Source organism: Verrucomicrobiia bacterium (assembly GCA_035765895.1).
Taxonomy (GTDB): Bacteria; Verrucomicrobiota; Verrucomicrobiia; order Limisphaerales; family DSYF01; genus DSYF01.
Genome location: DASTWL010000087.1, coordinates 1 through 49,006 on the forward strand (window position 1 = coordinate 1; position 49,006 = coordinate 49,006).

The following is a 49,006-nucleotide window of genomic DNA, read 5'->3' on the forward strand; positions in this document are numbered from 1 at the left end:
AACAACACCCGGTCCGCATCCTCCAGGAAGATGGCCTCACGACGATCCCCACGATTCATCACATGGTAAATCGCCCCCGCGTATTCGATGCGCAACTTGCGCGGCACCCCGCAACCGTCTCACACCAACCAAAACACGTCACTAGTCATCTCTGACCCCTTTACGGCGGCCATTCTGGAACAATGTGTCACCAACATTTATCCGAATGGCAGAACTCTACTTTTGATGTGTCCAGCCTTTGGGGTCAGGTCATCCAGCCTTCGGGGTCAGGTCACCGGCTTAATGATGCTTAGAAAGAGCTACAGTAACTTCGTTTGTATTCGAGTATTCGCCATCCGCAGAATACCAAACTTTCACCTTAAGGTCCGCTATCCCATTCGCTCTTCTTCTATTTAAAAATCCCCAGTTCGGCATTCGAAACGAGACTTTGCTCCAAGATTTTCCCACCACTGCAACCTGTCCGTTTGGTGGGGAGACTGTCATGTTAATCACAACGGGAACCGCGACAATATCAGGGCCAATTGGCTCGGCGATTAGCGCTAAGGGCCTGTCATAAATTATGATTTCCCGGCTCAAATTCGATCGAAAGGCCACGTCTAGATTCAGATCGATCAAGCCTCTTTGTTCATCGTAAACACCTGCAGCTCGAGAACAGACTAATTCAATCGATGGTTGGCTTTCTACCGAACCTCTTGGGACATTCCTGTTTCCAGTTGAGCAAGCACATCCCCCAACCAAACAGGCAGCAAAAACAGTAAAAGTGTTGAGTGCGCGGTTCATAGCCTATTCTAGGGGGTTTTCTTTAGTTGGTTCGGGAGTGTTCCACTTATTGTTATATCCAGTTGGTTCGACGTTTTGACAACTGGGCATCCCGGTTTACACTTATCGACGATTTCTACCTTAATACTCATACTGTAATTTATTCTCCAGCCGTTCCACTGTGGCGATGGTGATGGAATTCCAGGAAAATCCGTAGCACGATCATAACTATCGCCGCTTGGTGTTGACTTGCATCTGTCATCTCCACCGCCGTTTTTGGGGTAATTTGCAGTATCAATATGCCACCGGCCATCTAACGGAACTCCTTGGCTCGTTGATGGGTATGGAATAAAGTCTCCGTTTGGACCAGATAGCGTTAGATGTCCAGCCATCCACTGAATGAGCTTGCAGCACTTGGCAGAATCTGGCTTTTTCATATCGTATGTCACAGCAATATGAAACTCGAAGTAGTTTCCAGCACTGTTAGCTCCGTCCTGTGCGACCCATCCGACTGGAATAATTGCTAGGGATAGAGGCTCACACGCACAGGTTCCAAGTTGGTCAATCCGCGTAATGGGGCAATTGCCAACAAATTCATTTAAATTCATCCCGCCTTGTTCTTCGATGGGATCCCTGTTTGGCCACCTGCCGGTGCTGGGGTTGTAGTAGCGATAGCCGTAGTAGAGCAGGTCGGATTCATCATCCTGATACTTGGTGGAGAACCGGAAGGGATTGGCCTTGGCCATGGGGCCAGTAGCCCGCAGCACTTCACCGAAGGGGCCATACTCGTATTGCGCACTCACGATTCCATCGCTCGCCTTCACCAATGCCACCACGTTCCCATTTCCGTCATAGGCGGCAAAGTGCGTCGAACCGTTTGCAGCATCGTTCATCCATAAAAGCCCCCCCACGCCTCCCGCACCTTGCATTGTCCCGCTCAAGTCCTCTCCCCACGCAAACGAGGCCAGCAGCGAGGATTGTGGATCAAGGGTGGCCAGCAGATTCCAGCCATCATAGACAAAGCGATTGGTGTATTCGCCCACGTAGCCCGTGCCGTCGTTGGTCGAGACAATCTTCTGTATCCGCCGCCCTTGCACGTCGTAGGCAAAATCCAGCCGGAACTTGGAGGCTGTCGGCGCCGCCGCGTCGCTCTCCATTGAAACCAGCCGGTTTTCCGCATCCCAGGTGTAAGTCCAGCGCCCGTCCTGGGTCAGATTGCCATCCGCATCGTGACTGAACACCTCGGGTGTTTGTGGCACGAACACGTTCCCGGTCACGTTGCTGCCACCCGAGGAAACAGTCACTGCTTCCCAGACTGGCGCACTGGTATTTGCCACCCCGAGTTCCTTCCGGAAATACTCGCCCCGGCGATAGGGCGTCTGGCTATTGACCGTCACTGAATTGGTCACGAGCGCCACGCCCATTACATCCACGACCCCGGCCACAGTCCGGTTGGTGTATTGATTGAGCAGGGTCACGGTGTAGTTGTTCGTTTGCAGATTCTGGCCGTTTTGGTCGCCACCCGTTCTAGTCTGCTTCCGGTTCCCGATGTCGTCAAAGCTGTATTCAAACTGCTGCCCCGCCACCGGTGTGCCGTCGCTCCAGTATTTCTTGCCGGAGGTCACCTGCCCCAGGCTGTCATACTCGTAGAGCCAGTAGGAGCCGTCCGCTTCCGTCCCGCGCTCGCGTTGATTGAGCGCATCGAGCTGATGGGCCGCACTGGCCACCACCGCTACGCCAACGGGGGCTTCGACGTCGTTCCGGCGGTTCAAGGAGTTAACGGGCATTTCCGTCCGGACGCAACCCGAAGTTGCGAGGGTGCGGTGGACTCGTGCTCGCCAATCAGATGTTCACAGATTGGTGGATGTGCCGGCTTGGAGCCGCTGCGGCTGCGCGTGCGTAATGTGAATAACATTTCACCCGTCCGACACCGGACTGTAACCCGGCCGGGTCAGGTTGACGGCGGAAGGCCAGCCATGAAACGCATTCTCATCCTGACCGCGGGGTTTGGCGACGGCCACAATGCCGCGGCCCGCAACCTGCGTGAAGCCCTCGAACTCACGGCCGATGACGTGAAGGTCGAAGTGCTCGACCTCTTCGAGTCGTCCTACGGGGCGTTGAACGCCCTCGCCAAGCGCGCCTATCTCGGCATTGTGCAATACGCTCCGACCGTCTGGGCCGGCGTGTTTCAAGTGTTCGACAATCCCACCCTGTTCCGCCAGCAGGTCAATGGCATGGGCCGGCTGCGCGAACGACTCGCCGCCGTGCTCCACGACACGGAGCCCGATTGCGTGGTCTCGACGTATCCGGTTTACGCGCATCTCATCGAGGACATTTACAAGGACCACGCGGAACGTCCGTTCCGTTTCATCACGGTCGTGACGGATTCCATCTCGGTGTGTTCGGCGTGGTATCGCGCCCACAGCGATCTGTTCATTGTCGCCAACGAGCCCACGGCCCGGGTCGTCGTTGCCGGCGGGATCGAGCCGGCGCGTGTCCTGCCGCTTGGGTTTCCCGTCAGTCCGCAGTTCGCGCTGGACCGGCCGGCGGCGCCGGTGCCGCCCGGTAAAGGGGAGCGCCGCAAAGTGCTTTACCTCATCAACACGGGGAAAAAGAAGTGCGGGCGCGTGGTGGATGAATTGTTGGAGCTGGAGCATCTCGACCTGACCATCACCGTGGGGCGCGATGCCGCCCTGAAGGCCAGACTGACCGAGCGCACCCGCGCGCACGGCGACCGCGTGAAGGTGATCGGGTGGACCAACCAGATGCCGCGCCTGCTTATGACGCATCATCTGCTCATCGGCAAGGCCGGCGGCGCGATCGTGCAGGAGGCGCTCGCCGCCCGGTGTCCGATGATCGTGAACCAAGTCATCCCCGGCCAGGAGGAGGGCAACGCCACGCTGATCGAATCCCTGGGCGTCGGCATGATTGCAGTCAAGCGCAAGGCGGTGGTGGCGTGCGTGGCGGAGGCATTTGCAAAGCAGGGCGGGCTTTGGCAGGAATGGCGGAACAAACTCCAACGCGTCAGCCGGCCGGATGCGGCGCTGCGTATTGCCGAACTCGTCCTGAATGAGTGCGAGCGGGGATCGGACGCGCCGCGGAAGATCAAATTGTTTGAGACGGCGAAGCCGCCGGGAGTTCCGCCCGCGCCCGCGCCGGCCATTGTGGGCGGCGGCGCGGCGGGCGCGTTGCTCTGCGACTTTCACATTCACACGAACTATTCCGACGGCAAGCTCGCCCTGCCCGAAGTGATCGATTTCTACGGCAAACGTGGTTTCGATTGCATCTGCATCACGGACCACATCGCCGATCCGCGCCGGTTGATTGGCAAATTCAGCGAGCTGACCAACCTGACGCTCGCGTGGAACCAGTTGGACGAGTATTTCGACGTCATTGAGCGCGAGTGGCGCCGGGCCTGGCGGAAATATGACCTGCTCGTGATGGCGGGGCTGGAGTTCAACAAGGAAGGCTGGACGCGGAAAACGTCCGGTCATCTGTTGGGCATCGATTTGAAGGCGCCGATTGATCCGGCCTTGGACTTCGTGGAGATCATTGCGCAGACGCACAGTCAGGGCGGCCTGTCCGTCGCGGCGCACCCGCACGTGATGAAAAGCGAGTGGGGCAAGAACACGCTCTACCTGTGGGAAAACCAGGAAGTCTTCGCACCCATCATCGACGCGTGGGAAATCGCCAATCGGAACAACATTTTCACGCCCATCGGACTCAAGCGGCTGGCGTTCATCGCCAACAGCGATTTCCACAAGCCCAAGCACATTTACTCCTGGAAAACCGTGCTGCATTGCGAGAAGGATCCGGAAGCCATCAAGCAGTGCGTCCGCACCAACGAGCACATCGCCATCACGCTGTATCGCGATGGTTTGAGCGGCGCCGATCTGCGGCGCCCGGCGGTTGAAGCGGTTGGCCATTCGGCGGCCGAAGGGCTGGTGAACTTCCCGCTGACCGCAGCGCAGGTGGCGCGCTGAGCCGAAAGCTGCCGGGAGTGTTGTCACTAAATTGTCACTTAGCCGTCGCTTGACCGTCATTGAGTGTCCTTTGGTTGCATGCTATCCAGAAGGCGCGTGAAACAGAAAATTCTCGTCGTCGATGATGAGCCGGAGGCGGTTGAGCTGGTGGAGTTCAATCTGAAGGGTGCCGGCTATGAGGTCGCCACGGCGGGCGATGGCGCGGAGGCGCTGAACAAGGCCCGGCGCATCCAGCCCAATCTCGTCATCCTCGACGTGATGATGCCGGAGATTGACGGCATGGAAGTGTGCAAGCTGCTGCGACGTGATCCGGCCACCAGCAGCATTCCCATCATCATGCTCACCGCCAAGGCGTCGGAAGTGGACCGTGTGCTCGGGCTTGAACTGGGCGCGGATGATTATGTTGTGAAGCCGTTCAGCCCGCGCGAACTCGTGCTGCGCGTCAAGAAGCTCCTGGAGCGCGGCAAAAAGGCCGAGGTCGTGAAGGAAAAAATTGTGTGCGGTGACCTGACCATCGACATCCCGCGCCACGCAGTGTTGTGGAAGGGCAAGGAAATCGATCTGACGGCGACCGAGTTCAAACTCCTGAGCACGCTGGCCCAACGCCGGGGACGCGTGCAGTCGCGCGACACCCTGCTGCGGGATGTCTGGGGCTATGAGAGTCTGATCGACACGCGCACGGTGGATACCCACATGCGCCGGTTGCGGGAGAAGATCGGCCCCGCCGCCAAATACCTCGACACCATCCGCGGGGTCGGCTATCGGTTCATTGAAGAATGAGTCTGGCACATGCGCGCGGCGCACCTGGCTGCCGCGCCGGCCCAGGCAGCTCATTTAATGGATTTAACCCCTGCATCGCTTTACCCGCCGTGTGGCCCGCCCTCATCATCGCCCTGGCAGCCATCGCCGTTCTGATCGGGCTGAATTTGTTTTGGCGCCGGCAGGCGCACGAGGTGCAGCTGCAACTGCGCACCGAGGTGGAATCCCAGCGTGTCCATCTGCGTGAGGCGGAACACAAGGCGCAGGCCCAGCAGGCCGCCGTCTTCAACAGCATGGTGGAGGGCGTCGTGCTGCTGGATGACGAGGGGCGCATCCAACTTGCCAACCGGCAGTTCGGCCGGTTGTTCGGCTCGGCGGACAGTTTGAAAGGCAAAACCCTGATCGAAGCCACGCGCATGCACGATGTGGCGGGGCTGGTCGAGGGGCTGAGCGCCGGACAGCCGGCGCAGGGCCGGGAACTGCGCCTTGCCGGCCTGCAGGAACGCTGGCTGGAGGTGAACGCGGCGGCGGTGTTTGACGAACACGGCCGGGCGCAGGGAACCGTGGTGGTCTTTCATGATCTGACGCGTCTCAAAAAGCTCGAGCGCAACCGCGAGGAGTTCGTGGCCAACGTCAGTCACGAGTTGCGCACGCCGCTCTCCCTCATCAAGGGTTACACCGAAACCCTGCTCGACGGCGCGAAGGATAATCCCGAGGTGGCCGTGAAATTCCTGCAAACGATCGACCGCAACGCCGAGCGGCTGAAGCTGTTGATCGAGGATTTGCTGACCATTTCCGAACTCGAATCCGGCCGGATTCGGCTGCAGGTGAAGGCGGTGCCGCTGCTGCCGTTGGTGGGCAAACTGTGCGAGGACTTCAAACCGCGGGCCTCGGCGCGGGGCGTGACGCTGGTCAACGAAGTGCCCGAACTCACGGCGCAGGCGGACCCGGACCGATTGCAGCAGGTGCTCAGCAATCTGGTGGACAATGCCATCAAATACGGACGTTCCGCCGGTGTGGTCGCGATCAAAGCCCGCGTGGCGGAGGCGGGGCGCCTTGAAGTGTGCGTGGCCGACGACGGACCGGGGATTCCGGAGGACGCCCGGGAGCGCATTTTTGAGCGGTTTTACCGCCTGGACAAGGCGCGTTCGCGGGAACAGGGCGGCACCGGCCTCGGGCTTTCGATTGTGAAGCACATCATCCAAAGCCACGGCGGCAAGGTGTGGGTCGAGAGCGAGCCGGGCCGCGGCAGCCGGTTTTATTTTTCCCTGCCGCAATCCTGAACGCCGCCGCGGGGTCTGTGAAAACCTTGAATCCGGCGCGGGCATTCCGTTAACTCTCCGCGTGCCGACCAAAGTCATTGCCGTGGCCAACCAGAAGGGTGGGGTGGGGAAGACCACCACCGCCGTGAATCTGGCGGCCTGTCTCGCCGCGGCGGGCAAGCGCATCCTGCTCTTCGACCTCGATCCCCAGGCCAACGCCACGAGCGGAGTCGGGCTGGAAAAATCCGAGGGCGGCAGCGCCTACCGGCCTTTGCTGGGGGAGGGCACGTTGCTCGACAAGATCAAACCCACCGCGTATGAACGGTTGGAGGTGATTCCGAGCGAACTTGATTTGTGCGGGGCGGATTTGGAGCTGGCCCGGGCGGAAAACCACCTGTTGCGCGTGGCCACGGCGCTGCAACCGGTGCTGACGGCGGATCGCTTCGACCTGGTGATCATGGATTGTCCGCCTTCGCTCGGCATGCTGACGTTGAATGCGTTTGCCGCGGCGGACAGCCTGATCGTGCCCCTGCAATGCGAGTATTATTCGCTGGAGGGCATTTCGATGCTGCACCGGCTCATCAACCAGTTGCACGAGGCGGGGGTGAATCCACGGCTGGAAATTTTTGGCGTGCTGATGACGATGTATGACGGCCGCACCAAGCTGGCCCAGCAGGTCGTCGGCGAGGTGCGGCAGCATTTCGGGGACAAGGTTTTCGAGACGCAGATCCCGCGCAGCACGCGGCTGGCCGAGGCGCCCAGCTTTGGCAAGCCGATCATTCATTACGACAAATACAGCGCCAGCGCCGCGGCTTACGAGGTGCTGGCCCAGGAAGTGTTGGCCCGGCTGACCGGCGCGCCCGTGCCGGATGCGGTCGTCGAGCCCGCCCCGGTTACTTAACCACCATGCCGCGACAAGCCGTCGAAATGCTGGTCGAAGACGCCTTCATGGAACTGGAGGACGTGAAGGTGTTGCGTTTGAAATGGCCGGACAACTTCGCGCCCGACTTCAAGACCGGGCAGTTCATCACCCTGTTCTGGCCGGACGCGCCGTCGTATCGCCGGGCTTACTCGGTTTGCTCCTGCGCGCTGAACCGGGGCTATTACGAAATCGCCGTCAAGCGCGAGGGCAAGATGGGCACCCGCATCGTGGATTGGGCCAAAATCGGTGACCGCTTCGGCGTGCTGGAGCCGGCGGGCAAGTTTCTGCCCGTGTTCGAGCCGGGCAAACGGCTGGTGTGCATTGCCGGCGGTTCGGGCGTCACGCCGTTTCGCGGGTTCGCGCGCGAAGCCACGTGGCGGAAACTGGAAACGCCCATCACGATTCTTTACAGCGTGCGCACGCCGGCGGACATCATTTTCAAGAACGAATTCCTCCAGCTCGAGGATGCCAATCCGCACGTGAAATTCACCGTCACCTGCACCCGGCTGGCGCCGGAAGATCCGTGGCCCGGCCGGCGCGGGCGGGTCGATGCCGCGTGGATCAAGGAGCAAGTGGCCGATTTGCCCAACACCGTGTTTTACGCGTGCGGCCCGACGGTCATGGTGGAGTCGGTGGAAAAGATTATCCTGACCGAACTCGGCGCCGCCAAGGAACAGATGAAGACGGAGAAATGGGGCTAGCCGTCCGCTGATGGCAAATGCGGGCCTTGGCAATTATACCCCCCGATTTCGGTATTTGTTCGCGGCGCAGAATGCTTATTGTTGACGGGCCATGTTGAAACGCACACCACTATTTGCAGCGCACCAGCAGTTGGGCGGCCGGCTGGTTGAATTCGGCGGATGGGAAATGCCCGTCCAATACACGAGCATCGTGGAGGAACATCAAGCGGTGCGCCAGGCGGCCGGCTTGTTTGATATTTCCCACATGGGCGAGGTGTTCGTCCGCGGCGCGGCGGCGGAAGCCTTCCTGAACGCCACCCTGACCAACGACGTGCGCAAACTGACGCCGGGCACGGGTCAATACACCTTGATGTGCAACGAACGCGGCGGCGTGGTGGACGACCTGTATTGCTACCGGCTCGCGCCGGCCGAGTTTCTCCTCATCATCAATGCCGCCCGCATTCCCGACGACGTGGCGTGGCTCGAACAACGGCTGGCCGCGTTTCCGCAAAAGGACGCGGTGACGCTGCTCAATGCCTCCGACGAAATGGCCGCCGTCGCCTTGCAGGGCCCGCGCGCGCGCGGGCTGATCGATCCCTGCTTTGCCGGCGGGCAGCCGAGCACGTTGAAGAAAAACCAGATTGGCTCGTTCCGGTTCAACGGCACCAGTGTCTGGGTCGGATGCACCGGCTACACGGGCGAGGACGGTTTTGAAATCATCGCACCGGCCGCGCAGATCACGGCCATCTGGAACGCCCTGCTGGCGGCGGGCGCCAAGCCGTGCGGGCTGGGCGCACGCGACACCCTGCGCACCGAAGTTTGCTACCCGCTTTACGGTCACGAATTGAACGAGGACACCACGCCGATTGAAGCCGGACTCGGCTTTTTCGTGGCGCTCGACAAAGGCGAATTCACGGGCCGTTCCGTGCTCGCCGGGCAAAAGGCCAACGGCGTCACGAAGCGCTGCGTCGCCTTCAAAATGACCGGCAAATCCGCGCCGCCGCGGCCGCACTACGCGATTTTCAGTGCCGGACCGGATGCGGCCAAAGTCGGTGAAGTCGTCAGCGGCACGCAAAGCCCTTCGCTCGGGATCGGCATTGGCCTGGGCTACGTGCCGCCCGCCCTGGCCCGGCCGGAAACGCCCCTTCAGATTGAAATCCGCGGCCAGTGTTTTCCCGCGATGGTGGTGCCCAAACCGATTTACCGAAAAGCTGTTTGACCTCGAACCTCTGCCACCCCTGAATGGAGCCCTGTTATGTCGAATGTTCCTGCTGACTTGAAATACACGAAATCGCACGAATGGGTGCGGGTTGCCGGCGACGTGGCCACGGTGGGCATCACCGACCACGCGCAACAAGAATTGACGGACATCGTCTTCTGCGAAGTGCCGACCGTGGGCAAAACGCTCAAGGCCGGCGAACCGGCGGCCGTCGTCGAATCCGTGAAGACGGCGAGCGACATTTACACCCCGGTTTCCGGCGAAGTCATCGAAGCCAACACCGCACTGGCGGACAATCCGGCGCTGGTGAATCAGGCGCCGTTCGGCGAAGGCTGGTTCTTCAAGGTCAGGCTGTCGGCCCCGGCGGAAGTGGCGGGCCTGATGACGCCCGAAGAATACTCAACCCAGATCAGCGGCCATTGAATGGACGCGGCGGTCATTTCATCGGCCCGGCCGGCCGGGCGGGTTTGCTTTTCACCTGCCGGTGCGCCACTGTTTGACGTGAAACCCAAGCGCGTCAGATTGTTTATCAAGCCCTATTGCGGCTGGTGTCACAAGGCCATGCGCTGGCTCAACGAGCACCAGGCGGACTACACCGCCATTGACGTGACCACGGACGAAATCGCGATGGCGGAAATGGTCCGGTTGAGCGGCGGGGAAATCGTTCCGGTGATCGAAGTTGACGGTCGCGTTCTGGCGGATTTCGGTCCGGAGCAACTGGCTGAATTTTGGGAGCGTTTGGAGCAAGAGAATGGCCGCAACTAGTCCTGTCACCCCGTCGAAACCACGTCCGCGCCTGCCGGAATGGCTGCGCCTCAAACTGCCGGCCTCCTCGGCCTTCGAGCAAACCCGGGCGCTGCTGTCGGAATTTCGCCTGCACACCGTTTGCGAAAGCGCCAAGTGCCCGAACCACTGGGAGTGCTGGAGCAAAAAAACCGCCACGTTCATGATTGCCGGTGACCGCTGCACGCGCGCCTGCAGCTTCTGCTCCATCGCCGCCGCCAAGCCGCTCGACCTCGATCCCGAGGAGCCGTTGCGGGTGGCCGAAGCCACCCGACGCCTCGGCCTGCGGCATGTCGTTGTCACGGCGGTGGCGCGGGATGATCTGGCCGACGGCGGCGCCGCCCATTTTCGTCAGACCATTGAAGCCATCCGGGCGCGGAATCCCGGCATCGTCATCGAAATCCTGACGCCCGATTTTCAAGACAGCGACGCGGCGATTGACAATGTGCTCGCCGCGCCGCCGGACATCTTCAATCATAATCTGGAAACCGTCCGCCGATTGACGCCCTCGGTGCGCCATCGCGCGACGTATGACCGCTCCTTGAGCGTGCTGCGCAAAGTGAAGGAGCAGGCGGGCGGGCGTCTGCACACGAAATCCGGCATGATGCTCGGCTTGGGTGAAACCGAAGCCGAAGTGCTCACGGCCATGCGCGACCTGAGGGACGTCGGCTGCGACATTCTCACGCTCGGCCAGTATTTGCAGCCGACGCTGGAGCAGCGGCCCGTCGTCGAGTTCGTTCCGCCGGCGCAATTCGACAAGCTGGGCGAGCAGGCGCGGGCGCTGGGGTTTCTGCACGTGGCAAGCGGGCCGATGGTCCGCAGCTCCTACCACGCGGATGAATTCTCCGCTGCGTCAGCGTCCGGGTTGCGGGAAGTTGTGGCGCAGGGCGTAGATTGAGCCCGCCAGCACCACGATGGCCAGGATGACGGCCACAATGGTGGCGATGGTTTTCAGCACGCGGGCCTGTTGCAACGTGGAGCGCGAACGTTCCCGTTCCGTCTCGGCGAACAGCGCAAATTCCTTGTCGAGCGACAGCACCTCCTCCACGTCCTCGCGCAGCTTGATGCAAAACCACTCGCCGGCGGATTCGGCCCAGACGGGCGGCAGCTTGGTCAACGTCTCCGCCGCGGCGCGGGTGAAAATGTTCTGCTTCCAGAACGGCGCGCTTTCCCGGGTCCAGACGCGGACGGTTCCGTGATTGGCCGCCACCGTTTGCAGTCGTTCCCAGAGCAGCGGACGCACGACATCGGCGACGCCGAAATCGGTGAAGCCCTCGCTGTGCAGCAACGCCTGCTTGCCGGCCACTTGAAACCCAACGGCGCCCACCAGCTTGCCCGCCGCATCCACGGCCACCTGGAATTCAGTCAGGCGCCGGTCCAGCCCGTTGATCGGGAGGTTCATGGATTGCCACAGCGTCGTCAGCGCGGGCAAATCTTCCACGGTGGCCCGGCGCACGGTGAACTCGGAGGCGTTCATGTGATTTAGTTTGCCGGCGCTTGGGTTCGCATTGGCTGGGCAGAGCGGGCTTGGTTCGCCGCGGCCACAAATTGCACGGCGAGGCGGGTCAGGCCTGACCAGTCTTCGGCTTGGAGCAGCTTGGAAGAGACGAGCGATCCGCCCACGCCCACGGCCGGACATCCGGCCTGGAAAAAGCCGCCAATCGTGTTCAGGTCCACACCACCGGTGGGCACGATTTTCAGATGCGGCAGCGGCGCCCGCAGGGCTTTGATGTAACCGGGCCCGAGGTTGTCGGCCGGGAAAATCTTGATCAGGTCGGCGCCGGCTTCATGCGCCAGTTGGGCTTCCGTGGGCGTGTAGGCGCCCAGCATGATCGGCCGGCCGGCATGATGCGTGAGCGCGACCAGTTCCGTCCGGCAGATGGGTGTGACCACAAACTGCGCGCCCGCATCGAGCGCCGCCTGACAATCGGCCGGCTTGAGAATCGTGCCCACGCCGATCAGGGCGCGTTCGCCGAGTTTTGCGGCGGCGGTGCGGATGGCCGCGATGGCATTCGGGGTGGTCATGGTGATCTCGATGGCATTGACGCCGCCGGCCAGCAGGGCTTCGGACAAAGGCAGCACGAGTTCCGCCTTGGGTGCGCGCACTACGGCAATGACTCCCGGATGGGTCAGTTCCTCGAGAATTTGGGCTTTGCTTCGCATGATGATGAGCCGGCTGCACTGCGGCAGACCGCTTGTTTTGACGCGCCGCCAGCAAAGAGAGGGCGGCGGTTCAGCGCAAGCCTATTTGCGCGGTGGCCGGCCGATTTCACCGACCTTTTGCGTGAATTCATCGCCGGGCCTGTTATGTTGAGCCGGCCAGCACCCATGAAAACCTGTCCCGTTTATTTGAACGGCGATTTCGTTTGCACGGAGGAGACGTTTCCGGTTTGCAATCCCGCGAACGGGGAGCCGCTCGCTCGCATGTCGCTGCTCACTCGCGAGCGCGTGGCCCAAGCCCTGGCCGATGCCGAGGAGGCCTTCGCCGTCTGGCGCACGGTCACTGCCAGGAGCCGGAGCGAGCTGCTGCGCCGGATTGCCGCGGAACTCGAACGCCGCCGGACGGAGCTGGCGCGCGTGATCACCCTGGAAAGCGGCAAACCGCTCACGCAAAGCCTCGGTGAAGTGGCCATGGCGCTGGCGCATTTGCACTGGTTTGCCGAGGAAGCGCCCCGCGCCTACGGCCGGTTCCTGCCGGCCATGCTCGATGGCAAACGGCACCTGGTGATCAAATCACCCGTCGGGGTGGTGGGCGCGGTGACGCCCTGGAACTTCCCGCTCATGCTGCCCGTCCGCAAAATCGCGGCCGCCCTGGCGGCGGGTTGTCCGGTGGTTTTGAAGCCGTCCGAACTCACGCCCATGACGGCCGTGTTGCTCGCCGAATGCATCGATGCGGCCAAACCCGTCCCGTCGGTCTTTCAACTGGTCATGGCCCCGGCGGAAGACGTGGCCCGGGAATTTGCGGAAAACCCGCGCTGCCGGAAGATCACGTTCACCGGCTCCACGAACGTGGGGCGGCAGTTGATTGCCTGGGCCGCACCCACGGTGAAACCGCTGCTCCTGGAACTCGGCGGCCAGGCCCCGGTGCTGGTGTTCGACGATGCCGATCTTTACCAGGCCGTGGATGGCGTGGTGCTGGCCAAGTTCCGGAACTCGGGCCAGTCGTGCATCGCCGCCAACCGCATTTATGTGCAGCGCGGCCTCTACGAGGCCTTTGTGCAAACCCTGGTGGAACGGGTGCTTGCCATGAAAACGGGCAACGGACTCGACCCAAACGTGGACGTTGGCCCGCTGATCAATCAGGTCGCGGTGGCGCGCGCGGCTGAACAGGTGGAAGACGCACTGCGCGGCGGGGCAACGGTGCGCTGTGGCGGCTATGCGCAGGAAGGGCCGGGAAACTTTTTTGCGCCCACGGTGCTGGCGGAAGTTCCCCGCGGCAGCCTGTGCATGCTCGAAGAAACGTTCGCGCCCATCGCACCCGTCTGTGTGTTCGACCACGAGGAGGAGGGCATCCGGCTGGCGAATCACAACCCGGCCGGCCTGGCGGCGTATGTGTTTACCCGCGACCTCGCACGGTCGTTTCGCCTCATGGAGGCGCTCGAAGCCGGCATCATTGCCATCAACGACGGACTGCCCACCACCAGCCACGCGCCGTTTGGCGGCCTGAAGCAGAGCGGCTGGGGCCGCGAACTCGGCAGCGAGGGGCTCGACGCGTTTCTGGAAACGAAACACATTTCCATCGGGCTCTGAGCCTGGTTTTCCCTGCTACTGGTTCTTTTCACTCAGATACACTGCACCACCGAGATGCTCTACTCCTTCGCTCTTTCCAGGCGGGACATCTGCGGGATCGAACGGCACATGTGCGGGATCGAAGATCCATACGTATTCATAGTGGGCGTGTGAACCGAAGCGAATCACGACATGGGCCGGAAGATTCGGAAGATACTCGTAGTCCTTAACAACCCAAGGATAGTGCCCGTCAGGAGATAGCAGGGAATGCAGCTTTGTGATCGCAGGGCTGTTGGTTTGCCAATCTGATCCCGCTTGAAAATTACCGAGGATGAAATTCGCTTCTTTGCCTAAAGCATCCGTTCCCCCGACATCTCTGATTGCCGTTTCAGCTTGTAGTCTCATATCGCTACTCGCGCGCGAGCCCTTTTCAGAACAGCCCACAAGGAACTGCAAGGTGATCCAAGCAACCATTGCTATGATAAATGGGGCGGTTCTTGATATTGGCATATTATTTCCCACGTGCCTTTCGCTCCTGATTCGGCAGATGATGCAAAGGGGCGGGGGCCCATTTGCAACCGCTTCGCGATCCATTTCACTGTCGCCACGTTCGTCGCTTCACCCAGCACGTTCACCTGCCCCGGCACCTTCCGGCTGCTGTATGGGTTGAGCAGATTCAAACTCAGGGCAGCAGTGAAATGACTGCGCCAGTCCAGCGTAGAATTCCCTTCAAATCAAGAGCTCAAACGGCACGGGCGAGGATTTGTTCTGCTGGTGTCCGGGGCGAATCGTCGGTGTGCGGCAGGCGCCCGGAAAGCAGCGTGGCCGTTTGGGGCAGGTCATGGTCGGCTTCGATTTCGATCCGATTGTTCGGCCATGCGCGTCAGCCCGCGCTGACACCCAAACGCCCTTTCTGCCCGGCTCCGCGTTTCCCTGCTGTTGCTCCCTGTTTTCCTCACGACAGCGCCCTGCGGAGCCGGGCAGCCCCAAATTCACGGATGGTCGGCCTGCAACGCGGGCTTCACGTTCGCCCGGTTCGGTGCGTCGATCAGCGCCGCCAGTTCACGGCCAAACGCGGATAGCATGTGCCGCACCGGCGGCGAGGGTTCACGCCATTCCGGGGCGCCCGCACAGAAGAACTCACGGCGGGTGCGGGTGGCTGCCTGCTGCAATTGCGCGGCGCCGCTTTCATCCGGTTGGGCCGCGCCGGCCACCGGACCGAACACCGCCACCAAGGCGCCCGGTCCGGCTTGACGCGCGCCGGCCCATTCTGCCAGCCAGGTTGCCAGACCCGGCACCAGCGCTGCGCGAGTGTGGGCCGCAACGATGACAATGTCCGCATGAGCGGCTTGCCGCGCCGCGGTCCTGGCCAGCGCAGGAAACTCGAACAAATCCGTTCGCCACATCGCGACCGTGAGGGCGGCCTCGCCGGCCATCTTTTCCGCGATCCATTCGCACATCTGCCGGCCCCGCAGTCCGGCCGCAAAATTCTCATACGCCAGGAGGACGCGGCACGCCGGCCCGGTCGCAACCGCTGGCGGCTTCCGCCGTATGACCCGCACTTGGACGCGTTGGGCGGCTTCTGACATGGTGGCATCCTGACGCAGCCCCGCCGGGTTGTGAATCATGTGAACCATGGTTGCCCCATCGCAAAGAACACGATGTGGTGTGAGGCTCACGAATGGCGTGGATTCGGTTCCGAAATGTCGGTGGCTGCGACCGATGGAGTTTTCGCAGGAGCCATCCGGGCCGTGGCGAGGCGGGCGCGAATCAGTTTCATGACGACGAAAGATTCCCGTTCCCGTTCTTCCAACGTGTCGAGGATGCGGGCAATCGTTTCGCGGTAGTCCGGGATGAAGAGCTTGGCCAGCGCGTTGCAGCGACGCTGTGTTTTGCGCAGCTCACGGGCCAGCCGGCGCACGGCATTTTCCAGTTCCGCCAGCTCGGCCAACGGGGGCAGCAGGGCGGAAAATTGCCGCCACGCCTCCGCCGTGCTGGCGGACGTGCCGCCGACCCCGAAGGGAATGGCCGCTTCGGTCAGGGGCCAGGTCACGTGTGGGATGCGCAGTCCCATCAGGTGTTGCTCCGTAATGGCGGGTCCTTCGCGTTCCGGCACGCCCAATGCCGCGCGGTCGAGCGCGACCGAGCCAAGGTCCAGCTCGGCTTCGCGCAACGCCGCGTGCGCGGCGCGCAGGGCGTCCGTCACCTGCGCTTCGATTTGCCGGGCGCGGGCCAGCCGGTGCATCAATTCAAACACGAGAATGCGGCGCTTCTGCTCAAGCAGGTCGTAGCCTTCCTCGGCGAACGCGAGCTGGCGTTGCAGGACCAGCAGGTTCGATTTTGTAGGGGCGATGTTGAGTCTGGCCATGTGACAATATTTTGCTCACGCGGCGGCCGCGGGCGGGGCGGGGTGGTAATGCTGTTGCAGCAACGCATCACTCAAACGATGCAGCTCGTCGCGCGGCAGCAGCGCCAGCACCTCCCAGCCCAGGGCAAGCGTCGTGCCGATGGGGCGGTTTTCGTATTCTCCCTGGTTCAGGAAGCGCATTTCAAAGGCCTCGCCGAATTTCAAGTATTGCTTGTCCAGCGGGCTCAGTTCCTCTTCGCCAATGACGTCCGCCAGTCCGCGCACGCGTTTCACGTAGGCGTAACAGGCGAACAACTGGCTCGCGAGCGCCGGATGATCCTCGCGTGTGTAGCCGCGGCCCACGCCGTCCTTCATCAGGCGCGACAAGCTGGGCAGGCCGGCGATCGGCGGATACACGCCGCGCTGGAACAGGTCGCGGTCGAGCACGATCTGGCCTTCGGTGATGTAACCCGTCAGGTCCGGAACAGGATGGCTGATGTCGTCGGCCGGCATCGTCAGTATGGCCATTTGGGTGATCGACCCGGGCGAGCCTTCGATGCGTCCGGCCCGTTCGTAAAGGCTCGCCAGATCGGAGTAGAGATAGCCGGGATACCCCTTGCGGCCGGGAATCTCCGCGCGCGCCGTGCCGACTTCGCGCAGGCTTTCGCAATAGTTCGTCATGTCGGTCAGCAGGACGAGCACGTGCTGCCCGCAGTCGAAGGCCAGATGCTCGGCCAGCGTCAGGGCCACGCGCGGCGTGAGGAGCCGTTCCACGCTGGGGGCGTCCGCGAGCGAGAAAAACATGGCCGCACGGGCCAGCGCGCCCGATTCCCGCAGGTTGCGGATGAAGAATTCGGCAACGTCGTGTTTCACGCCCATGGCCGCAAAGACGATGGAAAAATCGACGCGCTCCTCGAGCAGCCGGGCCTGCCGCACAATTTGCGCGGAGACGCGGTCGTGGGGCAGGCCGTTGCCGGAGAAGATGGGCAGTTTCTGGCCGCGCACCATGGCGTTCATCCCGTCAATGGCTGACAGCCCCGTTTGGATGAATTCGCGCGGATAACGGCGGGCGTAAGGATTGATCGGAAGGCCGTTCACATCCCGGCGGTCCACGGAGAGCGATGCCGGCCCGCCGTCGGCCGGACGCCCGAGCCCATCGAACACCCGCCCCAGCATCTGCCGCGACACCGGCAGGCGGAAGCTCTCGCCCAAGAAATGCGTGCGCAATGAATCGTGGGCGAGTCCAGTCGTGCCTTCCAAAACCTGCACGACGGCCTGTTCGCTCGAAATGTCCAGCACACGCCCGAGCCGCGACTGGCCGGCGGAGTCACGAATTTCCACCATTTCGTCGTAGCCCACGTCGCGCACCCGCTCGATCACGACGAGCGGCCCTTCGATGCGCGCGGCGCCCCGGTATTCCAAACCATGGTCATGCACGTTGAGTGTGAGCGGGTTCATGTTACGTCTGGCTTGTGGCCGGGCTTTGGCCAAGGGTTTCCAGTTCGGCTTCGACTTGCCGTTCCAAGGCGGCCAGCCCGGCCAGGTTGGTGTTGCCGAGCGCCGACTTCGCCCGGAGCACGAGCGGCACGCAATTGAGCGCCCGCAATTTTGCCAGCGGCACGCCGGCTTGGACCAAATCGCGCCCCTTGCGATACAGGCTCAGGATGAGACGCAGCAGCGCCAGCTGCCGTTCCGGAGTGCAAAAGGCGTCCTCGGTGTCAAACGCGCTTTGAGCGAGAAAGCCGTCCTTCAGGATTTCCGCGATGAACAGAATGAGCCGTTGGGCTTCCGGCAAAACGTCCGGTCCGACGAGCTTGACGATTTGTTGTAAACGCTCCTCCCGCTGCAACAGCGTCAGGGCTTCCGTGCGCAGTTCGCTCCAGTCCGGCGACTGTCGCGCCCACCATGCGCTGACTTCCTCCACGTATTCGGAATACGACCGCAACCAGTGGATCGAGGGATAATGCCGTGCGTTGGCCAGTTCGGTGTCGAGCGCCCAGAAGCAGCGGATGAACCGCCGCGTGTGCTGCGTGACCGGTTCGGAAAAATCACCGCCGGGTGGACTCACGGCGCCCACAATGCTGACGGAAGCCCGCGCGCCGCCCAGCGTGGTGACGGCGCCGCCGCGTTCGTAAAACTGCGCCAGCCGCGCCGGCAGCGTGGCGGGAAAGCCTTCCTCGGCGGGCATTTCCTCGAGGCGTGCCGCCAGTTCGCGCAAAGCCTCGGCCCAGCGGCTTGTCGAGTCCGCGAACACCGCCACGTTCAGGCCCATGTCCCGATAATACTCGGCCAGCGTGATGCCGGTGTAGATGGACACTTCGCGCGCGGCGACCGGCATGTTCGAGGTGTTGGCGATGAGTATGGTGCGCTCCATCAACGGCCGGCCGGAACGCGGATCCTTCAACTCGGGAAACTCCCGGAGCACTTCGGTCATTTCGTTGCCGCGTTCGCCGCAGCCGATGAACACAATGATTTCGGCGTCCGACCACTTGGCGAGCTGGTGTTGCGTGATGGTTTTGCCGGTGCCAAAGCCGCCCGGAATCGCCGCCGCACCGCCTTTGCCCAGCGGGAAAAACGTGTCGATGACGCGCTGGCCGGTGATCAACGGCTCGGTCACACGCAGGCGCTCGCGAATGGGTCGCGGCTGCCGCACGGGCCAGGATTGCACGAGGGTGATGTGCTGCCGGCCTGCCGGGGTCCCGATGACGGCCACGGTGTCGCGCAACGTGTAATCGCCCCGCGCCGCCAGCCTGTGAAGCCGCCCGGCAATCTGCGGCGGCACGAGCACGCGATGCCGGACGAGCGGGGTTTCCGCGATTTCGCCCAACGCCTGCCCGGCCGCAACGGGGTCGCCTTCCCGCGCGAGCGGCGTAAACGACCAGCGTTTCGCGGTGTCCAGCGGTTCCACCTGTTCGCCGCGGCGAATCCACGCGCCGCTACGCGCCGCGATGCCCGGCAACGGACGTTGAATGCCGTCGTAGATGTTGCCGATGAGGCCGGGGCCGAGCCAGACGGAGAGCGGGGCACCGGTTTGTTGCACCGGAGCGCCCGGCCGCAACATGGTGGTGTCCTCATAAACTTGAATCGTGGCGTGATCTCCGATCAGCCTAACAATTTCACCCACGAGCCCCAGTTCGCCGACGTGCACCACTTCATACATCTGCGCGTTCCGCAGTCCCACGGCGGTCACGGTGGGACCGCTGATGCGCGTGACAACCGCAGTTTGGTTTGGAGCGATGACACTCATGTGGGTTCTCCCGGTGAAGCGGGTGCCAAGGACCAGCCCAGTTGCGCGGCGAGCTGGCGGCGCAGTTCCGGCCAGAGCCGTTCCAGTCGTGCGGTGAAGCGATTGTCGCAGATTTGGCGGCCGGTCGCGTCTTGAACCATGACGCCGCCATCGTCAAGGGAAGCCTCCGGAGCCAAGGTGAGTTGCAGATGCGGCCGGCCGACGCGTGGTGGCAGGTTGGCCAAAAGGGAGTCGCCAAAATCGGTGGCATCGGCCGGTGAGAGTTTCAGCACAAAATGGTCGCCGGCCATTTCGGCGAGCGCCGCGGCGGTCAGGGTGGCGAGCGCGACGCCGTAATCAAAGGTGTCGCGCGCGGCCAGGTGGGCGCGGGCTTCATCGCGGATGGAATGCAACGCCGCTTCAATTTGTTCGGCGCGGTGGCGGGCGACCTCCAGCGGCACGGTCGCGAGCAGCAATTCCGTGCGACGTTCGGCTTCGGCGCGCGCCGTGGTCAGCCGTTGGTTGTGCGCGGCAGCATCCGCAGCCTGATGCGCCGCGCGCAGGCTGGTGGCTTCCGCTCGGGCACGTGCGATGATTGCATCCGCCTCACGCCGTGCTTCGGCGAGAATCTCCGCCTGCAACAAGGCGGGCGCGCGTTCGTTGGCGGTGGTCACAACCGGCCTTTCTCAGGTTCCGACATGAAGTCCCACGGCTTCCTGAACAAGCTGGCGCAAGCTCCTTCGCCCGGGCAACGGGCCGGCGGGGCCGGGAATCTCCACGATCAACGGCCGGCTGCGCGTCCAACGCAGCTCATCCACGATGTCGCGCAGGCTGGCCGCCACGGACTCCGTGAGCAGGAGCACGCCGGCGTCCGGTCGTGTCGCCTCGCGGGCGAGAACGGCCGCGGCTTCCGCAGGGGTGGCCACGCTTTCTCCGGCCACGCCGGCGAGCCGGAAGCCGCGCACGGTGTCTTCATCGGCAAGGCAAAAGACCCTCATACGCCGCATTAAATTTTTTGCACCAGCATCATCGCAATGGCGAACCCGAGCACGGCGAGACCTTCCGCCAGCGCTACGAACAAGATGCTGCGGGTGAGCAATTCGGGCTTCTCCGCGGCGGCCCCCAGCGCGGCGGAACCGATGCGGCCCACGGCGTAGCTGGCGCCGATGACGCACAGCGCAATCGTAAAGGCCGCGGCGCCGCCGAGGCCAACCGCCTTGTAAACCGATGACGCGTCGGCCGCGGTGTCCGCCGGCGCGGCCTCGTCCGCCACACCGGAAGCAGCCAGCAACAACAGGCCGGCGAAGAGCACACCGGCCATCCATCGAATCCATTTCATGAGGCACCTCCGGGTTTGTTGTTTCAGGCGACCAGCCGAAACGGCTGGAATGGCCGGCCCTCGCCGGTCAGGAATTTCCCGAAAAATTCGTAATACTCGAGGCGCAGCGCCTGCACGGCCGCAATGACGCCCTCCAACACCAGCGCGCCGGCGTTGCCCAGAATCACCACCAGCGCGGCCAGCGCGGGGCCGCCCAATGGCAGTTGCCGGGCCTGGTCGGCGAGCGCGAGCGCGGCGGCCAGCGATGCGGCATGACTCATCGCGTAAGCCGCCAGCCGCACAAAGCTGATGGTGTTGGCCAGGTAGCTCAGCAGCGCTTCAAAGGCGCTGACGAGGGAAATCAAGCCGGCGACGCACCATCCTTCGCCAGGTTCGGGGCGGCGCCCGTGGCGACGGTCCACGAGACGGGCGAGCGGTTCCTTGAGCGCCCAGCCCGCGAGCGGCATTCCCACGAAGGCGGCCAGCGCCGGCAGCATCAAGCCGTGCGCCTTGAGGAAATTGCCCCCGAGCAGCAACGTCAGCGTTCCCCAGTAGAACAACAGGCCGGCCAGTCCGAACCGGCCGAAGCAGCCGCCAACGTAGTTCCCGCACCGGAGCCGGTTGGTGACGTTCAGGACGAGCCCCACGCTGATGACGACGACGCCGATGGCGATGGCCAGTTGCATCAGGCTGGCGGGGTCGCCGGCGAGCGGATCCCGCCACAGCGCGAATGATTTGAAGTATTCCAGCCCAAAACAACTGCCGTAGGCGCAGCCGAACCCAACGCTCGCCAGGCCCGCAATCACGAGCAACCGGCCGACGTCCTGCAACCTCTGGCGGCGCGCCCGGCGGCACATCAACCCGCCTGCCACGGCCAGCACGCTGCCGTGTCCCACATCACCGAACATCAGCCCGAACATCAGCGGATAACTCAACGCCACGAACAGGGTTGGCTCCAACTCGTGATAGTCCGGCAGACCATAAGCGGTGACGAGCCGGGCGAAGGGCCGCAGCCAGCGCGGCGGTTGCAACAGCACGGGAACCGCGGCGTCCGCCGCGCCGGCCGGTGCGGTCTCCAGTTGCATGCAACCGTGCGAGAGTTCGCGCGTGCGACGTTCAATTTCTGTCACGGCCGGCTCAGGTGCCCAGCCCGCCAGCAGCACGGTGGCCTCGGTGCGGGAACACTGTTGCTCGGCTGCCAGCAATTGCCGTTCGCGCATCGCCAGCTGTTCCAACTGGCCCAAAGGCGCGGCGTATTCGACGGCCAGCGTGCGGGCCTCCGTTTGTGCCCGGTTCAACTCCCGGACCGCCGCCTGCTGTTCCCGGCGGCGTTCCGCGGCCAGCGAATCGCAGGTCGCATTGGCGCTCACCGGCAGGGGGTCGCTCTGAAATCCCGCGTCCCGCAGCGCACTTGCGAGCGCCGGCCAACGGGCGGGCGTGGTCAACACGAGCAACGGTTGGCGGCCACGTTCCACCGCCAGCGGCAGCACGGCAGCGTGCGGGTCAAGCTGCGCGGAAAGTGCCTGCCAGTTTTCGGCCGGCAAACTCCCGGTTGCGAAATGCAGGTGAGCGAATGCCTGCGGGCCGTCCAGCGGCAGATCCAAGCCGCAGTAACGGGACAACAATTCGCAATCTGCATCGAGTTCGCGGACTTGATCGGTGCATTGTTGCCGTCGCGACATGACTTCATCCGCGCGGGCTTCCCATAAACGCAACGTGGCGTCGGCGTCGGCCCATGTCAGTTGGGTTGCCGGTGGGGTGAGGGACGCCGGCGGAATTTTCAGCATCCGGCGCAGTTCCGTGACGCGCTGGAGCACATCGTGGCAGCGTGCCAACTCGACGTTGCAGTCACGGGCCGGCAGCGGCGCCGTGTCCGGGCCGGGCGCGGTTTGCTCCAATTGCACGGCACCCAACCCGCCCCAGCTCTCCAAGACCACGCGGGCGTCCTGCCGCAGGACCAGGGCGCGCAATCGGCACATGGGCACGGGACTAAACATGCGTTGCCTCCACTTTCTGGCTGGTCGTGAGCCGGGCGCGAAGGCCTTCGCCCGGCACGGCCAGGCGAATGCCTTCCGAGATGGTGGTTAAATCAGCTGCTTCGATACGGCGCAACACCGCGTAGCCAACGATGGCGCCCAGGCCGGTGAAGCCGCCGCGACAGGCGCGGTGGGCGAGGCGCATCAGGCGCCGCCTGGTCGCAGCCTCCAGCGCCGTCGCAAAGCTGGCCGCCGCCGGTTCGCCTTCGGGTGTCGTCGGCACGGCGTCCAAGGCCGGACCGACGGCACGGCGCAGGGCCGTCCGCAAATCCGTGTCCGTGAGCATGGCGTTGAGGCGAATCCGGGAAATGCCGGCCCCGGCAACATGCAAACGGTTTAAGAGTTCCACAGGCAGGCCGTGAACAAATTTGCCGCGCGCCACCAACATCAGGTGAAACGTATCCGCCTCTTGTTGCGCCGCCGCGTGGATGCAGTCGTGATCCTCGCCCGCAAGTTGTGACGTGAGGCGCAACAGTTCCTCGAAATACGTGCGATCCAGTGCGGCCTCGGTGAGGAACGGAGACGCGGCCGCCGGCGCGCGGGCGGGCAGCCGTTCGAGGCACTCACGGAACACGCCTTCGGGGAGCCGTCGGGCGAGATGCGACAACGAAGTCACGTCGGCCGGGATGTCTGCGTCCAGCCTCAGTTCCGGCGGCAGCAAAATAAGCTGCGGACGCACCGTGGCAGTGGAAACACGAGCCCGCCAGGCGCGCAACAGGGCTTTCAAATTTTCCAGTTGGAAACGGACCAGCAGCCAGTGCAGCAGGCGGGCGGCGGGACCCTTCAGGTTTTTCTGCCAGTAGATGAGTTCGCGGACGAGGGCCTGCGTCAGCTGATGTTGCCAGGCCGTGGCAGTTTCCGTTTTGAATTCCGGGTGACGCGCCGCCGCCAGTTCGGGGATGGAGCGCAGGCGGCAGAACGTGTCCAGGCATTGCGCGTCGGCCAGCCGGCTGCGCCGGGCGTGGGCGCGGGCCGCGAGGTAATCCAGATTGTTGGTGACGGCTTGAGTCATGAGCTTGTTCCGGCTGCCGCGTTGCCGCCGGCGACACACCGAACGACCTCGGCGACGGCCTGTTGATGCAGTGCGGGAGCGATCTGGATTTGCTGCGCGATGTCAGCCAGCGCGCGGGTCAGTTCGTGATCTTTCCGGCGTTGGGCTGCCGCTGCGGTGTCGGTGAGCCATTGTGCGATTTCGTCGTCCGTCCGTGTTTTGGACAGCGCGCTCGCGGCTTCGGCCTCGCGTTGAGCCGTCGCCAGCAGGCGCGCGGCCTCCGCCCGGGCGGTTGCGACGATCTGCTTCGCTTCCGCCTCCGTCGCGAGGATGCTTTGAATTACGTCGCGCATGGCGAGAATGCGGGCCGTTGCCGGCCTCGGCTCAGGCGGCGGCCGCAACGACCCGTTTGCCCAGGTGAAACTCGTGAATGACGGCGTCGCCAATCAGGCGCGCGGCTTCATCGTAAGGCACACGGTCGGTGTTGAGGACGAGGTCGTAGAGCAGCGGGTCATCGATGTCCTTCCCGTAATGTTCCTTCAAGTAGCGCCGTCGCCCCTTGTCCTCAGTCTTGATGAATTCCTCCGCTGCAGCGTGCATGAGCCGATAGACTTCCTCGACGCGCCGGGTCCGGTGCTCGAGCGATCCCACGAGGCGCACGTGAAAGGCCGTGGCCAGCCGGCCGGTCACCACGTTCGCTCCCCGGCCCACAAGGATCACATTGCCCATCGAGGCCAGGTGCCAGATGGTTTCCGCGGTGTGCTTGACCAGGTTCCAGGACGAAGGGTGCAGTCCGAGGATTTCCTCCAGCGTGTCATGAATGAACGGCTTGTGATTTTCGGGTTCATACTTGGCCACCCGTTGCGAGATGTGGTGGTCCTCGAGCACCCGTTCCATCAAGTTCTTGTCAAAGACCGTCCAGCCGCAATCCACCGGAGCGTGTTGCTGCAAATACTCCGCCAGCTTGGCGGCCACCGTTCGTCCGCCCGCGCCGGTCAGGCGCGAGATCGTGATGGCCGGCTTGATTGCCGGCTCGGCGACGCGGCGGGCCGGGTTCAACTGACAGTTGATGAAGGACAGGCATTGTTCGTAACTGACATTTTTCCACATGGCCCCTCCATTTCTCCGGCGCTCCTGATTCACCTCCCCGCAAACCCGGCAGCGGCGGGGCGACGACGGCGGGGGGATTCGCGTTGAACGATTCGCCCGCCCGGGTCGGGCGCCGGATGGCGCCGCCCGCCGGATTCGCGGTTGCCACGGTTACAAGGCTTCCAAAATGCGCAGGGCTTTGCGCGCCTCGGCGGTGCTGTCCAGCGCGAGGTGGGCGACAAATTTACGCCCCAGTGCCGCCGCGGAAAATCCGCGCAGGTTCAATCCTTGCGCGGCGAGCGCCTGTGCGATGCGCTGCCCCTGACCGGGACGGTTGGGGCCTTCCACGCGCACGGCGTGCAGACTGGCTGTGGGGGTGAATCCGGCCTGTCGCGCAGCGCGCGCCGCCGCCATGCCCTTGATGGGCGTCACGAACAAAACTCCTTTGCCCGGTGATTCGGGCGAACGGCGGGCAATCATGAACTCCAGATTGACTCCGGCATTGGCCAGGACGCCCAGCTTGTCAGCCAGCCCGCCGGGACGGTCCTCCAAGGTCGCCGCCCACGTATCCACCCGACCTGTTTTGAATGCCATAAAGTGCGCTCCTTTCGTTTTGCATGGTTTACGTCGGCTTCTCCGGTGTTATTAGCATAGTCCCGTAATCAGTTGCGTCAATTTGCCTCCGCTAATTCGCGCTTCGACCTGGTTGCGGCCGCCCCGGCTCCGGGCCGTTCGCCAATTTCGTCGATTGGAACTATGTTTGCCCCATGGATTCCCTAGGTGGCACCTGCGGCGGTGAGGCTCGTCGGAAACGGCAGACGGAGGCGTCGCGGAGCGATGGGACAAGGGTTTTGCGGGCCGGCGTTGAACCGCAAACGAAAGGAACGTTATGATCCCCAAATACACGATCGAATACACGGCCCAACTCGGGAAGCATCGCCAGTTGAGCCAGTATCACACGGATGATCCCGTGGCGTGCGAGGAATTCGTCGAGGAGTTGATGGAGGCGGAATATCCGATCCGCTCCATCCGGCACGACGGCATGGAGCTGTCCAAGCGCGAGTTTGACCGCGTCATCAAAACGGCGGCCGGCATGCTGGCGTCGAAGCACATCTGCGCTTCGCTCGGCATCAAACCCGAGGAAGAGCGGTTTCGCTTCGGTTTCACGGCGTGACGGAAACGGGCGCAGTGCCGGTGCGGAGATAGCGCGGCGGCGACCGAAAGGTGCAGGGACGGCTGCTGCGTTGCCGCCCGCCGAAGGAGGTGTGAATGAACCTGAAACTTTCGGTTGTGGCCATCCAGAAACCGGCGGCCGTGAACTTCATTCTCGGGCAGACGCATTTCATCAAGAGCGTTGAAGATTTGCATGAGGCGCTCGTGAATGCCGTGCCGGGCATCAAGTTCGGCCTGGCCTTGTGCGAGGCTTCGGGCAAATGCCTCGTGCGCACCAGCGGCACCGACGCCGGCCTGATCGAGCTCGCGCGGCAGAACGCCCACGCCCTCGGCGCCGGCCATGGCTTCATCATCTTTCTGGGCGACGGCTTCTACCCGTTGAACGTGCTGAACGCGGTCAAGGCCGTGCCCGAGGTGTGCGGCATTTTTTGCGCGACCGCGAATCCCACGCAGGTCGTCGTGGCGGAAACGGAGCAGGGCCGCGGCATTCTGGGCGTGGTGGATGGCTTCGCGCCGCAAGGAATGGAAACTGATGCCGACGTGGCTTGGCGCAAAGATTTCCTGCGCCAGATTGGCTACAAGCTTTAAGCGAGGCGAGCATGGAGGATCCGACCAGCATTGAGTTGCGACGGCTGCAAAAGCGGCTGAACCGGTTTTTGCAGGAATTTACCGGCACACCGCTGGTCGCGCTCGCCGCGCAGGATGTTTGGACGCCGGCCATCAACGCCTATTGGGCAGGGGATCGCATCCTCATTTGCGTGGACCTCGCCGGGGTGGACAAGACCGCGATTGACCTGAACGTCGAATCACAGCGCCTCGTGTTGCGCGGACGCCGGGAACTGCCCGAGCCGCGGGGCGGGGGCAGGACGGTGGAACGGGTTCTGGCGCTGGAAATCAACCACGGTCCATTCGGACGCGTGGTGACCTTGCCGGATGCGGTGGACCCCGCGCGGACCACGGCGGAATTGCGCAACGGCCTGTTGTGGGTTGTGCTGCCGCTGGCCGGGAAGGGGAATGCGCCTGAAAGGAGCTGAGCCTTCGTCATGAGCGACACGGTCTCCAACAAACCACCGGTCGAGATCGACGTTGAACAACCGATGGGCGGCGCGCCCGGGCGCAGCGCCCAGTCTGGACCGGACGAGCCGCGCATACCCGCCGTGTTGCCGCTGTTGCCCTTGCGGAACACGGTCATGTTTCCCGGCATGGTCGCGCCGTTGAGCGTGGGCCGGCCGGCGTCGGTGAAAATGCTCGGCGAAGTGCTGCCGCACGGCAAAATCATCGGAGTGGTGGCCCAGCGGGACGGGGCGCAGGAAGAGCCCGGCGCGGCGGATGTTTATCCTGTCGGCACCGCCGTGACGGTGTTGAAACTGCTGCGCGAAATCGAAGGCGGTGTGGTCGTCGTGCGCGGTCTGCAACGCTTCGTCATCCGGCGCTTCGTGCAGACGCAGCCCTGGTTGCGGGCCGAGATCGAACTGCTGCCGAGTTCCGCTCCGCCCACGAACGATCAGGAGTGGGAGGCGGCCGTGCGCAACCTCCGGGAAAGCGCGGCGAAAGCCGCCGAGCTGTCGCCGGACGTGCCCGCCGGCGTGGAGCTGGTGTTGATGAACATCGAAGATGCGGGGCAGCTGGCCGATCTGGTCGCGGGAAATCTGCCCATGGAACTGCCCGAACGGCAGGCGTTGCTGGAGCAGACCGATGTGGTCAAGCGCGTGCGCGCCGTGCAACAGCGGGTCCACGCGCAGCTCGAAATTCTCAAGCTCCAACAGAAGCTCCAGAAGCAGGTGTCGTCGCAGTTCTCGGACATGCAACGCCGCGCGTATTTGCATGAGCAGATCAAGGCGATCCAGCGCGAACTTGGCGAAGACGCCGAGGGAACCGAGCAGCAGGTCGAGCAGTTGCGCCAGCGGCTGGCCGAAGCCAAACCGCCGGCCCCGGTGGTCGAGCAAGCCGGGCGCGAGTTGAAACGGCTGGGCTATGTGCCGCCCGCCAGCGCGGAGTTTTCCGTCATTGTCAGCTACGTCGAAACGCTCGTGGAACTGCCGTGGAACAAATTGACGGAGGACAATCTCGATTTGAACCGCGCACAGCAAATCCTCGACCGCGATCATCACGATCTCGAAAAGGTGAAGCGCCGGCTGATTGAATACCTCGCGGTGCGCAAGCTGAACCCGGCCGGCCGCGGCCCGATTTTGTGCTTTCTGGGTCCACCCGGCGTGGGCAAGACGAGCCTGGGGCAATCCATTGCCGATGCGCTCGGCCGGAAATTTGCGCGCATGAGCCTCGGCGGCATGCGGGACGAGGCGGAGATCCGCGGCCACCGGCGGACCTACATCGGCTCGATGCCTGGACAGGTGATTCAGGAGTTGCGCCGTCAGGGCACCCGCAATCCCGTGTTCATGCTGGATGAAATTGACAAGCTGGGCGCGGACTTTCATGGCGATCCGGCGAGCGCCCTGCTCGAAGTGCTCGACCCGCGGCAGAACCAGTCATTCGTGGATCATTATCTCGACGTGCCGTTCGATCTGTCGCAGGTGATGTTCATCACCACGGCGAACTACATGGACCCGGTGCCGCCGGCGTTGCGCGACCGCATGGAGGTCATCGAGATTCCCGGTTACACCGACCGCGAGAAACTCATCATTGGGCGCGATTATCTGCTTCGGCGGCAGTTGGCGGAAAACGGACTCAAAGCGGGGCAATGCAAGTGGTCCACGGCGGCGCTGGAAAAGATCATCGAAGACTACACACGCGAAGCCGGCGTGCGTGAATTGGAGCGGCAGATCGGCGCGGTGTGCCGGGCCGTGGCGGCGCAGATTGCCCGCGGGGAGCGCGATCATGTCAACGTGGAACCGAAGCTCGTGATGACACTGTTGGGGCCGGCCCGCTACATTCGGGAAACCCGGCTGCAAACCAACCGGCCGGGCGTGGCCACGGGGCTCGCCTACACGCCGACGGGCGGTGAAGTGTTGCACATTGAAGCCACGCGGTATCCGGGCAAGGCCAATGTCACCCTCACCGGCCAGCTCGGCGACGTGATGGCTGAATCGGTCGAGGCGGCCCTGAGCCTGGTGCGCACACGTGTGCGCGAGCTGGGCATTCCCGCCGACGCCTTCAAGGACACTGACGTGCACGTGCATGTTCCCAGCGGCGCCGTGCCCAAGGATGGTCCCTCCGCCGGCGTGGCGATGTTCACGGCCCTGGCGTCGTTGTTCACCGACACACCGGTCCGCGGCACGGTGGCGATGACCGGCGAAATCACGTTGCGCGGCCTGGTGCTGCCAGTCGGTGGCTTGAAGGAAAAATGCCTCGCCGCTCTTCGCGCCGGCATCAAACAGGTCATTCTTCCAAAGCTGAACGCGAAGGACCTGGTGGAAGTGCCGGACGAGGTGAAGGAAAAGCTCAAGTTTTCGCTGGTGGACAACGTGGACGAAGTTCTGGCGCTCGCGCTCGTGCCAAAACGGTCACTGCCGGCATCGTCGCCCCGCACGCACCGGCCCAAGGCAAAACGACGCGCGCGTCGCTTGCGTCACGTCGCGGTGTCAAACTTGTGAGGCAACCGGCATGCAACTCCTGCCCACGGAAGTCGAGTGTTATGCCGGTCATCAAGCCGATGAAATCCCGCGGCGATTTCAATGGGGCGGGCAGTGGCTGGACGTTGCGGAGGTGCTGGACCGCTGGCAGCAACTGGAGAACCTGCCCGAATGGCCACGGGCCAATTATTTCAAGGTGCGGGCTGCCGATGGACACGATTATTTGCTCAAGCATGACCGGGAGGCGGATGCGTGGTTTCTGGTGCGGCGGTGGTGAGCCCTGGCCGCGCGTGGCCGTGCGGGGCCGGCGAGCTGTGCTAAATTGTTAAGGGGTGCGGCGGCTGTGCAGCACGGGCATCCGCCGACCCGCCGACGGGGCGGAGGTGCCAGCGGGGCTGCCCGGTCGGAGGTGGATATCGCCCGCTGGCAGGAGGTCAACCATGAGTGCAATGACAAAATGGCATCCCTTCGGAACGCGGGAAAAGCTGGAGCTGTTGGCGCCCGAGCGGCGCTGGGATCCGTTCTGGGAGATGGAGCGTGACCTGGCCATGTTGTGGAACCGCATGGACCAGATGTTTGGCCAGCCGTTACTGGCAGCGCCGGCCGAAGGTCTGACCGAGACGGCGTGGTTCCCACGGGTGGACATCACCGAGGACGAAAAGGAGTATCTCGTCAAAGCGGAGCTGCCGGGCGTAAAGAAGGAGGAGATCAAGGTCACGGTGCGCGACGGCAATCTGACCATCAGCGGCGAGCGCAAGGCGGAGAAGGAGGAAAAGAGCCGCCGCTATCATCGTCTCGAACGCGCTTACGGCGGCTTTGAACGGAGTTTTACGCTGCCAGGCAATGCGGAGGCGGCCAAAATCACCTCAGAGTTCAAGGAAGGCGTGTTGAGCGTGCACCTGCCCAAAGTTCCCGGTGCCACGGCCAGGGCCATCGAGGTGAAAGTGTCATGAGTTGCCGGACGCGTGCAGCGTTGCGTCCGGTGCGGAGTTGAAGCAGTGAACCTGCAACAAATGGAGCAGCGCCATGAAATCCCATCTGGTCATGGCGGGACTGTTGATGCTGTCTCTCCTGCCGGGCTGCGACAGCGGCCTGAAATCGAGCCGGGGCTTCCGGTTGCCGGACGGTGACGCCGAAAAAGGCAAACAGGCGTTCGTCGATCTCAAATGTTATACCTGCCACAAGGTTGAGGGGGTGGCGGCGTTGCCGGCGCCGACGGCTTTCAATCTCACGCTGGGTGGCGAAACCGCCCGCGTGAAAACCTACGGCGAGCTGGTCACCTCCATCATCAACCCATCCCACGTCATCTCCGAGCCATACCGGCGTCAGTTGACGGATGCCAAACTGTCGCCGATGCCCGAGTTCAATCGCACGATGACGGTGGAACAGGTCATTGACTTGGTGGCGTTTCTCCAGCCGCGTTACAAGCTGGTGGAGCCGACTTACGAACAGCCCTATCCGTGAGCCGGCAGAGCCATGTGTTGAACCCGGCGCGCCCTCCCCGGGCCGGCGGACGCGCCCCAACGGAGGATTCCCATGAACAAATGTGAAGTCTGCGGCAATGAATACGACAAGCTCTTCGAGGTGCGCTTGGGCGGGCACAGTCACAGCTTCGATTGCTTTGAATGCGCGATTCAGGCCCTGGCGCCGGTCTGCCTGCACTGCGGGTGCCGCGTCATCGGCCATGGCGTCGAGGCGGGCGGCCGCACCTTTTGCTGCGCCAGTTGCGCGGCCAAAGCGGGCGTGCACGGCGTCAAGGACCGCGCGGACGGACCGCTCCTCGCGGCCGTGTGACGTGGCGGGCGCCGGTCCGCGTGCTGCTTTCCGTGGACGGGCGCGGGTGTGAATCAAGCCAGGACGGCTGCCGCGGGCAGTCGTCAACCAAAGGAGCGTTATGAGAATGGCCGAATCCATGGCAGGCCGCCGGGATCGTTTGATCCACGAGCGGGTTCATGACCCCTACAAGAGCCGGCACAAACCGCCCGAGCCAAGCGTGTGCAAGGTCTGCCACGCCGTCTTTCGCGGCGGCCGCTGGCAGCGCGCCGAAGCGTGGCCGCTGGCGGCGCATCAGACGCTGTGCCAGGCATGCCAGCGCACGCGCGACGATTATCCGGCCGGGGTGATCACCCTCACCGGCGGCTTTGTCAGCGCACACAAGGATGAGATCCTTGGCCTGGTCCGGCATCACGAGCAGGAGGAAAACGCGGAGCATGTGCTGCATCGCATCATGCGGGTGGAGGAGGGCGCCGCCGGTCTGGTGATTCTGACGACGGACCTGCATCTGCCCCGCCGGATTGGCGAGGCCCTGCGGCGCGCGTTCAAAGGCGAACTGCACCTGCAATACGAGGACGAAGGTTGTTTCCTGCGGGTGAACTGGCGGCGTGAGGCGTGAACTTCCGGCCAGCTTGGGCGTGTCATCGTGCGTGCTGCCGGTCCGTTCATGACCGCGCACCCTGAAGGCTTCCGCCGGCGCAAGGCTGAGGGCGGGGGAAGTGCCGTGCGCATCCAGCCCAATCAATGAAATAACACGGAGCGCCCGCGAAGGCGTTTAAAAGCGCGGGATTGGCGCTGGACGGGCGGTGTTTGGCGGAGTAGATAGGTTTGCATGGTGGCTGTTCTTGGTTCCAGTGTTGGCCGGGGCATGCGTCCCAAAACAGGCGGCCAGGCGCCGCTCCCACGGCGCGATCCACGTTTACATGGGAGCGCAGACACCATTTCTGCCTTCAGCAAAAGCCATGACGTCTGCTTGTCATCGACACCCGTATGAAAACTTCACGCACTTTTTGCCTTGTCATAACAGCACTGGTCGTCGGTTTTGTTGCGGCCCGTTGGTGTTTCGCCCAGTCAACGAATCCAGCACCAAACAAGGAGTCAGCGATCGATAACAATTTCGCTCTTGAGGAATTGGAGTCCTTTGTCGCTTACCTACAGGAAACGAAGCAGACAAACGCCCTGAAGCGATTCGACGATTACAGCAATGTTTCCATTGTTTCCCGGAGTTCCGCTGATTTGGGGGTGCGTCTTTATATTCTGTATAGCCTTCGCACCGGCCACACAAACGAGGCCATCAACGTGTTGGAGGCCCGGATGACCTCAGATGTCGTCGCGTTTGCCGCCAGCTATCGCGATCTTCCCGTATCCATTCGCGAGAAGGTGAGCCTGACAGCATTTCGCAGGGCGAGGGATTATTGCCGAAAGTATCCGGTAAGAAGTGGTCACTCAGACGTTGACGAAATCGTGATGAAGGCCTTCACACTTTTGGATGAGCAGGCTGCCAAATGAGGTTCGCCGGGAGGCGATGCATTATGCCCGGCATGAGTCCCACACCGTGTGGCCCGTCGCCGCTCACGCGGCGCAACCCGCGTTTTATGCCCAAGAGAGACACCCCTGCCTGCTTCAACGAAGGCCGCACTGTTCTGTTCAAACCACTTCGCGCGTCATGAGACTAATCGCCGTTTTCATTCTTTCATGCATTTCGACTTTCGCTGCGGATACCGGCGTTCACATGACTGCGAGCGCCAGCACGAATGCCGAAACCGGAGCTGTCTATTTGGAGGAGACGTTTACCCGCAATGGACAGACCAATCTGGTCCGCAGAACTAAAACAGAAGATGGCGTTGTTACGGGCAGGATTCAGAGATTCTATCACGATGGCGAATTTGTGGCTGTCCATGTCGTCGTCAGCAAGCCTTCCCACATGGCGAGAGAGTCGTTTTCCACCACTGGGTCGTCATGCTCAGTAAATGTTGATTTTTCCCCGACCAAGGAGATTGAACGAGTGATCATCACCAGAACGAAGGGGAACGTTCTGGAAGGGTTTGCCGCGACCAATGGCGTGTTCTACCCCGTCAGCAATTCAGATTTGCGGATTAGACCGGTGAAATGAAGTTGTCGGCCAACTAGATTTGATGAGAAGGCAGAGGCACACCACGAGGCGATGCATTAGATTCCTCTGCCCTGTAAAAAGTAATCCACATGCCCGTTGTTTCCCCTCGTCCGCTCTTGCTCCTGCTAGCGGTTTGATCCTCGTTTTCGATCTCGGCGACCTTTAACATCCCGTCTGTGCGCCCTCAATGTCGGGGGCGGGGCCAAGCGTGCCTGGCGGGATTGGCGCTGGACGGACGGGGCTTGGCGGAGTAGACAGGTCTTCATGGTGTTTGCGCTTCGTTCCTTTGTTGTCTGGGGCGTGCGTCCCACAACCGGTGGCCCGGCGCCGCTCCGGCGGCGCAACCCACGTTTACTCCGGAGCGCAGACACCGCTTTTACCTTCACCGAAAGCCATGCTGTCTGGTCACGACATTCACGCCATCGCTCATGAAAACATTGCTTCGTTCTCTTCTGGCAGCGGGGATTCTACTTTGCGCTATTATTACGGTGGAAGCGACGGAGTATGCGCGGCCATTCCCGGTCATCGGTATTCCCAAAGGCGCATTGTCGGAGCAGCGAGCCGCCGCCGAGAAGTTGGGACGAGAGTTTGGCGGCACCGTCAGCATGCTCGACACAAATCCAGTTTGCTGTGTTTGGCTGGAGGTGCGGCCGTGGCGACCGCATCCCGGCAGGGACGGTTATGTGATCATTCATCAGGCTGGCGGCACGCTAATCAGTGCGTCGAATCGGCAGGAGCTTGAGGCAGCTGTGGACAGGTTCATCAAGTCTTCGCGAGTGCGTGACGGCAAGCGTGAGGCTCCTGTGGGGTTGATGACGAGTTATGAAATCGTCAAATGACCTGAACGGCCAACAAGGCGCGATGCATGCGAAAAGGGTCTGAGGTCGGGCAAGGAATTGGGCTTGCTGCGGGTGATAAAGGATATTTCTGCCTGGGGAAAAATTCCGAAGTCCGTCGGGCATTCCGAAGTCCGTCGGGCATTCCGAAGTCCGCCGGGCTTTCGGGCCACCGCCGCCATCAATTGCTCGAAGCGCACGAGTTTAGTGGGCACGATCATCCAGGTGGCACCAAGCGTATGAAAAAATTCATTGTTCCACTCATCGTGGCGAGCGCGCTGGCGGTCGGGGCGCTGGCGGGGTTTCGTTACGCCAACCATCGCGCTGGCTGGGCGGTCACGGACACCATTGCTGCGTATGAGTTTGGTAACGCCGCGGACACCTTCACAGTGCTGCATAACTTGCGCGCGGGTGACACCAACGCCGCCTTTGATTCGTTGGAGGGGGATTTGGATTTGAGCGTTCTCGCGCTGGGCGGAATCCTTGAAGAGTATCCCGCCGTTGAGCACGCCGCGAATTACACGAATCTGCTGCGCCGGATCGCCGCGTATCGTGCGGCGCATCCCTATCATGACGAGGTCACGAACATGGACGCGGCGGTGAAAGAGATTCTGGCCCGGGTGGGCGCAGCGAAATAAGGCGTCTTTGGTCCTGAAGGGAACCCGTCGCCGCAGCGGCGGCGGGAAATGCACTGGCGGAGAGGGGGGGATTCGAACCCCCGATACCTTTTGGGTATTCACGCTTTCCAGGCGTGCGCGTTAAACCACTCTGCCACCTCTCCACCGAAAGCGGCGCCCACTCTGTCGCACCCGCTGTCGGGGTGCAACTTTTTTCAATTCGCAGGCGGGGTTGCTCCCGCGGCAAACAAATCGCGCACGGCAATTTGAAATTCGGGCAGCAGCGGTTCGCTCAAAATTTCGCTCCCGGCCAGAATGCCTTTCAACACGAGCCCGTAGGCGGTGGCGTGGTAAACCTCCACGTTGTCGTAACGCGGGTCCACCATCCACAACCGCGGGAGCCGGGTGTCCTCGTAGATTTGCTTCTTGAGGACGGTGTCGACGCGGTGGTCGTCCGAACTGACGATTTCCACGGCGAGCCAGAGGCGGTTGTTGGCGGTGGTGACCAGGGCGAGGTCCGGCCGGAGGGCGTGCTGCGAATTGAGTTGAATCCGCGTCCGGACGGGCAGGAGGCGGGTGCCGCCCAGGTTGGCCACGCTGGCGAGGAGAGTGGCGTGGAGGCGGGCGCAGAGGCGTTCGTGGCGTTCGCCCGGCGCCAGGCGCAGGTGGGGTTCGCCATACAACAACTCATCGTAAGGCTCGGTCATGCGTGGTGCAGCACGTTACGGAGGAAGCGTCCGGTGTGCGAGCGTTTGTTCCGGGCGACGGCTTCGGGCGTGCCGGCGCAAACAATCCGGCCGCCGCCTTCGCCGCCTTCGGGACCGAGGTCAATGACCCAGTCCGCTTCGGCCACGAGATCCAGATTGTGCTCGATGACGATTACGGTGTGCCCGGCGTCCACCAGCCGTTGAATCACGTCCACCAGCCGGCGCACGTCGGCCATGTGCAGGCCGATGGTGGGCTCTTCGAGAATGAACAGGTTGCGGGCCGGGGATTTCGCGGCCCGCAACGGCGCTTCCGCGGGACCGGGTCGCAGACCGGACAAGAGATGGGAAACGAGTTTCACGCGCTGGGCTTCGCCGCCGCTCAACGTCGGGCTCGTCTGGCCGAGCTTGAGGTAATCCAGTCCCGTGTCGTGGAGCGCCTGCAACGCGCGATGAATCTTGCGGTGCGCCGCGAAGAAGTTCAGCGCCTCCTCGACCGAAAGATCCAGCACCTGGGCGATGTTTTTGCCGGCGTATTGGATGTCGAGCGTTTCCTGGTTGAACCGCGTGCCGTTGCAGGTTTCGCACCGCACAAAGGCCGGCGGCAGGAAGTTCATTTCAAGTTTGATGACGCCTGCGCCTTCGCATTCGGGGCATCGCCCCTGCGCGCTGTTGAACGAGAACCGGCTCCCCGTGTAACCGCGCATCCGCGCCTCCGGCACCTGGGCGAACAACTGGCGGATGTCGTCGAAGAAGCCGACGTAGGTGGCGGGAATCGAGCGCGGCGTGCGGCCGATGGGCGACTGGTCCACTTCATAGACCGCGGCGATGGATTCGCAGCCCGTCAGCCCGGGCAGGCGTTTGGTTCCGGCCGCGGCGCGCGCGGGGCCGCGGCCCTTCTGGAGCGCCGTTTGCAGCGCGGGCAACAGGCATTCGCGAATCAACGTGCTCTTGCCCGAGCCGCTGACGCCGGTGACGCAGATGAACCGGCCCAGCGGAAAACGCACGGTCAGATCACGCAGATTGTTTTTCGCGGCGTGTTGCAACGTCAGCCAGGCGGAACCGGACGGTGCGGCGTTGCGCTTCGCCTGCGGACGTTCGCTGGCTGTGACCGGCCGCCGCGCGCCGCGGGCCGGATAGCGTTTCTCCGCCTGGGCGCGCAGGCATTGGCCGGTGAGGGAATCCTGATGGCGCAGCAGCTCCGGCAACGTCCCGCTCGCCACGACCTGACCGCCGTGAACGCCGGCGCCGGGGCCCAGGTCGATGACGTAATCCGCGCGGCGCATCGTGTCTTCGTCGTGCTCCACCACGAGCACGGAATTGCCGCGCGCCCGCAGCCGTTCGAGCGTGTTGAGCAACTGTTCGTTGTCGCGGGTGTGCAGGCCGATGGTGGGCTCGTCGAGAACGTAAAGCACGCCGCTGAGATTGGAACCCAGCTGTGCCGCGAGGCGGATCCGCTGGCCTTCACCGCCCGAAAGCGTGGGCACGCCGCGTCCCAGTTGCAGGTAGCCGAGCCCGACTTCGTTCAGGAAGCGCAGCCGCTCGTGAATTTCCGGCAGGATGTCGCGGGCGATGGCGGCTGCACGCGCATCGAACTTGAGCGTGGCAAAAAACCGGGCGGCGGCTTCCACGTCCAGGGCGGACAGAACGTCAATGGTCGGAGCGGCACGGCGTGAAGTTCCCGCCAACCGCACGGCGCGGGCCACGGGATTCAAGCGCGCCCCGTGGCATTCGGGGCAAACCTCCCGCTCCTGCGCCCAGCTCCACCAGCTTTCCTCGACCGAATCGGCGTTCGCCCCGCGCTCAACCTCGGGCAGGTAGAACAATTCGCCGAAGCCGCGGCATTTGGGACACCAGCCCGCGGGGGAGTTGTAGCTGAAATTCTTCGGGTCCAGCGGCTCAAAGGCGCGCTGGCACGACGGACAGACGCGTTCGGTGCTGTGCACGGACACGCGGCCGCGCCGGTCCAGCGCGAGCAGGGTGCCGTTGCCCAACTTCAAGGTTTCGGCGATCAACTGAGCAGCCGATTTCTCCGCGGCGACGGGGAGACGCGAAGATTTTGGCCCGCCTTTCCTCTGCGCCGCGGCGCCGCCGGGGTTCAAAATGCCCGTCACCACCTCGACGTCGTGTTCTTTGAAACGGTCCAGACGCAACGGTTCCCGGGTTGGACGCAATTTGCCATCGGCGCGAATTTCCGCGTAACCATGCTTGGCGGCCCATTCGCCGACGTCGGTGTGGAAGCCCTTGCGCCGTTTGACCACCGGCGCCAGCAGGCGGAGCGGCCCGCGCGGCTTCAGGGCTGCGCGCAGCTGCGCTTCAACTTCGTCATGGGTTTGCGGCCGCACGGCGACCTGGCAATCCGGACAATACTGCGTGCCGAGCCGGGCGAAGAGCAGGCGGACGAAATGATAAATCTCCGTGACGGTGGCGACGGTGCTTTTGCCGCCGCCGCGCGTGGTGCGCTGTTCGATGCTGACCGTGGGCGGCAGACCGTCGATCAGGTCCACGTCGGGACGCGCCATCTGTTCGACGAACTGGCGCGCGTAGGCGCTCATGGAGTCCAGGAACCGCCGCTGGCCCTCGGCAAAGATGAGATCGAAGGCGAGCGTGCTCTTGCCCGAGCCGCTGACGCCGGTGACGACGACGAACTTCCCGCGCGGAATGGCGAGCGAAATGTTCTTCAGGTTGTGCTCGCGGGCGCCGAGGATTTGGATGGTGTCTTCGCGGTTCACTTCACAATGAGGAAAAAGCCGGTGAATTGATAAGCCTCGTGCAGGTCGGCCGGCGACATGATTTCACGGCCTCGCATCGGGTCGCCAACAATGTAATTGGAGCCATCCCGACCGAGGATGGGAATGAAATGTCCGGTGCCGTAGCCCGCCGTCACGCCGGCAATCGCAGGATAGGGCAGGGCTTCGCCGGTGGGGGAGCGTTCCGCGAATTCCGCGGTCAGCCCGTGTCGTCGCAGCGCGCGCGCGAGATACCAGTTTTCGGTGCCGCGCTCGGACGTAAAGCACTCGTGCGCCAGCGTGTGTTCATCCAGGTTCACTCCGGCCAGGCGGGCCAGGGTGGCGGCGCTGGCCGGGCCGCAAGTTGAGGGCGTGGATTGGCGGCAGACGCCCTGTGTCCAGCCGTTGGACGAAGCGGGCAGGTGCAGGGGGCGCAACACGGGCTTCAAGTAGGGCAGGCACAGGGCAAAGCCAAAAATCACGGGAAAACCGAAGGCGCTGGTGGCTTTTTGCAGCCGTGGCCGGCGGGTTCGGGTGCTCTGCAACATTCCGGCCAGCAGTCCCATGCCGGCGCCAGTCAGTTCGGTGCCGGGCATCGCGCGAAAGCGATACAACCAAAGCGGTTCACCGAGGAGTTTGAAGTAATACAGCGCGAAGACCAGGCCGGGCAACGCCAGCACGACGGCCGTGGCCCAAAGGAGGGCCGGTGAGCTGGACGATTTCCGGGCCAGCCAGTTTCCCAGCAGAAAAAGCAAAACGCCCAGGGCGGCGGTTGGCCAGAACAGGGGGTTCATGTGCGTTTGGCCTTTCCCTGTTCGCTGGCGCGTAGTTCGCCCAGTAAAAATTTTCCGGTGTGACTGGTGGCGCAGCGGGCGATGTCGGCCGGGGTGCCCGTGGCCACGACTTTTCCCCCGTCAACTCCCGCTTCCGGCCCCAGATCAATGACCCAATCCGCCGCCCTGATGACGTCCAGATTGTGCTCGATCACGAGCACCGAATGCCCGGCCGTTACGAGCCGTTGAAAAACCGCCAGCAGCACGCGCACATCGTCGAAGTGCAGGCCGGTGGTGGGTTCGTCAAAGATGAACAAGGTGCCGTGGGTGGAACCGGCCGGTTGGACGGACTCCCCGAGGGCGGCTTCGGCCAGGTGCGCGGCGAGCTTGAGGCGCTGGCTCTCGCCGCCGCTGAGCGTGTTGATGGGCTGGCCCAGTTGCAGGTAACCGAGCCCCACATCCTGCAACAATCGCAGCGCCGTGATCGCGCGGCGGGCGGGTTTGGAATCGGCAAAACTGCCGAAGAAACCGGCGGCTTCATCGACCGTGGCTTCCAGGGCGTCTGCAATCGACCACTCCAACGCGGTCGCGGCGACGGCAGGCGTGGAGCGGATTTTGACCTCGAGAATATGCGGGCGGTAACGCCGGCCGTTGCAGTCCGGACAGCGGATGAACACGTCGCTCAGGAACTGCATTTCAATCTTTTCAAAGCCGGCCCCGCGGCAGCGTTCACACTGGCCCACGGCCGAGTTGAAGCTGAACGCGCTGGCGTTCAGGCCGCGTTGGCGGGCCGCTTCAGATTGCGCGAACACCTCGCGAACATGCTCGAAGGCGCCCGTGTAAACGGCGGGGTTCGAGCGCGGCGTCTTGCCCAGCGCCGACTGGTCCACCAGCAGCACGCGCGCGAGCGGTTTGGCGCCGGTGAGCTGATGCGCGGCCGGCCCGGCACTTTCAGCTTCGGGACCCTCCTCGCGTTCGGTGACATCAAGCCGGTCGGATGCCTTGGCCAGTTCCCGGTCGGCGCCCAGCGCGGCCTGCACGGCGGGAAAAAGGAGTTCGCGAACCAGCGTGGTCTTGCCGGAACCGCTCACCCCGCTGACCACGACCAGCCGGCCCAAGGGAATTTCCACCGTGACGTCATTGAGATTATGGCGCGTGGCGTGGCTGAGCTTGAGCCGCGGGGTGCTCTTGTCCGTGGGCCGCAACTGCGACGGTTCAACGCGCTTGCGTTCGCTGAGATATTGGCCGGTCAGACTGCTCCGGCTCTTCAGAATCTCACGGAACGTCCCTTGGAAGACGAGTTCGCCGCCGGTGGCGCCGTGCCCGGGGCCAAGATCCACAATCTGGTCCGCGGCGCGCATGACGCTGGCTTCGTGTTCCACAACGACCACGGTGTTCCCGTGATCGCGAAGCTGTTCGAGCAGCCGCACCAGCCGGGCGGTATCGCGTGGATGCAAACCGACGCTGGGCTCATCCAGGACGAACAGCGTGTTGACCAGCCGCGTGCCGAGGCAGGTGGTGAGGTTGACGCGTTCCGTTTCGCCGCCGGAAAGTGTGCGCGTCGGGCGGTCCAGCGTCAGATAACCGAGGCCGACCTCGACGAGGTATTGCAGGCGGGCGCGGACTTCATCGAGCGCGACGGCGAGCGCGGATTGTGCGTTGCGCTGGGCCGCAGGTTGCGTTCGGGCGAGCGATTCGACCAGGGCCAGCGCGTCGGAAATGGGCAGCGCGTAAAAGTCGGCCAAACTCAGCGACGCAGGAGGATGAAAGCCGGAGGCTGGATTTTTATCGTCGGGGTTATCCTCCCGTTTCACCCGGCCGGCTTCACTTGGGATTCGATAGAGCAGGGCGTCGCGGTTCAAACGGCCGCCGTGACATTCCGGGCAGCGCGTGTAGGCGCGGTAACGCGACAGCAGCACGCGCACGTGCATTTTGTAGGATTTGCTCTCCAGCCAGCGGAAATATCCCTTCACGCCATACCAAGCCCGCGGCCATTCGTGGTCCCTGTCGCTGCCGTAACCGGGGTCGCCGTTGATGACCCAGTCCTGGTGCGCGGCGGACAACTGATTGAACGGGACGTTCGTCGGGACTTTGCGGAGCCTGCAGAACTTGAGCAAGTCCGCCTGGCACTCCGCGCTGAAGCCGCTCTGCCAGGGACGCACGGCGCCTTCGGTGAGCGTTTTGCGGCGGTCGGGCAGGGCGAGGTCGTAGTCAATCGAGATGATGCGCCCAAAGCCCTTGCACGCCGGACAGGCGCCGAGCGGATGATTGAAGCTGAACAGCGCAGGCGACGGCTCGCGGTAATCGAGATCGCATGTCGCACAGTGAAAACCCTGGCTGAATAAACGCGGCCCCCGGAGCGCGGCGGGCGGAACGGATGCGTCCAACTCCCAAATCGCCAGTTTGCCCTTGCCGAAGTGATACGCCTGTTCGCAGGCCTCGACGAACCGGGCGCGGTTGGCGGCGGCGAGCCTGACGCGGTCCTGGATGATTGTGAGTGCGGCCCGCGGCGGGCGCAGCGCGGCATGGGCGGCGGCCTCGTCGAGGCGGATGATTTCTCCGTCAATCAGGAGCCGTTGAAATCCTTGTTTCGCGATCAGCGCGAGGGATTCCTCCAGCGAAAGCTTTTCCGACAAGGGCACGTCAAAGGTGATCAGCCATTCCGCATTTCGCACTCCGCACTCCGCACTCAACCGCTCCCAGATGAATTGCGGCGGCTCCTTGCGCACCGGTTGTCCGCATTGACGGCAGTGCAGCCGGGCGAAACGCGGCCACAGGAGCTTCAGATAGTCGCAGATTTCGGTCATGGTGCCGACCGTGGAGCGGGTGGTGCGGACGGCGTTGCGTTGTTCGATGGCGATGGCGGGCGGAATGCCGGTGATCTGGTCCACGCGCGGCTTGTCCATGCGGTCGAAAAACTGCCGCGCGTAGGGCGAGAAGGTTTCGATGTAGCGGCGCTGGCCCTCGGCGAACAAGGTGTCGAAGGCGAGCGAACTCTTGCCCGACCCGCTCAAACCGGTGACGACGATGAGCCGGTGGAGCGGCAGATCGAGGTCGAATCCCTTGAGATTGTTGTGGCGGACACCGCGGAGATGGATGTGGCCGCCAGCCTTCGCCTGTGACATCGCCGCGGAATGTAGCGGCGGGCGGAGGCGTGTCAAATTCCGGCGCCGTCTTTTGCATCCGGTCGGACGGAATGCGGGAGCCGCAACGAAAGCGCCGGCGTCGCCCCGGAGGATTCCGGGACAACGCCGACGGGCGAAGTGACCACGAACAGGGGGTCAGCGGTTGCCGCGGTGGCCGTAATCCTCTTTCTCACGGGCCGGATAAAGACTGCCGAACAGGCCATGAGCCTCGCCGCCGGGGCCGGCCGTGAAATAGACCGCATCTTCATCGCCCCCACGGTCGCCGTTGCCCACCAGCAACGCCCAGAGTCCCTCAATGACGATCGGCCCCTCGTGTTCGCCTTTGAGATAGCCGCGGAATTTGCCTTCGGCGTCGAAGGTCATGATGGTGCCGCTGCCGAAATTGCCGACGAGCAATTCCCCGGCGTGTTTGCCGAATGATGCCGGTGCCAGGGCCAGCCCCCACGGCGAATTGAGTTCCTGCAACCGCCCGCCGGCGGCGGAACCGGTGGCGAATCGGTGGAACGCACCCGTTTCCGGGTTCAAGACATCGATCAGGCCGTGGCCGCGGCCGGGCACATCATCTTCCTTGTTCGCGTCCTGCATGGCGTAGGTGACAAAGATCAGCCCGTCGAGCGACTGGACGTTGAAGGGCGCATAGCCGGCGGGTGCGTGCGGGTCGGCGAACTGCGCGACCAGTTGCATCGTGCCATTGTAGGCATCGATGGTTCCTTCGGCAAAATTCGCGGCCAGCAACAATGGTCCGTTGGCCGTGTCCGCCAGCGCAACGCCCTTGTAATTCGCGCCCGGGCGGGTGGCCAGCACCTCGGCCGTCACGCCCAGGCTCGTCCGCCAGCCGGAGATGGTTCCATCTTCACTGACGAAAATGAAGGCATTCGTGTTGAAGCTGGCCGTGTTGTTGAACAACTGTCCGGTCAGGCTGCCTTCACCGGGAATGGCCACCGTCAGGCCGAGCTTGGTCACGTGCTCCACGTTGGCCGTGTCGTTGGTAACCAGGTAAAGTGTGGAAACGCCGGTGCCGTTGTCGCTGACCCAGAACGGCGTGGTGGGCCCGGCGGAGAGCCCCCACGCGTTGACGAGTGCGTCGTCCTGGAGCTGGGCGACCCCAGGCAGGTCCGAGACCAGGTTGACCTGGCGGAAATGCTCCTCGGCCTGGGCGGTGAGGGCGGCACACAGGAGGGCCAGCCACCACCCGCCGCCGGTTAAACGCCGGCGGGCCGGCACAGTTGGAATGGATTCAAGACGGACAATGTTTTTCATGCGGTGAATGTGTTGACGTTGTTTCTTGCTTGGTGCTCCTGCCACCACCCGGACAAACTCCGTCACACCGAAGCCGTTGCGTCCATCGACGGAAACCGCTTCGCCTTCCCATCCGGAGATCAGCAGGCAATACCGCAGGGTAAGAGCGGGCGGGCGGGACTTTGTTCCCATGCACGGCAATTTGCGGTCGCCGTGTGGGGAAAGAAGCAGAATGGGGGCTGCAAGGCACGCAACGCGACGCGGTTTCTGCGTTGGCTTTGCGCCTTACCGCGTCGATTGCCAGTGGGGCAGCTTCGGTGGGTTCGCTTGTGCGATTGCTGATCCAGCGAACCGGGGATTCAGTCGCAACGGCCGCTCAAAAAACGGTGCTGAGATATTTCTGGTAGAGCGGGCCCACCACCGGCATCGGCTTGCGTTCGCCCTTGATGGCCGCCACGAGCCCGAGCACCCACAACACCAGCATCGCGATGAGGAAGGCAAAATAGATCACGCCCGCCAGCAGGGCGGCGAGCGGCTTGCTCACGAGCGCCACGATGAAGCCCAACACGAGCACCACGATGAACACCGGGATCCAGCCCAGGAAGCCCGTGATGACGTAGCCGAGCACCTGGCGCAGGTGAAAGGCGCCCAGCTGCGTCTTCTTCTGCTGGTGCAGAATCAGCGCGACGATGAAACCCAGCAACGTGCAGTAGCTGAGAATCGCGACGGTCTTGTCTTCGGCGGTTTCGACCGGCGGCGTCGAGCCTTGCAGGGGAGGAGTGGCAGTTTCCATGATCGTTGTGTTTTGAGTTGGTTCGGTCGTTCCCATTGTTCCGGTTGCTCTGCGGGCGCAGCACCGGACTTGTGATCTGATTAGGTGCCCGAAAAGCTAGGCCGTCAGGCCCAACCGTCAAGCGGCGAATTGGGCCAGGCGCCAGCGGACCGCGGCTGTCCTCAGCCGCAGCACTCCCGAATGCCAGTGCACGTCCCGCAAAATTTGGACGGTCTTTCTGTCGGCGACCCGCTGCGGCTGGGGACAGCCGCGCTCCGGCACCTGCATGGGAGCGCCGGTCGCCAGACCGGCTTTCGAGGTTCAAATTCCAGGGCGCGCCTGGTTTGTCCCTTCATCCGGCAACCCGGCCGTTCGCTCCGCCTAAGCCGACGCGGACGTCGGCGCTCCTGAACAAATTCACCGCCGCCATCGCGCCGCATGGCGTTGCAACCGCCACGTCACGTAGCGCAGGTGCAGGACGGGATAAACATTCAGCGGCAGCTGCACCGCGACGCCCCAGACGATCAACGACCACTGCCCGTGCGCGGCCCACCACGCCAGCCACGGAACGCAACTCATCGCGGCCCACAGATGGACCGCCTCCGCGCGATAAATGCCGCGCAACACCGTGTCGAGCTGGCGTCCGGCGTCCACCAGATAGACTGTGCCACCCAAATGGCGGAGCGGCGTGCGACGCAATAGCCCGCCAAACCCGCGCACCCCCATCCAACGAAATCGGAGGACCGCAAACTCACTGGCGTTCACGCGCAACAGCGTCGCGGGAACTGGCAGCGGCATCGCCGATTGCAGCACGGCCACCCAGGCCGTGACCAGCACCATGACCAGCACCGCATGGACGGGAGAATGTTGACCGAAGGCCCGCGTGAAGGCGAACAACGCACCGCCGAAGGCGACCGTGCCGGCCGTCAAAACGATCAGACGGCGCACCGTGCTCTCGCCCGTGCGCTGCGAACACCGGCGATGCCACATCACCAGGGCGCCGGAGACGCCGCCCGCCAGGCTGGCTCCGAGGACATACCAATAGGCATCGGCATTCATACGCCGGGCGGTTCGTGGGGGCGAAACGGCGTGCTCGCTCCGGGGTGATGCGGGATGGCGAACCTGATTGCGGTGGCGGAACGGCTGCGCGGCGCATCGGAACCAAAACCAATCCCCTCGAAATCTTATCTACGCCCGGACGCCCACCGTGTCGAGCGTGTTCCTCATCCACCATTTCCAAAAACCCTGTGGCCAAGGCTCCGGGGTTTGCCCCTCACGCCGTCCGTTTTTCCCTCGGAGGGGTGGAAATTTCTCCGAACTGAACGTTGCGCCCTTTGAACTCTGGAACCCACCCCTGACCCCTCCCAGGAGGGGAACTGCGTTTCGCGCACGTTCTGTCCGGCGCCCCTTCCTGAAGAAGAACTGCGCTGCCAATGTATCCTGTCCCGCTCCCCTCTTGGGAGGGGTTGGGGGTGGGTTGGTTCAGGAGCAGGGTGGCCGGCGCGAAAAAAATGGCGCCCGGTGAAGGCCGGGCGCCATGGGGGTTGGTGGTTGGGGTATCGGAGAAACGCGACTGATTTCACGCGGCCATCTGCGGCACGGGTTCGCTCCAACTGCTCGGGCCGGCGGCGCCGACCACGTTGACCACGGTGTTATACACCTGGCCCGGCGTCAGGCCGGTGAACGTGTAGTTCGCTGCCGTGGATTGCCCCGTCTGCAACACCACGCCCGGATTCGCGGCGGACGTGAGCTGCCAGTTGTAAACCGCCGCGCCTGCCACTGGATTCGCCTTGGCGCGCAACTCACCCGTGCGCGGACCATACGTCACGGTGAGGTTGCTGGGCGGCTGCAACACGCCCACGGGCTGCCGCTGCGGCTTCTGCGGCGGAAACCCGCTGCTCAGCAGCACTGCCAGGTCGTCCGTGCAGTTGGCCTGCACGTAGATGGCCAGTTGCCGCACCAGTGCCACCAGCGCCGCGCGCTTCTGATTCTTGATGGCGGTCAGCGTCAGACCGCCATCCACCGCATTCGCCATCGCCGTGGCGAAGTCATCATTGGCCGTGCTCACGTCGGCCAGCGTCGGCGTGGGGGAGGGATAGCTGGCGTTGCTGGTCATGGCTGTCACGATGCCGTTTACCCGGTTGAACAGGGTGGCATCATTGTCCTTTAACAGGAACGAGACCGATGGTTTTACGATCATACCTTTACCTTTCTTGTTGGTTGTTGTTGGTTGTTTCCGTCATGCCGGCCATGGGGACCGGCGGGAGGGTCATTAGCAGAACGTCTGCCATCATGGTTAAAGTTAATGACGGCGAAAACCTGTAAGGTAACGTAAAGTCAACACCGCCAGACAACCGACGCTATCAGCCACCTGCAACCGTGGGATCGGTTCAGCCGTGCTCCGGCCCGGGAGTGCCAGTCTCCCGACCGGCTTTGGCCGGTCAAATTTCAGTGCCCGCCCGGCTTGCGATTCCATCCAAGCAACAAGGCCGTTTGTTTGGTTAAAGCCGACGTGGACGTCGGCGCTCCGGGGGGGGGCGCGCGGCCACGCTCGCGATGCGACGGTGGGAGATTCCGCAATCCCGAGATTTGCGCCTTGCGCCTCTGAGCCGGCGGACCGCGGCTGTCCCAGCCGCAGCACTTCCGAATGCCGGCGCACGTCCCGGAAAATCTTGCCGGTCTTTCTATCGGCGACGCGCTGCGGCTGGGGACAGCCGTGCTCCGGCCCGGGAGCGCCGGTCACCAGACTGGCATTCCGCAGCGCAAAAGAAACCGGCAAAACGACACCGGAGACGGTCAGAATCGCTTCGGAGACTTTCTGAAGCGCTCCGGAAACTGGCGGAAGGCGTCCGCAATATTTCTGAGAGGCTTTGCAACCTTTCCGAAAGGCTCCGCAATATTTCCAGGCGGCTTTGCAAGGTTTCCAAAAGGCTTCGCAATATTTCCGACGCGCTTGGCAACCTTTCCGATTGACCTGGAAAACTTGCGGAAAGGCTTCGCCATATTTCCGGTTGGCTCCGCAAGGTTGCAAAGAGGTTCCGCAAACCTGCCGGGCGACAAGGCAAAACAGCGCCCGGCGGACGCAATCAGTGGGCCGAAAATATTTTTTCAGCGCCCCCGGTTTGTCGCCCATGAGTTACAAATCGCGTGACTAGCGCGAGCGGCCGTTGGGTGGAGACGTGTCAAAGCGGGACAAGGTTGCCACGGCGGCGCCTAGAAATTGACAGCCCCTGGGAATTTGCCGTTGGCAGGGGGTGCCCCCATTGGCTATAAAGCCGGCCATTCCAGCAAAGGACAAGGAACGGGACATGGACTACCAACTACACTCCACGGGCGGGGAACCGACCATTTGGGCATTTGACTTGGGCAAGGCATCAATCGGCGAGGCCGTGCGGCAAGGGAACCGGTTTCTTCACAAGGCCTCATTGCTTATCCCCGCTGAGTTTGCTGAAACCAAGACTGCCGCCAACCGACGACGAATGTGGCGGACCCGTCAGGCACACAAAGCACGCGAAGCCTGGCTTGATGAAGTGATGCGCAAGGCTGGTATTGAGGTTTTGCAAGGCCGACGTGTGACGTGGAATGAAAAGGAAAAGAAATGGAATGTAACGCCCGGTGACCCACGGCTGGAGCGCGAGTTTGCCGCGCCGGGTGATGACACCTGCTATACCAGTTGTCTGCTCCGCATCAAATTGCTTCGCGGGGAAAAATTGGAGCCGTGGCAAATCTACAAGGCGCTCCACTCGGCGATTCAGCGGCGGGGATATGATTCAGATATTCCATGGAAGACGCGGGAACAACGCCGCAACGAGAAACCGGAAGATGAAGAAGGCGCAACGCTTACCCGAATGCAGGAGTTTGGAAAGCAACTCGCTGCAATGGCTGGCAGCAGAAAAGAGTATCACTGGCAATGCTACTTTGACGCTTGGCGAATGGGCCTGTGGAATCCCGCGCAGCCGGAAGAATTAAAAATGCGGCAGGACTGCCATGCACAGTCAACGCGCGGTCAGATTGTCCCCCGTAAACTCGTCGAAGACGAAGTGCGCGCGTTAGTTGATGCGGCTGCCAAGCAATTTCCAAAGCTGGAAGGCAAGGCTGATTATCTGTTGTTTGGCCCGCCGCTCAAACCCTACGCGTCATTTGACGCGAAGCTCCGCAAGCAATTTGGTCTGCGCGAGGGAGGTGCAAACGACTGGCAAGGTGTCGTCGGTCAGAAAATTCCACGCTTTGACAACCGCATCATTGGCAAGTGCGTGCTCATCCCACGCCTGAACGTCTGCAAGATTCGGAAGGATGGCAATGGTGACCTGCACCCGAAATCACGCATTGCTGCCGAAGTCGTCTTTTTAATGAAACTCAAAAACATGCGGCTCAAAGCGGGCAGCGCTGTTCGGGGATTGAAGGCGGAAGAAATCCGCCAGATTTTTGAAGATCCAAAGCGGACCAAACTCGGACTAACCGCAACTCAGTGGAAAAAATGGTGCGGCAAGTTTGGCGG

The 49,006-nt window shown here is 63.0% G+C and carries 51 protein-coding genes and 1 tRNA gene; 24 read left to right on the forward strand and 28 right to left on the reverse strand.

Translation table 11 applies throughout. The features are described 5' to 3' along the window. The 3 genes from VFV96_16735 to VFV96_16745 form a co-directional block, all read right to left on the reverse strand. Positions 1-107: transposase (locus tag VFV96_16735; GenBank protein ID HEU5072052.1), on the reverse strand; the 107-nt coding region annotated here is incomplete at its 3' end. 172 nt (positions 108-279) lie between these two features. Then, the gene (locus tag VFV96_16740; GenBank protein HEU5072053.1) at positions 280-780 is read right to left on the reverse strand and encodes a hypothetical protein; all 501 of its coding nucleotides are present in this window, start codon (positions 778-780) and stop codon (positions 280-282) included. A gap of 8 nt (positions 781-788) precedes the next feature. Beyond that, complete coding sequence (locus VFV96_16745; protein ID HEU5072054.1) at positions 789-2,531, reverse strand: RHS repeat-associated core domain-containing protein; 1,743 nt, start codon at positions 2,529-2,531, stop codon at positions 789-791. Between the two features lie 204 nt (positions 2,532-2,735). Between VFV96_16745 and VFV96_16750 the strand changes: the two genes are divergently transcribed. The 9 genes from VFV96_16750 (at position 2,736) to lipA (ending at position 11,265) form a co-directional block, all read left to right on the forward strand. Then, positions 2,736-4,742, forward strand: coding sequence for a PHP domain-containing protein (locus VFV96_16750; protein ID HEU5072055.1), 2,007 nt, complete (start codon positions 2,736-2,738; stop codon positions 4,740-4,742). A 78-nt stretch (positions 4,743-4,820) separates the two neighbouring features. Beyond that, entirely contained in the window at positions 4,821-5,522 is a 702-nt protein-coding gene (locus tag VFV96_16755; GenBank protein ID HEU5072056.1) for a response regulator transcription factor, read from the forward strand. Positions 5,523-5,611: 89 nt separating this feature from the next. After that, entirely contained in the window at positions 5,612-6,784 is a 1,173-nt protein-coding gene (locus VFV96_16760) for an ATP-binding protein (protein HEU5072057.1), read from the forward strand. A 61-nt stretch (positions 6,785-6,845) separates the two neighbouring features. Next, positions 6,846-7,664 carry a ParA family protein gene (locus VFV96_16765; protein ID HEU5072058.1) on the forward strand — a complete coding sequence of 273 codons (819 nt, stop codon included), beginning with the start codon at positions 6,846-6,848 and terminating at the stop codon, positions 7,662-7,664. A 5-nt stretch (positions 7,665-7,669) separates the two neighbouring features. Continuing rightward, positions 7,670-8,386: an FAD-binding oxidoreductase gene (locus VFV96_16770; GenBank protein ID HEU5072059.1), complete on the forward strand. Its 717-nt coding sequence runs from the start codon at positions 7,670-7,672 to the stop codon at positions 8,384-8,386. A 91-nt stretch (positions 8,387-8,477) separates the two neighbouring features. Next, complete coding sequence (gene gcvT, locus VFV96_16775; protein ID HEU5072060.1) at positions 8,478-9,584, forward strand: glycine cleavage system aminomethyltransferase GcvT; 1,107 nt, start codon at positions 8,478-8,480, stop codon at positions 9,582-9,584. Between the two features lie 36 nt (positions 9,585-9,620). Further along, positions 9,621-10,007, forward strand: a complete 387-nt coding sequence (gene gcvH / locus VFV96_16780) for a glycine cleavage system protein GcvH (protein HEU5072061.1) — start codon at positions 9,621-9,623, stop codon at positions 10,005-10,007. A 78-nt stretch (positions 10,008-10,085) separates the two neighbouring features. After that, positions 10,086-10,349 carry a glutaredoxin family protein gene (locus tag VFV96_16785; protein HEU5072062.1) on the forward strand — a complete coding sequence of 88 codons (264 nt, stop codon included), beginning with the start codon at positions 10,086-10,088 and terminating at the stop codon, positions 10,347-10,349. Continuing rightward, positions 10,336-11,265, forward strand: coding sequence for a lipoyl synthase (lipA, locus tag VFV96_16790; protein HEU5072063.1), 930 nt, complete (start codon positions 10,336-10,338; stop codon positions 11,263-11,265). Before VFV96_16785 ends, lipA begins: the two co-directional genes overlap by 14 nt. On the opposite strand, the gene VFV96_16795 is transcribed toward lipA, so the two are convergent. Next, entirely contained in the window at positions 11,221-11,844 is a 624-nt protein-coding gene (locus VFV96_16795; protein HEU5072064.1) for a hypothetical protein, read from the reverse strand. The two genes, lipA and VFV96_16795, sit on opposite strands and share 45 nt — an antisense overlap. Positions 11,845-11,849: 5 nt before the next feature. After that, positions 11,850-12,530, reverse strand: a complete 681-nt coding sequence (locus tag VFV96_16800; protein ID HEU5072065.1) for a bifunctional 4-hydroxy-2-oxoglutarate aldolase/2-dehydro-3-deoxy-phosphogluconate aldolase — start codon at positions 12,528-12,530, stop codon at positions 11,850-11,852. A gap of 165 nt (positions 12,531-12,695) precedes the next feature. Here VFV96_16800 and VFV96_16805 point away from each other — a divergent pair, with 165 nt between their 5' ends. Then, entirely contained in the window at positions 12,696-14,117 is a 1,422-nt protein-coding gene (locus VFV96_16805) for an NAD-dependent succinate-semialdehyde dehydrogenase (protein ID HEU5072066.1), read from the forward strand. Positions 14,118-14,132: 15 nt separating this feature from the next. Here the strand turns inward: VFV96_16805 and VFV96_16810 are convergent, their stop codons facing one another. From VFV96_16810 to VFV96_16870, 13 genes are all read right to left on the reverse strand, one after another. Beyond that, positions 14,133-14,570 (reverse strand): hypothetical protein, encoded by a 438-nt coding sequence (locus tag VFV96_16810; protein HEU5072067.1) that lies wholly within the window; start codon positions 14,568-14,570, stop codon positions 14,133-14,135. Positions 14,571-15,088: 518 nt separating this feature from the next. Continuing rightward, the gene (locus VFV96_16815) at positions 15,089-15,724 is read right to left on the reverse strand and encodes a hypothetical protein (GenBank protein ID HEU5072068.1); all 636 of its coding nucleotides are present in this window, start codon (positions 15,722-15,724) and stop codon (positions 15,089-15,091) included. 47 nt (positions 15,725-15,771) lie between these two features. Then, on the reverse strand, positions 15,772-16,464 hold the full coding sequence (locus tag VFV96_16820; protein HEU5072069.1) for a V-type ATP synthase subunit D: 693 nt from the start codon (positions 16,462-16,464) through the stop codon (positions 15,772-15,774). 15 nt (positions 16,465-16,479) lie between these two features. After that, entirely contained in the window at positions 16,480-17,901 is a 1,422-nt protein-coding gene (locus VFV96_16825; GenBank protein HEU5072070.1) for a V-type ATP synthase subunit B, read from the reverse strand. 1 nt (position 17,902) lies between these two features. Beyond that, positions 17,903-19,690, reverse strand: a complete 1,788-nt coding sequence (locus VFV96_16830) for a V-type ATP synthase subunit A (GenBank protein ID HEU5072071.1) — start codon at positions 19,688-19,690, stop codon at positions 17,903-17,905. Continuing rightward, the gene (locus VFV96_16835; protein HEU5072072.1) at positions 19,687-20,343 is read right to left on the reverse strand and encodes a V-type ATP synthase subunit E; all 657 of its coding nucleotides are present in this window, start codon (positions 20,341-20,343) and stop codon (positions 19,687-19,689) included. Before VFV96_16835 ends, VFV96_16830 begins: the two co-directional genes overlap by 4 nt. Positions 20,344-20,355: 12 nt before the next feature. Then, positions 20,356-20,667 (reverse strand): V-type ATP synthase subunit F, encoded by a 312-nt coding sequence (locus tag VFV96_16840; protein HEU5072073.1) that lies wholly within the window; start codon positions 20,665-20,667, stop codon positions 20,356-20,358. Between the two features lie 8 nt (positions 20,668-20,675). Next, the gene (locus VFV96_16845) at positions 20,676-21,008 is read right to left on the reverse strand and encodes an ATP synthase subunit C (GenBank protein HEU5072074.1); all 333 of its coding nucleotides are present in this window, start codon (positions 21,006-21,008) and stop codon (positions 20,676-20,678) included. A gap of 23 nt (positions 21,009-21,031) precedes the next feature. Then, complete coding sequence (locus tag VFV96_16850; GenBank protein HEU5072075.1) at positions 21,032-22,966, reverse strand: V-type ATPase 116kDa subunit family protein; 1,935 nt, start codon at positions 22,964-22,966, stop codon at positions 21,032-21,034. A gap of 10 nt (positions 22,967-22,976) precedes the next feature. After that, entirely contained in the window at positions 22,977-24,035 is a 1,059-nt protein-coding gene (locus VFV96_16855) for a V-type ATPase subunit (protein ID HEU5072076.1), read from the reverse strand. Then, on the reverse strand, positions 24,032-24,367 hold the full coding sequence (locus tag VFV96_16860) for a hypothetical protein (protein HEU5072077.1): 336 nt from the start codon (positions 24,365-24,367) through the stop codon (positions 24,032-24,034). The genes VFV96_16855 and VFV96_16860 overlap by 4 nt, the downstream gene beginning before the upstream one ends. A 31-nt stretch (positions 24,368-24,398) precedes the next feature. Then, a complete protein-coding gene (locus VFV96_16865) occupies positions 24,399-25,124 on the reverse strand; it encodes a cytidylate kinase-like family protein (GenBank protein HEU5072078.1) in 726 nt (241 codons plus the stop codon). Positions 25,125-25,274: 150 nt separating this feature from the next. Beyond that, positions 25,275-25,697 (reverse strand): amino acid-binding protein, encoded by a 423-nt coding sequence (locus tag VFV96_16870; GenBank protein HEU5072079.1) that lies wholly within the window; start codon positions 25,695-25,697, stop codon positions 25,275-25,277. 295 nt (positions 25,698-25,992) lie between these two features. Here VFV96_16870 and VFV96_16875 point away from each other — a divergent pair, with 295 nt between their 5' ends. From VFV96_16875 to VFV96_16935, 13 genes are all read left to right on the forward strand, one after another. Next, on the forward strand, positions 25,993-26,277 hold the full coding sequence (locus VFV96_16875; GenBank protein ID HEU5072080.1) for a hypothetical protein: 285 nt from the start codon (positions 25,993-25,995) through the stop codon (positions 26,275-26,277). Positions 26,278-26,378: 101 nt separating this feature from the next. Next, positions 26,379-26,864 (forward strand): adenosine-specific kinase, encoded by a 486-nt coding sequence (locus VFV96_16880; protein HEU5072081.1) that lies wholly within the window; start codon positions 26,379-26,381, stop codon positions 26,862-26,864. 11 nt (positions 26,865-26,875) lie between these two features. Next, entirely contained in the window at positions 26,876-27,310 is a 435-nt protein-coding gene (locus VFV96_16885; GenBank protein HEU5072082.1) for an Hsp20/alpha crystallin family protein, read from the forward strand. Positions 27,311-27,319: 9 nt separating this feature from the next. Continuing rightward, complete coding sequence (lon, locus tag VFV96_16890) at positions 27,320-29,827, forward strand: endopeptidase La (GenBank protein HEU5072083.1); 2,508 nt, start codon at positions 27,320-27,322, stop codon at positions 29,825-29,827. Positions 29,828-29,837: 10 nt separating this feature from the next. Then, complete coding sequence (locus VFV96_16895; protein HEU5072084.1) at positions 29,838-30,083, forward strand: DUF6504 family protein; 246 nt, start codon at positions 29,838-29,840, stop codon at positions 30,081-30,083. Between the two features lie 163 nt (positions 30,084-30,246). Then, positions 30,247-30,759 carry an Hsp20/alpha crystallin family protein gene (locus VFV96_16900; GenBank protein HEU5072085.1) on the forward strand — a complete coding sequence of 171 codons (513 nt, stop codon included), beginning with the start codon at positions 30,247-30,249 and terminating at the stop codon, positions 30,757-30,759. A 73-nt stretch (positions 30,760-30,832) separates the two neighbouring features. Beyond that, positions 30,833-31,270 carry a c-type cytochrome gene (locus VFV96_16905; GenBank protein ID HEU5072086.1) on the forward strand — a complete coding sequence of 146 codons (438 nt, stop codon included), beginning with the start codon at positions 30,833-30,835 and terminating at the stop codon, positions 31,268-31,270. 72 nt (positions 31,271-31,342) lie between these two features. Next, positions 31,343-31,600, forward strand: a complete 258-nt coding sequence (locus tag VFV96_16910; GenBank protein HEU5072087.1) for a hypothetical protein — start codon at positions 31,343-31,345, stop codon at positions 31,598-31,600. A 106-nt stretch (positions 31,601-31,706) separates the two neighbouring features. Continuing rightward, positions 31,707-32,198 (forward strand): BCAM0308 family protein, encoded by a 492-nt coding sequence (locus VFV96_16915; GenBank protein HEU5072088.1) that lies wholly within the window; start codon positions 31,707-31,709, stop codon positions 32,196-32,198. Between the two features lie 371 nt (positions 32,199-32,569). Then, entirely contained in the window at positions 32,570-33,088 is a 519-nt protein-coding gene (locus VFV96_16920) for a hypothetical protein (GenBank protein HEU5072089.1), read from the forward strand. Positions 33,089-33,245: 157 nt separating this feature from the next. Then, positions 33,246-33,692 carry a hypothetical protein gene (locus VFV96_16925; GenBank protein ID HEU5072090.1) on the forward strand — a complete coding sequence of 149 codons (447 nt, stop codon included), beginning with the start codon at positions 33,246-33,248 and terminating at the stop codon, positions 33,690-33,692. Between the two features lie 428 nt (positions 33,693-34,120). Next, positions 34,121-34,531 carry a hypothetical protein gene (locus tag VFV96_16930; GenBank protein HEU5072091.1) on the forward strand — a complete coding sequence of 137 codons (411 nt, stop codon included), beginning with the start codon at positions 34,121-34,123 and terminating at the stop codon, positions 34,529-34,531. A 236-nt stretch (positions 34,532-34,767) separates the two neighbouring features. Further along, a complete protein-coding gene (locus VFV96_16935; GenBank protein ID HEU5072092.1) occupies positions 34,768-35,166 on the forward strand; it encodes a hypothetical protein in 399 nt (132 codons plus the stop codon). Between the two features lie 54 nt (positions 35,167-35,220). Here the strand turns inward: VFV96_16935 and VFV96_16940 are convergent. The 10 genes from VFV96_16940 to VFV96_16985 all read right to left on the reverse strand — a co-directional run bounded on the left by VFV96_16940 (position 35,221) and on the right by VFV96_16985 (position 47,641). Continuing rightward, a tRNA-Ser gene (locus VFV96_16940) sits at positions 35,221-35,309 on the reverse strand. A 51-nt stretch (positions 35,310-35,360) separates the two neighbouring features. Then, complete coding sequence (locus VFV96_16945; GenBank protein HEU5072093.1) at positions 35,361-35,852, reverse strand: Uma2 family endonuclease; 492 nt, start codon at positions 35,850-35,852, stop codon at positions 35,361-35,363. Beyond that, positions 35,849-38,581 carry an excinuclease ABC subunit A gene (locus tag VFV96_16950; GenBank protein HEU5072094.1) on the reverse strand — a complete coding sequence of 911 codons (2,733 nt, stop codon included), beginning with the start codon at positions 38,579-38,581 and terminating at the stop codon, positions 35,849-35,851. The genes VFV96_16945 and VFV96_16950 overlap by 4 nt, the downstream gene beginning before the upstream one ends. After that, positions 38,578-39,372: a cysteine peptidase family C39 domain-containing protein gene (locus VFV96_16955; GenBank protein HEU5072095.1), complete on the reverse strand. Its 795-nt coding sequence runs from the start codon at positions 39,370-39,372 to the stop codon at positions 38,578-38,580. The genes VFV96_16950 and VFV96_16955 overlap by 4 nt, the downstream gene beginning before the upstream one ends. After that, positions 39,369-42,476 (reverse strand): excinuclease ABC subunit UvrA, encoded by a 3,108-nt coding sequence (gene uvrA / locus VFV96_16960; protein HEU5072096.1) that lies wholly within the window; start codon positions 42,474-42,476, stop codon positions 39,369-39,371. The genes VFV96_16955 and uvrA overlap by 4 nt, the downstream gene beginning before the upstream one ends. 156 nt (positions 42,477-42,632) lie before the next feature. Next, positions 42,633-43,928 carry a TIGR03118 family protein gene (locus VFV96_16965; protein ID HEU5072097.1) on the reverse strand — a complete coding sequence of 432 codons (1,296 nt, stop codon included), beginning with the start codon at positions 43,926-43,928 and terminating at the stop codon, positions 42,633-42,635. 184 nt (positions 43,929-44,112) lie between these two features. Further along, positions 44,113-44,529, reverse strand: coding sequence for a hypothetical protein (locus VFV96_16970; GenBank protein ID HEU5072098.1), 417 nt, complete (start codon positions 44,527-44,529; stop codon positions 44,113-44,115). A 396-nt stretch (positions 44,530-44,925) separates the two neighbouring features. Next, a complete protein-coding gene (locus VFV96_16975) occupies positions 44,926-45,567 on the reverse strand; it encodes a hypothetical protein (GenBank protein ID HEU5072099.1) in 642 nt (213 codons plus the stop codon). A 520-nt stretch (positions 45,568-46,087) separates the two neighbouring features. Further along, positions 46,088-46,708 (reverse strand): hypothetical protein, encoded by a 621-nt coding sequence (locus VFV96_16980; protein HEU5072100.1) that lies wholly within the window; start codon positions 46,706-46,708, stop codon positions 46,088-46,090. A 102-nt stretch (positions 46,709-46,810) separates the two neighbouring features. Further along, a complete protein-coding gene (locus VFV96_16985; GenBank protein HEU5072101.1) occupies positions 46,811-47,641 on the reverse strand; it encodes a hypothetical protein in 831 nt (276 codons plus the stop codon). A gap of 175 nt (positions 47,642-47,816) precedes the next feature. Here VFV96_16985 and VFV96_16990 point away from each other — a divergent pair. Further along, the coding region (locus tag VFV96_16990; protein HEU5072102.1) for a hypothetical protein at positions 47,817-49,006 on the forward strand (1,190 nt) is incomplete at its 3' end.

Coding starts and splice junctions, on each gene's coding strand:
- VFV96_16740 (HEU5072053.1), bottom strand. CDS start 780: ATGAACCGCGCACTCAACACTTTTACTGTTTTTGCTGCCTGTTTGGTT.
- VFV96_16750 (HEU5072055.1), top strand. CDS start 2,736: ATGAAACGCATTCTCATCCTGACCGCGGGGTTTGGCGACGGCCACAAT.
- VFV96_16755 (HEU5072056.1), top strand. CDS start 4,821: ATGCTATCCAGAAGGCGCGTGAAACAGAAAATTCTCGTCGTCGATGAT.
- VFV96_16770 (HEU5072059.1), top strand. CDS start 7,670: ATGCCGCGACAAGCCGTCGAAATGCTGGTCGAAGACGCCTTCATGGAA.
- gcvT (HEU5072060.1), top strand. CDS start 8,478: ATGTTGAAACGCACACCACTATTTGCAGCGCACCAGCAGTTGGGCGGC.
- gcvH (HEU5072061.1), top strand. CDS start 9,621: ATGTCGAATGTTCCTGCTGACTTGAAATACACGAAATCGCACGAATGG.
- lipA (HEU5072063.1), top strand. CDS start 10,336: ATGGCCGCAACTAGTCCTGTCACCCCGTCGAAACCACGTCCGCGCCTG.
- VFV96_16795 (HEU5072064.1), bottom strand. CDS start 11,844: ATGAACGCCTCCGAGTTCACCGTGCGCCGGGCCACCGTGGAAGATTTG.
- VFV96_16800 (HEU5072065.1), bottom strand. CDS start 12,530: ATGCGAAGCAAAGCCCAAATTCTCGAGGAACTGACCCATCCGGGAGTC.
- VFV96_16805 (HEU5072066.1), top strand. CDS start 12,696: ATGAAAACCTGTCCCGTTTATTTGAACGGCGATTTCGTTTGCACGGAG.
- VFV96_16810 (HEU5072067.1), bottom strand. CDS start 14,570: ATGGTTGCTTGGATCACCTTGCAGTTCCTTGTGGGCTGTTCTGAAAAG.
- VFV96_16815 (HEU5072068.1), bottom strand. CDS start 15,724: ATGATTCACAACCCGGCGGGGCTGCGTCAGGATGCCACCATGTCAGAA.
- VFV96_16820 (HEU5072069.1), bottom strand. CDS start 16,464: ATGGCCAGACTCAACATCGCCCCTACAAAATCGAACCTGCTGGTCCTG.
- VFV96_16825 (HEU5072070.1), bottom strand. CDS start 17,901: ATGAACCCGCTCACACTCAACGTGCATGACCATGGTTTGGAATACCGG.
- VFV96_16830 (HEU5072071.1), bottom strand. CDS start 19,690: ATGAGTGTCATCGCTCCAAACCAAACTGCGGTTGTCACGCGCATCAGC.
- VFV96_16840 (HEU5072073.1), bottom strand. CDS start 20,667: ATGAGGGTCTTTTGCCTTGCCGATGAAGACACCGTGCGCGGCTTCCGG.
- VFV96_16845 (HEU5072074.1), bottom strand. CDS start 21,008: ATGAAATGGATTCGATGGATGGCCGGTGTGCTCTTCGCCGGCCTGTTG.
- VFV96_16850 (HEU5072075.1), bottom strand. CDS start 22,966: ATGTGCCGATTGCGCGCCCTGGTCCTGCGGCAGGACGCCCGCGTGGTC.
- VFV96_16855 (HEU5072076.1), bottom strand. CDS start 24,035: ATGACTCAAGCCGTCACCAACAATCTGGATTACCTCGCGGCCCGCGCC.
- VFV96_16860 (HEU5072077.1), bottom strand. CDS start 24,367: ATGCGCGACGTAATTCAAAGCATCCTCGCGACGGAGGCGGAAGCGAAG.
- VFV96_16865 (HEU5072078.1), bottom strand. CDS start 25,124: ATGTGGAAAAATGTCAGTTACGAACAATGCCTGTCCTTCATCAACTGT.
- VFV96_16870 (HEU5072079.1), bottom strand. CDS start 25,697: ATGGCATTCAAAACAGGTCGGGTGGATACGTGGGCGGCGACCTTGGAG.
- VFV96_16875 (HEU5072080.1), top strand. CDS start 25,993: ATGATCCCCAAATACACGATCGAATACACGGCCCAACTCGGGAAGCAT.
- VFV96_16885 (HEU5072082.1), top strand. CDS start 26,876: ATGGAGGATCCGACCAGCATTGAGTTGCGACGGCTGCAAAAGCGGCTG.
- lon (HEU5072083.1), top strand. CDS start 27,320: ATGAGCGACACGGTCTCCAACAAACCACCGGTCGAGATCGACGTTGAA.
- VFV96_16895 (HEU5072084.1), top strand. CDS start 29,838: ATGCAACTCCTGCCCACGGAAGTCGAGTGTTATGCCGGTCATCAAGCC.
- VFV96_16900 (HEU5072085.1), top strand. CDS start 30,247: ATGAGTGCAATGACAAAATGGCATCCCTTCGGAACGCGGGAAAAGCTG.
- VFV96_16905 (HEU5072086.1), top strand. CDS start 30,833: ATGAAATCCCATCTGGTCATGGCGGGACTGTTGATGCTGTCTCTCCTG.
- VFV96_16910 (HEU5072087.1), top strand. CDS start 31,343: ATGAACAAATGTGAAGTCTGCGGCAATGAATACGACAAGCTCTTCGAG.
- VFV96_16915 (HEU5072088.1), top strand. CDS start 31,707: ATGGCCGAATCCATGGCAGGCCGCCGGGATCGTTTGATCCACGAGCGG.
- VFV96_16920 (HEU5072089.1), top strand. CDS start 32,570: ATGAAAACTTCACGCACTTTTTGCCTTGTCATAACAGCACTGGTCGTC.
- VFV96_16925 (HEU5072090.1), top strand. CDS start 33,246: ATGAGACTAATCGCCGTTTTCATTCTTTCATGCATTTCGACTTTCGCT.
- VFV96_16930 (HEU5072091.1), top strand. CDS start 34,121: ATGAAAACATTGCTTCGTTCTCTTCTGGCAGCGGGGATTCTACTTTGC.
- VFV96_16935 (HEU5072092.1), top strand. CDS start 34,768: ATGAAAAAATTCATTGTTCCACTCATCGTGGCGAGCGCGCTGGCGGTC.
- VFV96_16945 (HEU5072093.1), bottom strand. CDS start 35,852: ATGACCGAGCCTTACGATGAGTTGTTGTATGGCGAACCCCACCTGCGC.
- VFV96_16955 (HEU5072095.1), bottom strand. CDS start 39,372: ATGAACCCCCTGTTCTGGCCAACCGCCGCCCTGGGCGTTTTGCTTTTT.
- uvrA (HEU5072096.1), bottom strand. CDS start 42,476: ATGTCACAGGCGAAGGCTGGCGGCCACATCCATCTCCGCGGTGTCCGC.
- VFV96_16965 (HEU5072097.1), bottom strand. CDS start 43,928: ATGGGAACAAAGTCCCGCCCGCCCGCTCTTACCCTGCGGTATTGCCTG.
- VFV96_16970 (HEU5072098.1), bottom strand. CDS start 44,529: ATGGAAACTGCCACTCCTCCCCTGCAAGGCTCGACGCCGCCGGTCGAA.
- VFV96_16975 (HEU5072099.1), bottom strand. CDS start 45,567: ATGAATGCCGATGCCTATTGGTATGTCCTCGGAGCCAGCCTGGCGGGC.
- VFV96_16980 (HEU5072100.1), bottom strand. CDS start 46,708: ATGATCGTAAAACCATCGGTCTCGTTCCTGTTAAAGGACAATGATGCC.
- VFV96_16985 (HEU5072101.1), bottom strand. CDS start 47,641: ATGGGCGACAAACCGGGGGCGCTGAAAAAATATTTTCGGCCCACTGAT.